Source organism: Paenibacillus sp. SJS-P3 (assembly GCF_056711585.1).
Map to the genome: position 1 here is coordinate 4899588 of NZ_CM160043.1, position 57671 is coordinate 4957258.

The 57671-nt window shown below is 50.8% G+C and carries 53 protein-coding genes (2 of these 53 cut by a window edge); 12 read left to right on the forward strand and 41 right to left on the reverse strand.

Annotated elements, in window-relative coordinates:
* Positions 1 to 394: the 5' portion of a TetR/AcrR family transcriptional regulator gene (locus AC06G8_RS22400; RefSeq protein WP_480284005.1), read on the reverse strand. It extends 182 nt beyond the left edge of the window; 394 of the gene's 576 nt are visible here — the first part of the coding sequence; it begins with the start codon at positions 392 to 394; the stop codon falls past the left edge of the window.
* Between the two features lie 454 nt (positions 395 to 848).
* On the opposite strand from AC06G8_RS22400, the gene AC06G8_RS22405 reads away from it, so the two are divergent.
* Positions 849 to 2399: an AAA family ATPase gene (locus AC06G8_RS22405; RefSeq protein WP_480284006.1), complete on the forward strand. Its 1551-nt coding sequence runs from the start codon at positions 849 to 851 to the stop codon at positions 2397 to 2399.
* The gene (locus AC06G8_RS22410) at positions 2396 to 3328 is read left to right on the forward strand and encodes a hypothetical protein (RefSeq protein WP_480284007.1); all 933 of its coding nucleotides are present in this window, start codon (positions 2396 to 2398) and stop codon (positions 3326 to 3328) included. Before AC06G8_RS22405 ends, AC06G8_RS22410 begins: the two co-directional genes overlap by 4 nt.
* Positions 3329 to 3765: 437 nt before the next feature.
* Here the strand turns inward: AC06G8_RS22410 and AC06G8_RS22415 are convergent, their stop codons facing one another.
* The 15 genes from AC06G8_RS22415 to AC06G8_RS22485 form a co-directional block, all read right to left on the reverse strand.
* Entirely contained in the window at positions 3766 to 4797 is a 1032-nt protein-coding gene (locus tag AC06G8_RS22415; protein ID WP_480284008.1) for a hypothetical protein, read from the reverse strand.
* 226 nt (positions 4798 to 5023) lie between these two features.
* A complete protein-coding gene (locus tag AC06G8_RS22420) occupies positions 5024 to 6694 on the reverse strand; it encodes a recombinase family protein (protein ID WP_480284009.1) in 1671 nt (556 codons plus the stop codon).
* An 8-nt stretch (positions 6695 to 6702) separates the two neighbouring features.
* Complete coding sequence (locus AC06G8_RS22425) at positions 6703 to 8280, reverse strand: recombinase family protein (RefSeq protein WP_480284010.1); 1578 nt, start codon at positions 8278 to 8280, stop codon at positions 6703 to 6705.
* Complete coding sequence (locus AC06G8_RS22430; RefSeq protein ID WP_480284011.1) at positions 8270 to 8491, reverse strand: hypothetical protein; 222 nt, start codon at positions 8489 to 8491, stop codon at positions 8270 to 8272. Before AC06G8_RS22430 ends, AC06G8_RS22425 begins: the two co-directional genes overlap by 11 nt.
* A gap of 165 nt (positions 8492 to 8656) precedes the next feature.
* Positions 8657 to 8977, reverse strand: a complete 321-nt coding sequence (locus tag AC06G8_RS22435; RefSeq protein WP_480284012.1) for a DUF960 family protein — start codon at positions 8975 to 8977, stop codon at positions 8657 to 8659.
* Position 8978: 1 nt separating this feature from the next.
* Positions 8979 to 9488, reverse strand: coding sequence for a JAB domain-containing protein (locus tag AC06G8_RS22440; protein ID WP_480284013.1), 510 nt, complete (start codon positions 9486 to 9488; stop codon positions 8979 to 8981).
* Positions 9485 to 9916: a hypothetical protein gene (locus AC06G8_RS22445; protein WP_480284014.1), complete on the reverse strand. Its 432-nt coding sequence runs from the start codon at positions 9914 to 9916 to the stop codon at positions 9485 to 9487. Before AC06G8_RS22445 ends, AC06G8_RS22440 begins: the two co-directional genes overlap by 4 nt.
* Positions 9917 to 10117: 201 nt before the next feature.
* The gene (locus AC06G8_RS22450) at positions 10118 to 12679 is read right to left on the reverse strand and encodes a hypothetical protein (RefSeq protein WP_480284015.1); all 2562 of its coding nucleotides are present in this window, start codon (positions 12677 to 12679) and stop codon (positions 10118 to 10120) included.
* A gap of 67 nt (positions 12680 to 12746) precedes the next feature.
* Positions 12747 to 13244 carry a hypothetical protein gene (locus AC06G8_RS22455; RefSeq protein WP_480284016.1) on the reverse strand — a complete coding sequence of 166 codons (498 nt, stop codon included), beginning with the start codon at positions 13242 to 13244 and terminating at the stop codon, positions 12747 to 12749.
* Entirely contained in the window at positions 13241 to 13804 is a 564-nt protein-coding gene (locus tag AC06G8_RS22460) for a hypothetical protein (RefSeq protein WP_480284017.1), read from the reverse strand. The genes AC06G8_RS22455 and AC06G8_RS22460 overlap by 4 nt, the downstream gene beginning before the upstream one ends.
* Before the next feature lie 141 nt (positions 13805 to 13945).
* A complete protein-coding gene (locus tag AC06G8_RS22465; RefSeq protein ID WP_480284018.1) occupies positions 13946 to 14404 on the reverse strand; it encodes a hypothetical protein in 459 nt (152 codons plus the stop codon).
* An 88-nt stretch (positions 14405 to 14492) separates the two neighbouring features.
* Positions 14493 to 15284 (reverse strand): hypothetical protein, encoded by a 792-nt coding sequence (locus AC06G8_RS22470; protein ID WP_480284019.1) that lies wholly within the window; start codon positions 15282 to 15284, stop codon positions 14493 to 14495.
* 263 nt (positions 15285 to 15547) lie between these two features.
* Complete coding sequence (locus AC06G8_RS22475) at positions 15548 to 16078, reverse strand: hypothetical protein (protein ID WP_480284020.1); 531 nt, start codon at positions 16076 to 16078, stop codon at positions 15548 to 15550.
* Positions 16079 to 16302: 224 nt separating this feature from the next.
* On the reverse strand, positions 16303 to 16743 hold the full coding sequence (locus tag AC06G8_RS22480; protein ID WP_480284021.1) for a hypothetical protein: 441 nt from the start codon (positions 16741 to 16743) through the stop codon (positions 16303 to 16305).
* 90 nt (positions 16744 to 16833) lie between these two features.
* Entirely contained in the window at positions 16834 to 18231 is a 1398-nt protein-coding gene (locus AC06G8_RS22485; protein ID WP_480284022.1) for a stalk domain-containing protein, read from the reverse strand.
* Positions 18232 to 18448: 217 nt separating this feature from the next.
* Here AC06G8_RS22485 and AC06G8_RS22490 point away from each other — a divergent pair, with 217 nt between their 5' ends.
* Complete coding sequence (locus AC06G8_RS22490; RefSeq protein WP_087918895.1) at positions 18449 to 18787, forward strand: helix-turn-helix domain-containing protein; 339 nt, start codon at positions 18449 to 18451, stop codon at positions 18785 to 18787.
* 50 nt (positions 18788 to 18837) lie between these two features.
* Positions 18838 to 19143, forward strand: a complete 306-nt coding sequence (locus AC06G8_RS22495) for a hypothetical protein (RefSeq protein ID WP_087918896.1) — start codon at positions 18838 to 18840, stop codon at positions 19141 to 19143.
* Between the two features lie 13 nt (positions 19144 to 19156).
* Here the strand turns inward: AC06G8_RS22495 and AC06G8_RS22500 are convergent, their stop codons facing one another.
* Positions 19157 to 19417 carry a hypothetical protein gene (locus tag AC06G8_RS22500; RefSeq protein WP_094869762.1) on the reverse strand — a complete coding sequence of 87 codons (261 nt, stop codon included), beginning with the start codon at positions 19415 to 19417 and terminating at the stop codon, positions 19157 to 19159.
* 6 nt (positions 19418 to 19423) lie between these two features.
* Positions 19424 to 19801, reverse strand: a complete 378-nt coding sequence (locus tag AC06G8_RS22505) for a hypothetical protein (protein ID WP_480284023.1) — start codon at positions 19799 to 19801, stop codon at positions 19424 to 19426.
* Positions 19802 to 19956: 155 nt separating this feature from the next.
* Between AC06G8_RS22505 and AC06G8_RS22510 the strand changes: the two genes are divergently transcribed.
* The 3 genes from AC06G8_RS22510 to AC06G8_RS22520 all read left to right on the forward strand — a co-directional run bounded on the left by AC06G8_RS22510 (position 19957) and on the right by AC06G8_RS22520 (position 24287).
* Complete coding sequence (locus AC06G8_RS22510) at positions 19957 to 20316, forward strand: hypothetical protein (protein ID WP_480284024.1); 360 nt, start codon at positions 19957 to 19959, stop codon at positions 20314 to 20316.
* Positions 20317 to 20567: 251 nt separating this feature from the next.
* On the forward strand, positions 20568 to 21329 hold the full coding sequence (locus AC06G8_RS22515) for a hypothetical protein (protein WP_480284025.1): 762 nt from the start codon (positions 20568 to 20570) through the stop codon (positions 21327 to 21329).
* Positions 21330 to 21389: 60 nt separating this feature from the next.
* Entirely contained in the window at positions 21390 to 24287 is a 2898-nt protein-coding gene (locus AC06G8_RS22520; RefSeq protein WP_480284026.1) for a DEAD/DEAH box helicase family protein, read from the forward strand.
* A 223-nt stretch (positions 24288 to 24510) separates the two neighbouring features.
* Here AC06G8_RS22520 and AC06G8_RS22525 read toward each other — a convergent pair whose 3' ends face one another.
* From AC06G8_RS22525 to rlmH, 3 genes are all read right to left on the reverse strand, one after another.
* Entirely contained in the window at positions 24511 to 25854 is a 1344-nt protein-coding gene (locus AC06G8_RS22525) for a DNA methyltransferase (protein ID WP_480284027.1), read from the reverse strand.
* Positions 25808 to 27754 carry a DNA methyltransferase gene (locus AC06G8_RS22530; protein ID WP_480284028.1) on the reverse strand — a complete coding sequence of 649 codons (1947 nt, stop codon included), beginning with the start codon at positions 27752 to 27754 and terminating at the stop codon, positions 25808 to 25810. The genes AC06G8_RS22525 and AC06G8_RS22530 overlap by 47 nt, the downstream gene beginning before the upstream one ends.
* A gap of 240 nt (positions 27755 to 27994) precedes the next feature.
* Complete coding sequence (gene rlmH, locus AC06G8_RS22535; protein WP_480284029.1) at positions 27995 to 28474, reverse strand: 23S rRNA (pseudouridine(1915)-N(3))-methyltransferase RlmH; 480 nt, start codon at positions 28472 to 28474, stop codon at positions 27995 to 27997.
* A 551-nt stretch (positions 28475 to 29025) separates the two neighbouring features.
* Between rlmH and AC06G8_RS22540 the strand changes: the two genes are divergently transcribed.
* On the forward strand, positions 29026 to 29916 hold the full coding sequence (locus tag AC06G8_RS22540; protein ID WP_480284030.1) for a diacylglycerol/lipid kinase family protein: 891 nt from the start codon (positions 29026 to 29028) through the stop codon (positions 29914 to 29916).
* A 433-nt stretch (positions 29917 to 30349) separates the two neighbouring features.
* On the opposite strand, the gene AC06G8_RS22545 is transcribed toward AC06G8_RS22540, so the two are convergent.
* The 3 genes from AC06G8_RS22545 to AC06G8_RS22555 are packed head-to-tail and all read right to left on the reverse strand — an operon-like array spanning position 30350 to position 33926.
* Positions 30350 to 32479, reverse strand: coding sequence for a carbohydrate-binding domain-containing protein (locus AC06G8_RS22545; RefSeq protein WP_480284031.1), 2130 nt, complete (start codon positions 32477 to 32479; stop codon positions 30350 to 30352).
* A gap of 20 nt (positions 32480 to 32499) precedes the next feature.
* Entirely contained in the window at positions 32500 to 33180 is a 681-nt protein-coding gene (locus tag AC06G8_RS22550) for a DUF4956 domain-containing protein (RefSeq protein WP_447663374.1), read from the reverse strand.
* Positions 33177 to 33926, reverse strand: coding sequence for a VTC domain-containing protein (locus AC06G8_RS22555; protein ID WP_480284032.1), 750 nt, complete (start codon positions 33924 to 33926; stop codon positions 33177 to 33179). The genes AC06G8_RS22550 and AC06G8_RS22555 overlap by 4 nt, the downstream gene beginning before the upstream one ends.
* Before the next feature lie 294 nt (positions 33927 to 34220).
* Here AC06G8_RS22555 and AC06G8_RS22560 point away from each other — a divergent pair, with 294 nt between their 5' ends.
* Positions 34221 to 34898 carry a response regulator transcription factor gene (locus tag AC06G8_RS22560; RefSeq protein ID WP_480284033.1) on the forward strand — a complete coding sequence of 226 codons (678 nt, stop codon included), beginning with the start codon at positions 34221 to 34223 and terminating at the stop codon, positions 34896 to 34898.
* A complete protein-coding gene (locus AC06G8_RS22565) occupies positions 34895 to 36307 on the forward strand; it encodes a sensor histidine kinase (RefSeq protein WP_480284034.1) in 1413 nt (470 codons plus the stop codon). The genes AC06G8_RS22560 and AC06G8_RS22565 overlap by 4 nt, the downstream gene beginning before the upstream one ends.
* Positions 36308 to 36559: 252 nt before the next feature.
* Here the strand turns inward: AC06G8_RS22565 and AC06G8_RS22570 are convergent, their stop codons facing one another.
* The 3 genes from AC06G8_RS22570 to AC06G8_RS22580 all read right to left on the reverse strand — a co-directional run bounded on the left by AC06G8_RS22570 (position 36560) and on the right by AC06G8_RS22580 (position 39341).
* Positions 36560 to 37048 carry a pyridoxamine 5'-phosphate oxidase family protein gene (locus AC06G8_RS22570; RefSeq protein WP_447663378.1) on the reverse strand — a complete coding sequence of 163 codons (489 nt, stop codon included), beginning with the start codon at positions 37046 to 37048 and terminating at the stop codon, positions 36560 to 36562.
* Positions 37049 to 37645: 597 nt separating this feature from the next.
* Entirely contained in the window at positions 37646 to 37813 is a 168-nt protein-coding gene (locus tag AC06G8_RS22575) for a CxxH/CxxC protein (RefSeq protein ID WP_021880303.1), read from the reverse strand.
* Between the two features lie 166 nt (positions 37814 to 37979).
* Positions 37980 to 39341, reverse strand: coding sequence for a S1C family serine protease (locus AC06G8_RS22580; RefSeq protein ID WP_480284035.1), 1362 nt, complete (start codon positions 39339 to 39341; stop codon positions 37980 to 37982).
* A gap of 229 nt (positions 39342 to 39570) precedes the next feature.
* Here AC06G8_RS22580 and AC06G8_RS22585 point away from each other — a divergent pair, with 229 nt between their 5' ends.
* Entirely contained in the window at positions 39571 to 39822 is a 252-nt protein-coding gene (locus AC06G8_RS22585; protein ID WP_447663380.1) for a hypothetical protein, read from the forward strand.
* Here the strand turns inward: AC06G8_RS22585 and AC06G8_RS22590 are convergent.
* From AC06G8_RS22590 to AC06G8_RS22655, 14 genes are all read right to left on the reverse strand, one after another.
* A complete protein-coding gene (locus AC06G8_RS22590) occupies positions 39785 to 40597 on the reverse strand; it encodes an MBL fold metallo-hydrolase (protein WP_480284036.1) in 813 nt (270 codons plus the stop codon). The two genes, AC06G8_RS22585 and AC06G8_RS22590, sit on opposite strands and share 38 nt — an antisense overlap.
* A gap of 295 nt (positions 40598 to 40892) precedes the next feature.
* Positions 40893 to 41705 carry a two-component system regulatory protein YycI gene (yycI, locus tag AC06G8_RS22595; RefSeq protein WP_480284037.1) on the reverse strand — a complete coding sequence of 271 codons (813 nt, stop codon included), beginning with the start codon at positions 41703 to 41705 and terminating at the stop codon, positions 40893 to 40895.
* Complete coding sequence (gene yycH, locus AC06G8_RS22600; protein ID WP_480284038.1) at positions 41705 to 43276, reverse strand: two-component system activity regulator YycH; 1572 nt, start codon at positions 43274 to 43276, stop codon at positions 41705 to 41707. The genes yycI and yycH overlap by 1 nt, the downstream gene beginning before the upstream one ends.
* Positions 43276 to 45108, reverse strand: coding sequence for a cell wall metabolism sensor histidine kinase WalK (gene walK, locus AC06G8_RS22605; RefSeq protein WP_447663384.1), 1833 nt, complete (start codon positions 45106 to 45108; stop codon positions 43276 to 43278). The genes yycH and walK overlap by 1 nt, the downstream gene beginning before the upstream one ends.
* Positions 45108 to 45857, reverse strand: a complete 750-nt coding sequence (gene yycF, locus AC06G8_RS22610; protein WP_480284039.1) for a response regulator YycF — start codon at positions 45855 to 45857, stop codon at positions 45108 to 45110. Before yycF ends, walK begins: the two co-directional genes overlap by 1 nt.
* A gap of 146 nt (positions 45858 to 46003) precedes the next feature.
* Complete coding sequence (locus AC06G8_RS22615; protein WP_480284040.1) at positions 46004 to 47467, reverse strand: peptidoglycan DD-metalloendopeptidase family protein; 1464 nt, start codon at positions 47465 to 47467, stop codon at positions 46004 to 46006.
* 442 nt (positions 47468 to 47909) lie between these two features.
* Positions 47910 to 48752 carry a hypothetical protein gene (locus AC06G8_RS22620; RefSeq protein WP_480284041.1) on the reverse strand — a complete coding sequence of 281 codons (843 nt, stop codon included), beginning with the start codon at positions 48750 to 48752 and terminating at the stop codon, positions 47910 to 47912.
* 177 nt (positions 48753 to 48929) lie between these two features.
* A complete protein-coding gene (locus AC06G8_RS22625) occupies positions 48930 to 50216 on the reverse strand; it encodes an adenylosuccinate synthase (protein WP_447663387.1) in 1287 nt (428 codons plus the stop codon).
* Positions 50217 to 50754: 538 nt separating this feature from the next.
* Positions 50755 to 52110: a replicative DNA helicase gene (gene dnaB, locus AC06G8_RS22630; protein ID WP_049868604.1), complete on the reverse strand. Its 1356-nt coding sequence runs from the start codon at positions 52108 to 52110 to the stop codon at positions 50755 to 50757.
* Between the two features lie 19 nt (positions 52111 to 52129).
* Positions 52130 to 52576 (reverse strand): 50S ribosomal protein L9, encoded by a 447-nt coding sequence (gene rplI, locus AC06G8_RS22635; protein ID WP_447663389.1) that lies wholly within the window; start codon positions 52574 to 52576, stop codon positions 52130 to 52132.
* On the reverse strand, positions 52573 to 54534 hold the full coding sequence (locus AC06G8_RS22640) for a DHH family phosphoesterase (RefSeq protein WP_480284042.1): 1962 nt from the start codon (positions 54532 to 54534) through the stop codon (positions 52573 to 52575). The genes rplI and AC06G8_RS22640 overlap by 4 nt, the downstream gene beginning before the upstream one ends.
* A gap of 15 nt (positions 54535 to 54549) precedes the next feature.
* Positions 54550 to 55458, reverse strand: a complete 909-nt coding sequence (locus AC06G8_RS22645; RefSeq protein ID WP_447663391.1) for a DUF2232 domain-containing protein — start codon at positions 55456 to 55458, stop codon at positions 54550 to 54552.
* Between the two features lie 282 nt (positions 55459 to 55740).
* The gene (locus AC06G8_RS22650; RefSeq protein ID WP_447663392.1) at positions 55741 to 56151 is read right to left on the reverse strand and encodes a CBS domain-containing protein; all 411 of its coding nucleotides are present in this window, start codon (positions 56149 to 56151) and stop codon (positions 55741 to 55743) included.
* 28 nt (positions 56152 to 56179) lie between these two features.
* A complete protein-coding gene (locus AC06G8_RS22655; RefSeq protein ID WP_480284043.1) occupies positions 56180 to 57298 on the reverse strand; it encodes an LCP family protein in 1119 nt (372 codons plus the stop codon).
* A gap of 190 nt (positions 57299 to 57488) precedes the next feature.
* Between AC06G8_RS22655 and AC06G8_RS22660 the strand changes: the two genes are divergently transcribed.
* Positions 57489 to 57671: the 5' portion of a DUF4870 domain-containing protein gene (locus tag AC06G8_RS22660; protein WP_480284044.1), read on the forward strand. It continues 171 nt past the right edge of the window; 183 of the gene's 354 nt are visible here — the first part of the coding sequence; it begins with the start codon at positions 57489 to 57491; its stop codon lies off the right edge, out of view.

Below are 57671 nucleotides of genomic sequence, written 5' to 3' on the forward strand. Positions count from 1 at the left end.
GTTTGCCTTCGACGGCGACTCTCTGAATATTTTGCACTAGCGCTTGGTACGAATGATCTGCCGCCTCGATATGGGCGCCCTCGAGCAACCGCCCCATCATCGCCGCATAAATCCGAGGACGGGTTGCCGCGAAGCGGACATAGTCATCCCATCCTTGACGAAGAGCCATCTCTGGAATGGTGGACTCCACTGCGGCAATCTTGCTTTCAAATAACTGTTTGAATGCTTCCACTATAGCTGCACTCAGGAGTCCATCGGCATTGCCGAAATGGTGGTAGAGTGTAGGAGCCGTAACTTGCGCGATCGCAGTTACGGCTCGCGTCGAAAATTGGGCTCCTCCCTCCTCTTCGAGCACCTTAAGAGCAGCTGCCAATATTTTGTCATATGTGTTCATAGGTCCATTATAGCAGTGCTATACGCGTATGTCCATGGCGAAGGTTGTACGCCTGTGACCATTATCCCTGTAGCCAAAAAAGGTACTGAGCATTTTTCTTTTAGATTAACTTCCTCATTGTACAGAAGAGATGAAGCTACTGTCGTGGATATTTTAAGTTGGGCAGAGCCAAACCTATTAGTGAAATCGCAATAAAATTATTCGCCATACTTGTGATACGGTTCTATAAATCTTCACTTTGCTTTATCTTGAAACGAAAATTACAACTATTCGATTGTCAAATTTAAATACCAGTTTATATACAGTCAAAGCCTCTCAGGGACACTTTCATATACGTGGTTGTTAACATTAATACGCTTTCAACTAAAATCTAATATACTGCCTTTAGGAAATTTGTTACAATTACATTGATATAGCTATAAGACACACCAAACGTTTATCTAGGAGGGTAAGAATGTTAATTCTAAGATCTTATGAAATAAATAATTTTAAAAATATTCAAAACTGGGGGCCAATAGGCGACAAAAAACTATCTGTTATTTCTGGTGTAAATAGCGGTGGTAAATCCTCTTTAATCCAAGGATTACTCTTGCTCAAAGATATTGTTACAAGTAAAAACGAAGTCCAAATTGATTTTACTGGGGCAAACGTTCAATTAGGAGATTTTGAGGATGTTATAAATAAAAAAAATGGAGCCAATACAATAGATCTTAAACTGGATCTCTTATTTAAAAGATCTGATAAGTATAACGACTTCTTTATTGATTTGCTTAATTCCCTGAGGGGACCACTATATTTTATCGAAAAGGAAAGACTAAATGAACTAAATGAAATATATATTTCCCTCTCCTTTTCCTTTGGACTAATTAGGAAGGCCGCTCTCCAGCCGGGAAAGCTGGGAATAATGAAATTTAGGGTTAATTATCAATATGGAAAACAGAATTTATTTATGGAAATTGAACACAAGAATTTTAGTTATACGGTTTCATCTAACCGACCCGAGATGGTATTTAAGCAGAATTTTATTAATTTCTTTTTTGATATTAAGGACGCGGAAGATTCAATAAATAACCCAAACAAGGTCTTAAAAGATTTTAGTGCTTCTATAGATGAACGTTTAAAAGAAAATCTGAGTATCTCTTTCGACAACCATCTTTACCCTATATTTATCTATCCTAGCAACCTGGGGAAAACAAAAAAAAGACAAAGTTTGTTTATTTCTGATCTATTTAATACAAAAATTAATAAAATACTGGAATACCTGACTGATGGAATTTATTATATTGGGCCTCTAAGGGAAGACCCAAAGCTCAGCTATTATATTCGTGGTATAAATAAGGACGATATTGGGGTTAAAGGCGAAAATGCACCAAAAGTTTTCTTTTTGAGGCAGGAACGTACATATTTATTTAGTACTCCTCCCCTAGAAAGCAATACTTTATTTTTGAATAAACAAAGGGCTTCACTTAGGGTTCATGTTAATAAATGGGCATCATATATTCTTGGTGGAAATATTAGTTATAAAGTTGAAAAGTATAGCTCGGAAAACTATGGTCTATTCAATATGATCGATGGACACAAGAATCGAATGACTAATGTTGGTGTCGGAACAAGTCAGATTTTCCCTATTATAGTTGAAGGAATTCGAAGAAAATTTGGATTATTTATTCTAGAGCAGCCAGAAATTCACTTACACCCATCAGCCCAAGCAAGATTGGCGGATTTCCTAATTAGTGTAGCAATAGATAATAGTCTTAAGGTAATCATTGAAACTCATAGCGAGCACTTGATAAATCGATTGGTCAGAAGAAACATTCGACGCGAATTAAATATTGACGACACAAGCATATTATTCGTCAGTAAAGGAAAGCTATTCAACATTAGTCGAGATGAAATTGGTATGATTAACGAGTGGCCACCGGGATTTTTAGATACTGGGTTATACGAACATGAGCAATTATATTTGGATCAGATAAACCGACTAAATGAGGAAGAACAGCTATGAGATGTGAATGTGAAACTTGCTCAATTAATTCTGCTGGTGGAACATTGGTAGTCCTTCATGACGACTGCTTCGAAGTAAGCCCTCAAACTAAATTACTAGGTCTAAAAAAGGTCGCAGAAATAATTCGTTTAATACAATCAATTAATCAGTTACAATATTTCCTTATTGATTACGGTTATATTGATATTATTACAAATTCATTTCCATATGACTCGGACCAGTCTAGCAAAGTACATCTGCAATCGATAATTCAAAATTTCACGAGAGTCGCATTTAAAAAGAATATTACCTTGGAATTTGGCATATCAACATACGGAGAAACTATAAAACATCTTGCAGAAAAGTATACTCAAAGAGAAATAATTGTAGTTTCCCTAAAAACACCTTCAGGATATCAAAAAATATATAATCAGAATTTCTACTTCTGGAATCCTTTTAATAGTGATGACTTTACATATAAAAGATATTTTGTACATTCTGATAAGCATACGGTGTGGAAAGGGGTAAACGAGCATACATTCTGTCCAATAAAGGAAGATGAGTTGAATTGTGCGCTAACTCGTGCAATAAATATAAATGACCAGGTTCAGTACAATCAATCTAATAAACTTCATTCCTATCATGAAAAATATCATCTTATAATTGAAAATAAAAAAACCATAGAGAGTTTAAGAGCGATGACTTTTTCTGCATTCGCTGGGAGTTTAACAATTCAAATCATGTATGTAGAATATCATGGATACCAGATTAGCTCCTACGGTAAATCAACTATAATAGAAGCCTTTAAAAAAATCGGTCTTGTAGTAGACGATAAAATTGCTGATTCTAGCGATTACTTTTGGGCAAATGAGTTTCGTATGTACCAGGATTTAAAAATCAACAAGGGTATATTGAGACAAATAATTGACTATAAACGAATAAAAAAATAAGATACGAACTTTAAAATCCTACTTAATGATATGGATGACCGTATAAATTATCAAGACATCCCATCCCTAATCTTCCGATGGGATGTCTTTTACATGTAATATTTTTCTATAACTTATTATTTCAGTTATACACTAATATGCACGGCGATCATTCCCTTGAGTTATTCAGTTCTCCACCTGCCTTCATGATACGTTATACTCACAGTAATCGTTTTGCGCAAATAGTTCGCCCTACTTGTGATACGGTTCACCTTATACGCTATAACGGCTAAATTTCTGATGCTCCTTTGCCTTCGCTGAGACCGCCGCAACAACTGCTTCTTCGAACCACCTGCGGGAAGTGTCAGTAGTGTCCATTGATTTCCTGCCATTGACACTACTGACGCCACTGACGCTTTTTTAGGTTGGAAGTTGGACCGGAGCTTCCGACTGCCCTATTATTTACTCACTCTCACGTATTTCGGATTAATACTAACCGTCTCATCGAGGTATTTCTTCCAGCAAGTATTATCCCTGGATGGGTCGTTAGCCTGTTCTGTGAAGTACGCACCCATGCTTCCATTATCAAACTTGAAGTAATCCCTTCCCCTCTGATTCCCGAACAAGGCAACCATCGCGTAGTTGTAGCTCGAACTGACTGCAATACCTGTCTTCTGCATCGGTATTCTTTTCTGTATCTCTTCTATTGTATATGTGACCCCATCACCAATTCCATCCGCATCCAATGATTGGAGTAGCAGAGCAAAGAGCAGATCGGCATTGGATCGTAACGTGATTTCACCTATATTGAAGACCTCTGATGAGAACGAGTTCCAATCATACTTTTTTGAAACTGCTGGAGCCACTTTGGATCGGGACACTGGAATGACTTTCACCTTATGCTTCCCATACATCATGAGGAACTTATCCAGCTCCCGCTTATCCCCCTTCGCCTCTTTGACCGCTGGAAGTACAGACCGTACGAACGCAGAAAAATCTATGATGTCCTCTTGGCTTACAGGCACCCTCTTCCAAACCCAATCTGGTCTTACTGTCGACATGAGGTAGTTCATTGCTCGAAAATTATGCTGATCTATGATTTCCACTTTCTTAGAGCATATTAGATGCGACAAGAATGCTATTGTGATGAAGGATTGGTGACCTGCCAGTCGCTCTTCCCAGAAGGAAAAAATGTCTTCAAGTCCCAGCTTACCTGCTTCTGCAAACTCAGGCCAATGCTTCATTAACTTAGCAATGATGACCTTATGGGCGGGGATGTAATTGGATTTCCCCCAATGCCCGTACTTCCATTCGAAGGCTTGACGTATTTCATCATGTTCAACATTTTTAGGATTAGAAAAGCTTTCTTTCCATTTCAGATACGGCACTTCTGGATATTTCGATACCTCATACTTGATTGTGTATTCCCCAAAGTGTTCTGAGATGGTCTTGGCTATCGACTCGATTTCCTTCTTCGTCAATTCGGACATATACCGATCCTCCATATTCTCTTAGATTCAGTTTCCCATAAGACTCTTGGTATGTCATCTGTTGTGTTCTGAATACGCCTATCATCGAAATACATTTGGCATCGCTTCCCCGCTTTGACCTGCATTTAGTGTCAGTGTTGTAAGTAGTGACAACAGCAGTTCAAAATCATTTTTGGAGCCACTGACGCTTATTTAGGCTGACAAGAGATTGCGTTCACTCGAACAGTCAGATGGCAATTGAAATCTGCTGACCTTGGATCTCTCGCTTCATCTGGACAGCAAAAGACCCCTCTGCATGGATCGCAGAAGGGTCAGCGGTTAAAAAATGGTGTACCGTATTCTCATCGAAGTTCATTTCAATTTGGTCGATGGTTCGCGTATCTTTGATCGTGATTTGCTTGATGACTAGATGCATGAGCATCTTTCGCTGATCGAAGGATGATGTATCTAGTAGCTTATGAAATTTGTCCAGCAACGAATGGACGACCTCGTAGGACACTGGTTCGGCATTATCTTCCCTAAGCTCAAGAATCAGGTCGGCCTTCTTCGCGTGGAGTCGGTCAAGTTCACTGTTTATGTCATCGAGGCGCTTAGAGAACATGCTCTTATCCAGTCCGTCCCTTTCGTACAGATCGAAGTATTTTTGCTTCCTCCCCTCCAACTCAGCTATTTTGGATACGATATGGTCGAGTTCTTGCTGAAGGGGCTTTATTCGCTTTGTTTTTCTTTCATTAATATTCTTTACAATGGCTTTGAGAATTTTTGGCTCTGACAGCACTTCCTTCACGCGATCGACCACGTACAGCTCTGCATCCTGCTTTCGAATGCTATTTGCACTGCACACTTTGCTACCCTTGTTACGAAAGTTGCTACAGGAGTAGTAAAGCCGTGTGACCTTACTCCCATCTTTTTTTCGATTCTGTACACGGTTCGCCACCATCTTAGCTCCGCACTTCGGACACCGAATGAGCCAGGTTAGCAGAAACTCGCCGTCGAACCGCTTCAACGGAACTACCGACTTCTTCTTACGTAGATACTGCACCTTCTCCCACAATTCATCTGAAACAATTGCGGGATGCTGCCCCTCTTCGTTGATGGGCTCGTCGTTGCGTCCCTTACGTCGTTTCTCACTCCAATTTTCAAATTTTCCGTAACGTATTTTACCAGCGTAGAACGGATTATCCAAGGTTTCCTTTACACCACTGATGGAGAATGGCCCTCCCGTTTTAGTCACATAGCCCTCATGATTCAGCTCATTAGCAATTGACTTGAAGCCTCTACCCATAGCGAACCGTTCAAAAATTTTGAGCACAATGCCCTCCTCCTGTGGCACAATCTCAACCTTCGATTCCCGATTCCGAACACCGTTTACAACATTCGCAACACTACGGTAGCCCAGCGGCAGCTTACCATTGTGTTTCCCTGTCCTAGCTCGTTGTTTATGTCCCATCTTTACGTTATCAACGATTGTATTACGTTCAAACTCTCCCACAGCTCCCATGATATGCATCATGAATTTTCCGGAAGAAGTTGAGGTATCGAATTGCTGTTCTGAAACAGACTTGAAGGAAACACTATGCTTATCCAGGAGCTCAATGATATGCAGCAGGTCCTTCATTTTTCGTGCCAACCGATTCATTTTCCAAACCAGCACCATATCTAACTTACCTAGTTGCACATCTTTCAGCATCCGCTGCAGTTCTAATCGGTGATCCATGCTCTTGCCGCTGATACCTCGGTCAATATATTTATCAACGATTTCGAACCCCTGCTCATTGCAAAATGCACACAACGTCTCATCTTGACCATCAATCGAGTATCCCTGCTCTGCTTGCTCTTCAGTACTAACTCTTATATATATTCCAATTTTAGTTTTATTTCCGTTTTTTATAACCATGATTCCGGTTACCCCTTCCATTTGGTCTTCAATTGCTTTTCTTCCATTTGTCCGGTTAGTTGCAGTTGTTGTAATTGGTTACTACCATGGATGACAGCCTTCGAGATGTCGCGGTCATGTGGCAGTGTGATCTTATCGAACAAGCTTTGAAGCAATTGTTTTTGCTTCTGCGCAGCTGCCATTCGGAACATTTTGTGAAACTGTTTCAGCGCGTTTCGGATGCTATCCGTATGCAAAAATTCTATCCGTGGGTTCGAGAGTTGTTGTTCTACACCTATAAGAGCGGATTGCTGCATCGTTTGCTGCTCTTTCAATTCGGTCAGCCGGCCCACAAAGTCCATGTGGTCAATGTGTCCGTCTTCAAACAACTCGAAGCAGCGCTGCTGCCTCTTCTCAAAAGCTGCAAGTTCCTTCTCAAGCCTTATCCGTTCATGCTCTAGCGGCATTCGCTCAATGTCCCTTTTCAGATTCACGGCCACGACAATTTGTCGTAGCAGCTCAGGACTCATTACAAGATCTTGAATTTGACGGAAGAACCATTGTTCTACATCATTGGCACGAATCGCATTTGTATGGCAAGCGGAGGCACCGTAATTAGCATAGCGTGAGCAAATATAATAGTAGTTCTGCCTGATCGTACCGTTCTTGTTGTAGTTTTTCGTGTGTGCCGCTGTCATGCTATACCCACATTCAGGGCATTTTAGCAGGCCAGTCAGCGGGGAATGGCGTTTAATCGTTTTCGTTGGTGGACTCGAGCGCGTGCCATACCTTGATTGCACCTTATCCCATAGATCCTGTGGGATGATCGGCTCATGTTCGCCGTCCACACACTGCACGACCCCATCTGTCTTTAATCGCTTCTTGCTGGTTCCGATGCGAATTTTCCCAATATAATTGGGATTGGTCAGTATACCCCTAACCGCCGCGATACCAAAGGACAGCCCTTTTTTTGTTTTATACCCCGTCGCATTCAATCGGTTCGTAATAGCCTTTAGCCCTAGCCCATCAGCATACATTTGAAATATATGCTTTACAAGCTGCGCCTCACTACGAACGACCTCTAGTTGAGACTGACCTTGCTCTGGCAATTTATGCCACTGGTAGCCAAGTACCAGGTTTCCACTGTTCCACTGGCCCTTTCTATTTCGTTCATCAATACCCAACTTGGCATTGTCAGAAATTTGGTTGCGCTCTAGCTCAGCGGTTGCCCCTATTACCTGCACCATAAGCTGTCCCATAGTAGAATCTGTTTGAATATCCTCTGTCAAGCTCTGAAAGCCTACGTTATGCTTGTTGAAGTGTTCAAGTATTTGTAGTAGATCATTCAAGTTTCGAGCCAAACGGCTGATCTTCCAAACAAGAACGACTTGAAATTGATTCTGCTTAGCATCGGCGAGTAGTTGCTGTAAGGCAGGACGTCCTTTGATTGATTTTGCCGACTTACCTTCTTCTACGTAGCATTTGGAGATGGAAATATTATGTTGACGACAATGTTCTTGAAGCGCGTCTAATTGTGCATCAATACTAAATCCAAACACTTGCTCATCCGACGAAACGCGGATATATAATGCCGCTTTAGGCGACAATTCGGTAGTCCTCCGTTCCAAGCAACTCCGCAACAAGCAGATGATTGACAAGTTCTTCTGCGTCCGCCAGTATGATAGGCTCCAACCAAATCATAGTCTCTGCACGGTTTGCTGCATTTCTTTCTTGCATGGACATGTAGTTGATAATCATGTCTGAAAGCAGATCAATAGCGGATTCTAGTTCGTATTTCACATTAAAGCCCTCTCTCATGGCGGTTCCCCCTTGAAGTGTATGGTTGAAAATAAGAGCCTCCTTCTTTTTCAAGAAGGTGTGCATGCTCTATTTAAGATTACGACTATTCTTGATGATCTCGATTGTAACTTGAAGGGCAATGACAATGAGGTTGATAATTTGGGATTCATATGCCGTAACCTCTCAGTATTCGGATGGCAGGAGCATCGTCACGTACTCGCCGCTATCAATGATCCAAACGGTAACATTAATCAATGGCTCATCAATGCCAGGAAACCTGCTCGTTTTTGTACGTTCCGGTTGTTCCTGAGAATGGCTGATTTTTTGAACCATAAGGCTTCCAACACTCTCAGCGGTCAGGTCAAATACTTGAAGATAGTCCATCTGTACTCCACTTCGAATTTGCTCGTCTAAAAGCGCCCATAGGGTCAATTGCCATCGGGGATCGATGATTTTGTTCACGCCCCGCGTTACATATCGTTGGGAGTTGAATGCGTAAGTCAAATTAGATCAACCCCTTCTCTTTCATTGACAAGAATCTGTTTGAAGAGCCGAGTATGAGATGATCTAACATCTCTATTCCCAACAGATTTCCTGAGTCTACAAGCCTTTGAGTGATCTGAATATCCTCTGGGCTTGGTGTCGGGTCACCACTCGGGTGCCCATGCGCGCAAATAATAGAGGCGCTATTAGAGAGAATAGCCGCTTTGAAGCATTCCCTAGGGTGAACCAACGATGCGTTTAATGTTCCGACAGATACCATATGAATGCTATTTGGCCTATTTTTTGAGTCGAGGCATAGCAGTGCAAATTGCTCGCGATCACTCTCACCACCGAAAAATTGAAGGAATAATTGATGAGCGTCCTCTGGCGTTTTGACGACCCTTTCGGCTAGGAACGAAGATTCTCTAACCATATTTATCCTGACTACCTCTACTCGTTTTCGGGGAAGAGCTAATTCCGCCTCATGTTTTGGTAGGTTTAACTTAGTTGTACGGTAGCTAGGATTATTCATTGATCTACCGCCTCCTTTCTATCCAAATAGTCGTTCAGCCAAACAGATAATTCTAAGTCGTTGGCGAAGTCTTCTGTCACTAAAAACAGCATTTGCATGTAGTCATTGTCAAGAAGTACGTTGACTTGGTAGCAGGTCTTGCCTGTATCCGACAGGCTCACCCATTCAACAAACTCTGGGTGGCAGCCAAGCAGTCCTCCATCTTCGCCGCGTAATCCAGCAATGGGTAGGTCACGGACGTTATCGCCTTTTTCAATGAGATATAATCCTCCGTGATTGTCTAGCATAAACCCTTCCCCGTTATCTTCTTCGTGGAAAGCAGCCTCCAGTTGCTTAAAGTAACTTTGTAGATGGATTTGAAAGGATGGTTCCAGTACCTCGGCCTGTACAAGGCAATCTAGGTCATGTTTCGTTCTTATATTTCTCATGGGCGTTTCCCTCCGTGAAGTGAATTGGTTTCCTAATCAATATAAGAATATATGTTCGATTAATGAGTCAATTCGCCTCATGGAGAGCTCACACCCAGGCTGGGCTTTCCAACCCCGCGAGGTGTCAGTAGCGAACATGGCGGCAGGGAAAGTCCTGCGCTATTGTCCGTACTGACGCAATTTGCGGGAAAAGGTGGACCGTTATTCAGAATCGTCGAACATCTCTTGCATCTCGGGGCTGGTTTTTAGTGAAGGACGAGGCCTTGGAAGCCTATGATTGGTCCCCTCTGTCCCATGGATTTCTCCGCCTTCCTTCACAATCGAGATCATCTTGGCGTCTCCACCATGGCGAATATCAAACCTAATACCGATCTGTTGCAGATTGGACTTCACTTCGTTCAGCCTGCGCGTCAAGGCATGAGCAGCTTTTGGCCAGGATGGAACCAAAATGTTGATTTTTTCTGTAATCGCCACGCTCTCCAGTCGTTCAAGCAACTCAGAAATAGAGCTATGCCAACTGCCTTTCCTTTTCATGAGTGCAATGACAGCAGCAGCCACAGGATGTGCACCAACCGCTTCATCATTGGCTTTGTTTTGATTATTTCTGTAGGCTTCGAGAAATCTCTCCCCTCCATATCCAAGTGCCTCTGCAATGGCATAGCCAAATTGGGTGAAGTCAGCCATTCTTGACAGCGATTCTAGCTTAACGTCTGGGTAAATAGCCATTGCTTTGGATAATGCCGTTAGCGCACCACCCAATATAGCTGGCTTATCATGCTCAAAAGCTTTCCAAACATCTTTCTCCGCTTTTCGTTCGGTTGGTTCAATTCGTTCAAGTTCGATAATGAGAGAACGATCTAATAGGTCTGCCCTAGTAGCCACAATATTGATGCCATTGAGGACAATACAGCGTAGAAGTTGAAAGATAGTTTCATCCTCATCTGTGAAGAGCGTACGCTTACTAACACCCCCTCCAGTGGAGGCAATACAAAGAAGGTCGCTTTTTTCAGCAGAGAGCACTTCCAAATTATCGAACGCTGGCATGTAGTTATTGGAGAGTACGATTGCCAAGTCCTGCTTGGAGTTCGGCATGGATAGGATGTCGCAAGCCGCTGGGTCTACGATTGACCTTATCATCCGCATTGTGGTGGACTTGGAAGCCCCTTTCTCTCCGCTAAGAACAAGTACAGGGTGCGGAATACTCGGAATAAAGCATGAAACGGTGTACAGCAAGAATAGAATTTGATCATCATCATTTCGGATGTTAACATGATTAAGCAACAATTTTAGATCCCCTGGGAAAATAGGATTGACCTGTGCCTTCATGTTATTGGTACGAACAAATACTGTCGGCGCATCGGAGATGATTTCGCACTTATTAGGCATAACCTCTACAACTTGTCGATTCTCATTTACTAAGTCATAGTAGTAGACGTTATCTACACTGGCGACCCGCCGTTCCAATGCGTACTCATCACCTTCGAATGTAGCCTTCATTTCCATAATACTGAGGGCCTGCTTCATGGCGTCGTCCGATGGAGCCTTACCTGTTGCCTCATAAAACTTCTTTGTTAGTAACAGCCGGTGCCTTTTACTTTTCACTTTCAAGCACTCAAAGTGATCACCGATCGGCACCTTTGCATAGGCTTCTCCAATCTCGTTTCGGAAATATTCACTGTCTTCGCCTAATCGAATGAGTAGTTGAGCCTGATTCACTTTTTCATCCACTTGATTATCGGAAGCATTTGCAGCACTCAAAGGTTCGTATAGAGATCGTAACTCGCGCCACCCTTTACCTTGGCAACTATTGTGATGGCAACCAGCGGCTATAGCACCATTATCAAATTGGAGGATGTAGGCGCTACGATTTGTGTGTTCCTCATTCCACGGACACGTTTTGAGCACGTATTTGTCAGCTTTGTTTTGCCAGCGTCCTTTTACGGCTATCCCAAGTTCGTATTGATTGACCCAAGCTTCTAGATCAATCGGTGTGGCGTCGACGTTTTTTTCTTTTTTTGGTGCTTCAGTGTTAGGTTGCTCCAGCTTCTCAATAATCGCTTCAATCTGTTCTATAGAGACAACACCAACTGATTCGGGCTGCTCCAACAGCCCTGAGAAACGGTGCGGACGCTCATCTGTGTCATCCCCCTTGCACGATTTTGTACCGTAGACTTTGCAAATGCGGGCAGCATTGTATACGCTGGTGTCGATGCACACCTTATCATCGCTATAATGCCAGTCTAGCGTTCCAAGGAGTTGTTTGATGAGATTCCGACTGTAATCGTCATTTGGCATGTCGATGGGATATAACAAGTGAGCACCGTTTCCGCTATCACACAAGAATGGATCGGCCCAGCCGGCCTTCCTGGTCATTTTCTGCACCTTTCTTGCTATCACTATCGCTGCCTCATGCTCAACATCAGAGGAGGAAATGCCGGAGGCTCGTATGGGGTCGAAGTCAATCATGATCAACCTTCGCCGCTCAATATCTGCATCACTTGTTGTATGTTTGGCCCCTTCTTCCATGCGGTTATTCGCTCTCGCCAGCAGATCGCTTTTTACCGGATTCAGTGTTGAATATACCCCTTCTACGTCTCCATCGTATAGAAGGGCTGCATCTGCCAAAGCCTCCATATTGTCGAAGTAGCCGCTAACCGTACCTTTCTTTGTATTCAGAATGCGAAGTTCCACGACTTCGCCATTTTCTCTCAACAGGTTTTGAGCTGCAATAATAATTTCAAATGGATCTTTTACCTCTAGCATGTAGTTACTCCTCTCGGTTGGAAGTACAGTGCCCTGAAAAGGATCGCAGGGGACATACTTTGTTGTCTTACTCAGCTTCGTCCTCATCGAATAGCCGCTCTACCGATTCCCTTTCTTCGGCCGATTGCTCACGTACAAAGAAATCCACTTCGACTTCTTCTTCTGATTCATCGCGCACCATCTTGTCGATGTTGCAATAGACGATGCCGTCTTTCTCATTGTGCTTAATTTCGACAATGACTGGCAGACCTCGGAACGCTTTCAAGTCCAGCTTGTCATTTGCTTTTGGCACGACACCAAAACTGGCTAGCGTTTGGGCGAACTTACTTTTCGGATGCTGACTTAGTGTCGGTGCAAAGAACAACTCAACAGCATCACCATCTGCCGTGAAAACGGCAACTTTGAAGTTGATGGCAGACCGCAGTCCATTACCAAAGGAAGTTTTATAATCCTTCCTAACAGCATCCAGGATTTGGCCTTTTTCTTTGCCTTCATCCACATAGGCTCGTACTATCTCGGGAATTTGAATGATCGTATCATCGTTTGAATAAGGGTTTTGACTCATGAAGGTATCTCTCCTTTTTGATTTTGAATTGTATCTTTCGCAAGAAGCATCATTAAGGTTGTAGCGTAATTCACTGTTGACTGTACTGACGCTTTTTGCGGTTGTAGATTAGGGCAATTGATCTGAATCATTTGACATGTTATTGGTATGTCAGCAAGGCCAAGCGGACGCAGAACTGTGCGGGACCAGAAAGCGGATTTTTCAATTGTCGCTTTAAGTGCTTGAAAGCTATCGACGTATAAATCTCCCTTGCAAGCATTAAAGAACTGAACCACATCTTTATCTGGCATGATACTTAGATCTTTTCCAAAGATATCTGCAAGGTTATTGTCGTAATAATCAAGCAATCTATGGGTATCTTTCCAACTGAGTTTGAAGGAGTAGCAAGGAAGCATTAGAACTTGGTTTCCTTCCTTAATACGATCCAAACTAAGATTTAAAAATTCGACTTTACAGCCTTGTTCCTCTAGGAAGGTATTGAGCTCTTTTACAATCATTTTTTCATCCTTCAGTTTCAATATCCGTTGGGTTAACGACATTTCCAGTAAGTATTGATTCATGGTTTCATTCTCCTTTTTTATGGTGATGGGTATGGAATGCTGCTCTTGCGTTGATCATCCTTACAAGTTTGATTCTAGCGTGTACCGGTTCATCCAGCCTCCCGAGTACACGCTGAATCTTTTCCTTGACAAGCTGTTTGCTTATTTCTTAAGCGGTACAAAGGCAACTTCAGTATCTTCCATGCTAAGGTAAGACACATCGTAAAATGAGATGCTGCTTCTTTCACTAAAATCGAGTTCGAAAAGCGCTGTAAGTTCATCTACCAGCTCAGTGGAGTAAACCACACCTTTTCTTCCAATCTTCCGCAAGGTGAAGTAGGTATCGTTATCAGGAAGTTCCCCTCCTATAGCAATCCCCTCATCATTCACGGCGATTTGTATAGCTGTAGAAGACCCGGTTTTCTCGATCAAAGCACCTGATAAGGTAATGCGCTTGCCGCTGCTCTTCGTATTCACGACTGTCAACACACATGGCTCCCCAGAAGCCCTGGTACCATGTTGTTTGCTCTGTACCGGTCTGAAGTTTTGCTTACCGTAGGGGCTCTCTTCAAGAACCTCATTAAGTATTGAGTCTGCTGCCGCAGTTTCTACATTGTTCATTTTGTTAGTCCTCCTCGTGTGATCTTGATTTGATATTTGCTAGATTTACGGTACTGACGCTACTTGAGGCTCAACGCCGTATGGAAAACTAAATCCATCGATTGACTGTGAAAATGACCTTATAATCGGTCAGACCGATTGCTGCCATTCTGCTATCTATTTCCGGACCAAAATTATCAGAGGCGACGGAGATAATATTCCCTATGGTGTAAACACACGGTCCTTCTCCGTGAATGCCTTCAATGGTAAACCGTAGCTCATCGTTGCCGTCCAGACATTTAACAACATTAAAGTTACTTTGAACGGCTTGACAGATAGATTCCTTATTCTCGACCAAATCCCCAGAAACTTTTAAGACAAGTTCGAAGAAAAACATATTCAGCTCTGTATTTCCGCCCATTTCGCTATCATAATCAATTTTGAAAGCATATCTTTGGTTCGCCATCTTATCACTAATCATGCGAGCTACTCCTTTGATCCCTTCCTCGCGGATTGCGACGTACAATGGCTTGTAAAGTTCTAATTCCTCACGTTGCTCATTAGACTTATCTTTATCACGGGCAAGCGTTATCTCAAAAAAACTACCGTCGATACAGTTGCCTTCAACTTTGTTGGTCAGTTCAACGATCAGGCATGCCTTTCCATCTTGATGGGCATTCAGGAGCTCCATCTCAGTGAGGTAGTTAATTACCTGCTTTTCTGAATCAATGAAATGAGGTGCAAGAAACTTTCTCTCTCGAACTTTATCGCTGCAATAGCCCTTAAGGAAACAGCAACCTATCGCTTGGGCATTGCCTGCCTCGAGCTGCTTCCTAATGAAGGCTTTCTCATAAGGGCTTTGGGGATCTCGGTTCTGAATGTTGATTTCTGTCGTTGGCATTTTGTTTTTCCTCCTCGTGTGATCTTGCTTTGATGTTTGTTACACTTACGATTCTAGCCTGTTGCAATAGCCTCAGCCTCCCAAACACAATCTGAAAATTTTCCTTGACAGGTACTTTTATGCTTGCTTTATATTGGGTTACTTTCTGAATTTATCGTATCATCCTGGTGTTTGGTCCACGACCCAGATGTCACCGACAACTTTTCCTTGACAACGAAAAAAAGCCGTGCGTATTCGCAGCGGCTTCGAGCACCTTGCATATTCTATTTGTTACCAATTCGTTTCTTTAGGTCTTCCATCCATTGTTCCATGGCGGGGTTAAGCCTTTCGAGTAGTTCGATTCGGTCTTTAGCAGGGATTTGTTGGTATAGGGCTACCAACTCCTTTACATTCTCCAGCGTCTTCTCAAACAGAGCCTGGGATTGCTCCAAGGCAAGCCCATTGGCAATAGCATTAAATTTTGACTTCGCAGGCTCTTCGATTGTATCGATGTAGGAAAGAAGCTCATTTTGAAATTGAAGTGCTTCCTCTGCCGTAATGTTTCCAGTCTGTTTGAGCGTCTTTTGTAAGAATGGACTATCAATTTGACGAATCGTCCAGACTATGAAATCAGCCAATTCCTTATCAAACCATACCTGTCCTCGGCTGTCCCTTAGGTTTTCCTCTTGTTCACCGAGCAGATTGAGAATCTTACTGAATAGGCTGCGTACTGTTTTTTCCTCGAAGCCCTCCACTTGTTTTACTACCCATGGCAGATTGAATCGTTCTACTTTTGTCTCTTCATTTTTAGTCATATATGAAGCCTCCAATGCTCTTGTTGATAGCCTGATTATAGCTTTATGCAAGGGTTGGGACAACAAGCTGAAGCGTCTTATCCAATAAAGTTCTTATCCAAAAATACCCCGTAGAATACAGTTATTTCACAAAGGGTGCACAAGTATATATACATATTAAAATTGTTATCTGAGGGAAGAGAAAACCCCGACCTAAAGAATTCGGGGTTTTCTGAAAAAAGGATTTACTTGTTCAGCCTTAATTTGATTTTGGGGTTTGCATCGCTCATCTCGATGTCTGTATCTATGCTGTAATTCTTTAACATTGCCACAACAAGAACAACCGTCAGCGCTACAATAGCTGTGATGATGACCGTTTCCGTGATGCCTAGGAAACCTGCTTGCGGCTGAACGGTAGGGGTCTTCTCCAGCAATCCCAGCTTGTCCTTAACCTTGTAGGCTCTGCCCACGTTTTCTGCCAGTTCTCCCACAATGATGATGGTACCGTATCTCTTGTTTACGGCATCCTCCAGTTCTGCCTTAGTGCTAATCGTGACTTGCCGATCTGAGAACGTCTGTGCCTGACGAAATCGCTTGTTGTCTTGTTTCTCTGCTCTTCTCACCGCTGCTTCCGCTTTTGTCATGTCTATCTTGTTTCTCAGCATGTCAAAAAAAAGAATTGCCAAGTGTTACGCCTCCATTCTACTATCTATTATTTATTGATTCCCCATGTCCTCTTAGAAGCGACATGGGGATTTGTGATTTAAAAAGATTCGTTACTTCGTAGCTGCTTCCAGAAGTGTTAGGATGTCAGCATATCCTTTGTCCTTTGCCGTACTTAGGGCAAAGTCATTTGGAACTGCACCTGCTTGAAGCAGCAGCTTCACTGTTGAAGCTTTTCCGCTGTATGCTGCGGAACTTAGCGGTGACGTAAAGGAATAGCCTAGGTTCGGGTCGGCACCCTGGGACAGCAGATACGTGATAATTTCATCATTGCCTTTAAGAGCTGCTGCCATCAGCGGTGTCCGGTTTTGAGGTAGAGCGTTAGCATCGACATGGTTTGTTCCGACTAGACGCTGTACCTCGCTAAGCACTCCGTCCTCAGCCGCCTGTACGAGACCCATCTCGCCTATGTAACTCGTCACTCTGCCTTTATCCAGACGCGCCTGTGCCTCATCGTCAAACTCAATGGCCTGACCTTTGCCGCGATTGGCCTGTAACTGATACTCTTCTAAAGCAGTAAAGATATTACCGGCTACGAAAACAGTTACAGGAGCATCGTACTGAACGCCAAGACGATTGAGCACACTGATTTGCGACTTGCCTGCGGAGATTCCCACCATTTCGATGACATCTTCTTTAGCCAACTTCTTAGAACCGGCGTAGAAAATCTGGAAGAACAGGCCACCACTTTCACTCTCTCCATAGGCCATAGTCGTGATCTGTCCATTTTTTGCGGTCAGTTCCTGTACGTCGAAAATTCGGATTCGACTAACCTCAGTAATTGTGGAGCTGTACTGGGCTGGATTTTTTGACATATTAGCTGAACTTACCTGCTTAGCTTTGTCGTAGAGAGAGAACTTGTCCCGATTTGTCGCAAAGAACGCGTCACTGTTACTCTCCAGAATCTTATAGGTAGCGTCTGGCATCTTGACACCTGTAGACGTTTCGCTCTTTATCGCATCCCGCATGACTGTGGCATAGCCTTTATACACGCCGCTATCCGCTTTCGGAAGCTGGGATTTGTCAGTTGAAATGAGGACGGAACGAGAAGTGCTATCCCATTCGACCTTCTCACCAAGGGCTTCACCGATGAAGCGTAGTGGCACCATTGTACTGCCATTTATGATTTGTGGAGCAGCGTCCAATGCCAATTTGGTTTCCCCGATCCAAGCGCCTTTCCAACCAATCTGCAAGCGGATGACCTTGTCACCTTTTGTAGCGTCGATGATTTGCTGCTTGGCATCCCACTTGACTGTTGCACCTAGTGCCTCGAAAATGGCTCGCATGGGAACCAACGTTGATCCGTCTTTTATGATTGCCGATTGTTCGAAGGTTTGTAGTTTTCCTTTCAGGTACACGTTGATCGTACTGTCCGCTAGAGCAGTCCCAGCTTGTGCAAGCAGCATTGTAGCGACGGTAAGAGTGGTGATGATTCGGTTTTTCATTTGCATTGATAGATTCCTCCGTTAGGTCTGATAAAGTAGTATAAAATAATATAAAACATGATTCGGTAATACTTTAAAATATAGTTAGGGCATTGTACCCACACTAAAAGATGTAATTTGTACCATATTTATTATCTATGGATGTTATGTTTTAGTCAAATACCATTTGTAGTGTGTTAAGTCTAAGAAGCCCCTCAGGTAAGCTTTTCTTGAGGTGGTATTTATGTCTGATGTGGTGAAGAGAGTCGGAGATAGGATACGTCGGCTGCGTAAGGATAAAGGATTATCCCAAGAGCAGTTAGCCGAGTTATCCGGTTTACATACGAATTATGTGGGTCAGGTGGAGCGCGGGGAGAAGAATCTAACGATCGAGACATTGCAGAAGATTGTTGGTGGATTGGGAGTGTCGTTAGAGGAACTATTCCGATACCTTGATCCGATGGAGCGTAAGGATACTTTGGGACAGATTGTGGAGATGCTGTCCGAGCGTTCTGCGCAAGACCAGGTAATGGCCTTGAGAGTGCTACAAACCGTATTAGATTGGGAGAAATCAAAGGATTAGAGTTAGACATTGGGTTCCTTGGTATACTAAGACAATAGGAGATGATATTAATGACAACTGAAAACGATATGCACGGTGAAAAGCCCTATATTGATATTAATGAATTGAACAGCTTCGTGTCTCGAAAAACGGGTCATGATGCTGACCTGATTCAAACTGTTATTGGTTACTCAGACGAGTACATTAACAACAAAGAAGAAGATGAGAATGGCGAAGTTCAAATCGATAATGACGAGCTCATAGTTCATATTTTAAAACAGCAGGACATTGCTTTAACTGAGAAAGAAGTGGAGGAAATACTGGAGGCAGAGTTGGAGTTTTTAGAGATAAAGGGCATTGCTGTTCCAGAGGAATAAAATATTCCATCATTTAGTCGACTATAGGCTTGCTGTCCATGTATCGGGCTGCGAGTCTTTTTTCTATTCGAACAAGTAGCAGTTCACGTTCCAACTTGACTTGAACCTCGTGCATCGCAGCAGCGATCTCTCGTACGGTCGGGAGGTGAATCGGCCCGTCCTTTTTGAAGAGCATCTGAAGCACAGCGTCTATGGTCTCGGAGCAGGTCTCGATACGGTTAACCAGCGTATCCTCACTTTCTACGAGTGATTCGTAATTGGATCTATTCTGCATTAGATTTCACCCCCTTTCCTTATGTGCGGCTTCATGAGCTTCAGAAGAAACATAGAACGGTACATTTAATTGAGAGACCCAGCCTAGCGCTAGTTCAATTGGGCTCCCTTCCATTATTGGAGGTCCATCTGCCCACTCTTCCTCTCGGGCAAATTGAATTTCGGTCGGGGTCATCAAGATAAACAAATCGGTTCCGTCAAAATACGGGTTTACAGATTGACCTTCCTGAAAGGTTAGAGCTACTCTTACTTTTATGATGATGTATTGGGGATGTTCTACCCTCTCTTGCTCCATTGCAGCTACTGCCAAAAAGTGAATCGCACCTTCAGGATCAAACGATGTTTTTAGTAATTCCAAAATTCTTTGTTGCTGTTGCTTGTTCATAATTAACCTCCATTATCAGTTGATTTAAGATATAGTTGAAATGGAAATACCCCTATTCAAATAAGGAATAGGGGTATTTCTGTATTGCTCAATTCAGTTTCTAGTTATTTACAGAATGCCCGTGTATGTTCATAAAAGACTGGAGAGTGATAAGAGTGGGAGACGTATATGACTTTAATACGCGAAAAAACTTTAAAACAATGGCAATACAAGATTACGATAAAAATGATGAAACAGCCATGAATTCCGGCAAGTATGTCGGATGTCTTTCTCAACAGCAAGCAAAATCTATATTGAACATTATGTCATTAATGACAGCTAAAAAATCACAAATTGATGCATTAATGATTGAATACTATGCCTTGCAAACTGCCTTCAATAGCAAAGCAGTAGACTCTATGCTGTCCTTGAATGCAAAAACTAATGAAGTCATTTTTGATCCTGAGACTAACGAACTGTATGTTGATGTGAAAGGCCACTGCTGGGTTGTAAAATTTGAAGATCTAAGAAAGTAGTGTTACAGTTCTTTGGGCTACGGGCTAAGCCTATAGATTAAGGAAAGAAAGGTAATCGTCTCATAAATCTTAAGAATTGTTTCTTTTATTAAAGTATGCTGCATCTAATCACTTGTCACGTGAAATCAGTATTATCACGTATAAATAATTATTTCACGTGTAATATTGACAAAAGGATTATTCTGGAACATAATACACGTGAGAGTTAATTTATCACGTGATAACAAAAATAGCACAGGAGGTATGGCGTTATGAGGCAGTCATATATCAATCGAGTATTTACAACTATGGTTGACTACAATGTTGAGTCGTACGAAAAGCTTGTAACCCCTACGGTAAAGATCTTCGCAAATGCGCACGATACCAAGCTTTACAAAGACTTGAAGCGGGATCACAACAATGTGTCACATACTGAAAGATTTGGCGCTATTCGTCTTAAGGGCGGAAAATACGAGCTGACACCGGTTGGTCAGCGGTTGTTCCATGAACCTAGTCTTTTCAACGGTATGTTCAATGAGCAGGCATTGGCATTTAGTTTTCAGTATAACAAAAAGGTTTTATTCCCTTACCGCGCCATGTTGAAGCTAATGTACAAATTAGATTCTTTAAACCAATTTGAATTCGTTGTATCACCGTTTTTGTTGAGGGGAACTTCACCTAAGGATATCCAAGATGCCTTGGATCGGATTAAGTTATTACGACATCTTTATGGGGATATAAGCAAAAAGTCTGATGCCCAAAAATCAGTGATACTGGATGACGTGAATCTTCGTTTCGGGCTGGACCTTGTGTTTAAAGATGTCTGGACATCGGAAACGGCAGCTTATAATCAATTCCGGTACTTCGGTAATCATCTCTCAAACCTAGTCCAAGGAATTCGGCAACAAGGCGGCGAAATCGTCAAAAAACGTACGTCCACAAATGCTGAAATTCAATCATTGCTCCTAGCCACAGCATCTGTAGAATCGTTAAGCGGAAACCCAGGTGGATTGAATTCATATTTCCGTAGTTAACCTGTATTGGTCCAGGAACCCTAGCAGGTTCCTGGAACCTTATCAAGAGGAGGATTAAGAATGATGCCTACTAGATTTAATTCAATTTATAATCAACGTTTTGCGAGCTGGTCTGAGTTAGAAAAGGCCATTGAAAATATACTGGATACCAAGGAGAAGGGTGACGCATTCGAGCAATTTATCTTTCTGTATTTGCACTTTCACCGTAACTTATTCGAAATTGAAACCATTTATATGAGAGATAATATTCCAGATGAGGTTAAACGATTTCTCCATCTGGAAAAGAACGATTATGGTGTAGATGGCGTTATTGTCCGAAATGATGGAATGATGGCAACCTATCAGGCCAAATTTCGGACGAATCGGAACCCTCCTTCATATCGTGAGTTGGCAACTTTCTGGGCTGAGTCCGAGCACGCGGACCTTTGCTACATTTTCGCCAACTCTGTTAAATTACCCGAGCTTGCTCACAAAAATCATAAACAGCAGCCAGTTGTGCTAGTCGACGCGTTTATTGATCTTGAGCAGGATTTCTTCGATAACATCCATCATTATGTCCATAAATTGCCTGAGATCGAGAAAACAATCTTTACTCCCCGTTCTTACCAAAGAACAATGATCGAAGAAGTTATCACCGGGTTCAACCACACTGACCGCGGGAAATTAATTGCAGCATGCGGTACCGGCAAGACTGCAACCGCAATGTGGATAAAGGATGCTCTGAATTCGGAAAACACATTGTTTGTTGCTCCTAGCTTATCCTTAATCAAACAAACGTTAGAAGGCTGGGCAGATCAAACATCGAAACCTTTTCGTTTCCTGTGCGTCTGTAGCGATCAATCAGTCGCTTCGGAGTTGGATGAAATCGAAGACGAATACGAACAAGATATCAATAATATGAACGTCCCTGTTACAACCGATCCGGTCACGATCAATCAATTTTTGGAGCAGGATGGAAAAACTCCGAAGATCATTTTTAGTACTTATCAGTCGTTGGACGCTATAGTTTTTGCATTAATGAATCTAAAGCAATCCTTTTCTTTTGATCTAGGAATATTCGATGAAGCACATCGTACTGCAGGCACTAAAAACTCACAAATGTTCGTGTATGCGCACAAGGACGAGTTTATTCCTATTAAAAAACGCTTGTTTATGACCGCGACAGAGAGGATTGTTACCCCACGAATTAAATCAATGGCAGAGAGCGCCGGTCAAACAGTATTCTCGATGGATGATCAAGAGCAATATGGGCCGACACTGAGCCGTTTGAATTTCGGAAAAGCCATCCAGGAAGGGATTATTGCAGACTATAGAATTGTCATCAGCGCGGTTGCAGAAGAAGAAATTTTTGACTTAATTCGTAAAAGCAATCTTTATATAAGCACAGATATTGGGGATGATACTGCACTTACGACAAGCGATGGATTATTTAAGCAAGTTTTGCTAGCCAAGGCGGTTGAGCATTTGGGAGTCAAGAAAGTCATAACATTCCACAGCTCTGTTAAGAACGCAAGAATTTTTATTGATGGCTCATCTGCCCAATTGCCATTATCCCGCGTTTTTGATCAGACAGTAAGCAATATTGAAGACGATCAAATTTTTTACTCCCATGTTAACGGTAGCATGAGTGCAGGCGATAGAAAACAAATTTTGAGAGACTTCAGGAACAAATCGTATGGCATCATATCCAACGCCAAATGTCTTACAGAAGGCGTTGATGTTCCTGTCATAGATGCGATTTATTTTGCAGAGCCCAAGAATTCCACTATCGACATTGTACAGGCAGTTGGACGGTCTTTGAGGAAGACAAATCAGGACGAGGAAAAAGTAGCCTACATTATCATTCCAGTCATTATTCCCTCTAATTCCATTAATTTTAGTGGAGTAAACGCAGAGCTGTTCGATACATTACATTCAGTTGTTCAAGCGTTAAGAGATCAGGATCAGAATTTAGCGGATTTGATAGACGAACTTAATTATCAATCTGCGCGTGGTAAAAAGCCTAACATACCGGAGGAACTGGAGAAAAAAGTCGTTGTTCTGCCATCGGAAACACTACAGATAGATGAGTTGCAAGAGACTATATTTTTACGTATTGCCGAAGTCAACAGCCAATCAACAATGTTTAAGAGCATAATTAAGCAGACATCAGAGGGTGAAGATCGACGCGGAAGCATAGAACGTGTCTTTAAATCGGTTGGAGATTATAATGTCGATGCGTACAAGACGAGCTTGGTTCTCCCAACGATCGAACGCTTTATCCACGATAATGAGATAAAGGAGTCACATGAATTATCAATTAATCATAATAATTTGTCCCACTCTGAACGAATCGGGGCATTGGACAGAATTTCAAAGTCACAATATCGTCTTACGTCAATTGGTCGATTCCTTCGCTCTAACCCAAAAGCTTTTGAATCTATCTTTAAGGAGCAAATGTTGAAATATTACTCACACAATAAAGTGGAAAATAACTATTTACTCCCTTATCGTGCCTTATTTAAGGTGTTTATGGAGTTCGAAAAAATATCCAAGCTCGAATTCTTATACTGTCTCTATTCTTTAAGAGCAACATCTGATACTGCGATCAAGCAATCAATTGAAAGGATTTACTACCTAAGGGAAACATATCCACGCATTGAGATTTTAAATGAAGATAATCAGAGTAAAGTCTTGGAATTGATTAACGATAAGTTTAATGTTTCTTTCTCCTACAAAGACATTTGGACTTCTCGGACGACCGCTTACAATCAGTTTAATTACTTTAAAAAACATTTATGGACATTCTCAAATATTTTTGAAAACGACCTTAAAGCAAAGGATGAAATTAAGGTGTATCCTGGTTCGCGAGTCGTTATCATGGACTTGTTAGAACGAACTAATAGAGTGGAAGAGCTTGCGCTCCTGAGGAAGGAAGAGGATTTACGTCAATACTATAGAAGCTTGTTACTTCTATAGTTCTTGTAATGGAATTAGACCCAAATGCCGCCAATTATTACTGAGACTATATATTTTGTGGCTGCTCGGATGAATTAGAGATAAACCAAAATATGCAACAAAAACTTACCCCCTGTTGGTTTATTTAAGCTTTGTACCTTTTGGGCTAAGATCTAATTAACTGGTAATTCTACAAATTAAAAACCATTCCGTCGTAAACGACAGAATGGTTTTTCTGTATTAGTTATTGCTTCTCTAATACTACAATACTCTCCCGGAGAAGGTCATTTAGATAAGGGAACCTCTTCAATTGTTGAGGGGAAGTACGAGCCTTCCGGCAGATGATTATCTCTTTAACCCTAAGTCCGTATTCCTCTGCTAACATTCCGAGTATGAGATCAGAAGGGACCAACACACCAAGGTATGCACTCTGATCAACGACGATAAAACATTTTCTACCCGGTTTCAGGAGCATCGAGCATTGTTCAATAATCTTACTCATGTCATTGAAGTACCCTTTAATCATATTTGGAACTTTCCTTGTTCGTGTGTCCTTCTTACCCGTTAACCTCTCCTTGTCTGGAATGGAAAGTTCGATCTCCTGGGCGATCTGATTAACAATTGGATAATCCGCGACGGGTTTCCCTGATGTGTTTACAAACGATCTTACTGCATACTTTCGAATATGCTGAATATCGCTTATTGAGTTGACAAAGTCACCGAAAAGAAGCTCCATCTTATAGGATTCAAAGTAATCAAAGGAGTTTGCGTATGGTGGAGAAAATATAATTGCTCCAACGTTACGATCAAAATGCTGGTGATATGTTGAATACAGATTGGTCGCATCTCCAGCAATGGCTTTAGAGGCAATATTAGTCGATATTCTAACTTCTCTAATGTCCTTCAAGATACTAAGCATTTTATCTTTAAAATATGGAAACACCTCTTGAACTCTACTGAGCCTTGTCAAGAGTCCATTTCCGTCCCTTTTTCGGTTTGACACATCTTCAATTATGGACAGAAGTCCCAATTGGAAGAGATTACGAATCTTTGGAGATCCAATTTGGTTAATAAAGGCCTTTACTGAAAGCAACTGCTGAAGCTTATCAATATCGAAAAACTGAGGAGCATCATCAAAATCAACTACTTCGACCGATATACGAGAATAATCAAACGAAGCCAATACCGACTCCGCTTCAAGAATATCGTTGTCGTCATAAGCGGTCGCTTTAGTACTTGAAACGAAGGCGGAAAGAGGATTGACATCTAACCCAAACGAGGAATATCCTTGAAATGCAGCTTCCACGATGGTCGTGCCCGAACCGCAAAAGGGATCAACAATTACTTCGTTTTTTGGAAGGGAATACTGTTCAATTAAATGCTTGATCAGTACATGTGAGTAACCTTCCCGATATCTAAACCAACCATGGTATGGGGTATTGACATTTTTAGAGAAATTTACGAGTTGATTAAAAATATCGATTTCATCTTTTATAACGTAAGCGTCTTCCAATTTAATGATTGAATTGGTTAATTCGGGATCATGAAATACGGCTTTCTGTTTTAGAATCGACGCAGTTTGAATCATGTAGCTGAACACCCTCTCTTTTTACCCAACCGACGCTTTCGAAATAAAGACACTGTTTTATCGTATCGTCTACAAAGGTGCTAGACAATCTTTCAATTTGGACAAGATCCTCCTCGTTTGCATCTTGAAGAGCAAAATCCATTATGACCGGGATCAATTTTGAAAAGATTGCTTGGTACAATTCGGTTGTTGTGTAGGTATCGCGTTGCGCATATAGATCTTCGATGCACTCGCCGATAACACTTTTGATTGTCTCCGGATACCCCTGTTCCTTCACTTTATTAATTCTACTGTTCAATCTTTTCTTAAAGGAATAAATAAAATCGCCATGGATGTTCCCTGAATATTGAAGATGTGAAGTATTCTTATACGATTCTATAAAATCCTGGAACACGACACCGTTCTCAGGTAAATAAAAACCTGCGCGTGCTGCGGCTTTCAATAAAGCGACCCAAACGTTGATGTCTTTGTTGTTGAAAGTGAACACCATATAGCCATTATCTTTTAGTACACGAAAACATTCCTTAAATATGGAATACAGCATCTCTTCATAATGATCTACCGTTTTCGCATTGTTTAACTGTCGCTTTCGGTTAACAACGGCTTCTTCATCATTAAATATGAAAGAATCAAGATCACGATACTTTTGGTACCAAACATTCCAGAAGGCAGACAGCTCAGCATACTGTACGTTGCTTCCATACGGAGGGTCTGTGATTACCGCATCCACAGTTTTGTCAGGAACAGGGAGATTAGACGAACTTTGATTTAAGATTAAATAATCCCGACCCTGAATAAGCTGATCGAAATCATGCGCGGCTTTGGTATTATGGATAATGGTTTTATTAGTATATGATAGTCCCTTAATTACAGCGTCTATTCTATTCCTAAATTTATCCAATACGTTAGTTTCAACGAAAATGTTGGGTAACCAGTAGGCGTGCTTGTCCATGGAAGTAGGGTTTCCATTTTCCCAATTATCAGTCACACGCGTCATGTTGTTCGTGTATCGAAGTGAGGCACTAAAAATAAAATATAGACAGTCTAAGAGATCTTTGTCAGCACCAGAACGCTTTAACTCAAGGATGCGGTTAAAGATGATTGTATTGGCGACAAAGTTACGCTCGGTAAACAAATCCCTAAACCGACGAATTCCTTTTTGTGACAGGCAATCCTCCAACTGTCGATCCCAGTTTTGAGGAATATCTTCATCAATATCGACGAACGATGGAGCGAGATATTTCTTGTAATCGACAACTGAAAAATATTTACGTTCTTCCTCTGACAGCAATCGAACCGTTGCCGTACCACTTGCTTCCCGCACCTTCATTCTTAGAGGGATACTGGATACGGGAATGCATTCAGTTCTTTTTACTCCTATGACTTTGGGTAAATTACTGATGCAGTCTTTCTTTGGACATCTGTAAGTACCATTTCTGACTTTATTTTCTTCCGTTAAATTCAAAGACGAGTTACAATGAGGGCACTCGACTACATACGCCCATTCCATCCATTCGATCACAAACCGCTCATTGTTTATTTCAACCTCGTAAAAGTGACCTATGTCTGTTTGAAGTTTATCAAGAAACTGATTCGCACAAGACTTGAGTTCTTTCAAGTCGACCTTCTTCACCTGCATTTCCGTAATAAATGCTGCAAGTGGGTTTAGGTCAACTCCGATAGCCTTCCTTTTCAAAGCAAGACTCTCAAAAACTGTCACACCTCCACCAACAAAGCAATCCAATACAATATCATTTTCGTTTGTATAATGTGATATTAAATTAGAAAAAACGTTATAAGGTCTTCTAGCAAAGTATTTATGCATTTTATATTGTGGACTGTGGGTCAATGCTTTGACTGAATTTCTAATAGGGGTGATATTCAATGTGTTAGTTTTCATTAATGCGAGACACCTCCAAAGAGATTATTTTACATGAATATTAAAATTTCGACAAGAATATTATATCTTCGAATGAATTCTGCCATCACAAGTAACTAAAGAGTACACATTACATTTACTACACCGTGTTCTAGCATCTCGCTCTTTTACGTTAATTATCTGTTAATTTTAGACCCGTTTTATCCGTATATCAAGCTAACAAAATTCCCCTTTTCACTAAGCAGGCCAAAAATTTAGCCGTCATTTATGGTACGGTTCCCCCCGGTTAATCTTCACCGCCCGGTACACCTGCTCCGTCAGCACCAGCCTCATGAGCTGATGGGGCAGCGTCATCCGGCCGAAGCTCATGCGCTGCTGGGAACGCCGCAGCACTTCGTCGGACAGCCCGTGGCTGCCGCCGATGACGAACAAGACATGGCTAGTCCCGTAGGTGCCCAGCCGGTCCAGTTCACGGGCAAGGTCTTCGGAGCTCCAGAGCACTCCGTCAATGGCAAGAGCGATCACATGCGCGTCGGGCTTGATTTGGGCCAGGATGCGCTCGCCTTCCTTGGCCTTCACGATCGCAACCTCCGCGTCGCTGAGCGTGTCGGGAGCCTTTTCGTCCGCAACCTCGATGACCTGGAACTTCAAATAAGGCGCCAGACGCTTCGCATACTCCGCGATGCCCAGCACCAGGTACTTCTCCTTCAACTTGCCGACGCCAACGATCTGTACGAGCATAATTCCTCCTATATCCTCGCTCGAATGACCAAGCGTGTTTGTCCTCATCGGGAACTTTCTTCTGCCGCTATCATACCGCAAAGCGGCTCCGAACCCTAGTCGCGACATCCTGTAAAAACAAAATGATACCCGTTTCTATCCTACTGAAATATCCGTTCCCCTCCTCTTTTCTTCATGCCCGCTCGCCCAGTTTAGAATCCATGCCGAATCATTTTCGAAGTGGAATTATGCGTATCAAGCCGGGGGTGAAAACGGTATACTTCGGCCAAGTTGGAAAGGGAACCGAAGTGACGATTCGCTTCCCCCTTGCTCCAGAGCTTGCCTCGGCGCTTGCGGCCGCTTCGAAATTGCTTGGCTAAGCGGGGGCTTCTTCCATCCGCGCCCGCTGCATCGCCCCGCTTCGGCGGCAGCAGGAGCTCAAGCTTTCACGACGAAGGCTTCTTCCTTCAACCTCCAATTTCCAGATATATGCCTGCCGAATATGGCTTCGGTTCTCCTTTTCAGTGGTAATCTCCTTTGATACCATTCCAAATCAGAGAGGAAATACGGGCATGAACAAAGCCATGATCATCCTCAACCCTTCCTCCGGCAAAGAGAAGGCGCTCGACTACATCAAGCAGATTGAAGAGGTGCTCCGCCATAAGGGCTACGAGGTGACCAGAAAGGAAACCGCACAAGCCCTCGACGCGACCCGCTTCTGCCAAGCAGCTTGCCGGGAAGGTTGCGACCTGGTCGTTTCGGTAGGCGGAGACGGAACATTGAACGAAACGATCAACGGCATCATGGATCAGGATCACCGGCCGAAGCTGGGCATCGTCCCTCTCGGCACGGTCAACGATTTTGCCCGCGCGCTCCGGATTCCGCTCGATCCCGAGGAAGCCATTCGAGCGCTGTCCTCCTCCAACGTGAGAACCGTCGATCTGGGGCAGCTGAACGGCCGCCTCTTCTCGAATGTCGTCGCAGCGGGCTCGCTGGCGGAATCTGTAGCCTCGGTGACCTCGGAGGAAAAGTCCAGGCTCGGTGCTTTCGCCTACTTGAAGGAAGGCATCAAGGAGCTGCTCGGCGGCCCTGCCCATCCCATCGTCGTCGAGCATGACGGCGAGCGCTGGGAAGGCGATTCTCCGTTATTTCTCGCCGCTCTCACCAACTCGGTCGGCGGCTTCGAGAAGCTTTCCCCGAATGCATCCGTCGACGACGGATTGATCCACGGCTTTATTATCCGGGACATGAACGTCTTCGATACCATTGCGGCCGGCTTGTCCCTCTGGTTCGGCAGCCTGAAGGACAAGAAGGATGTCATCTATTTTACGGCCAAGAAGATCCGGATCACCTCGCCGAAGCCGCTCCGCACCAATGTAGATGGCGACGAAGGGCCCGCGCTGCCGATCGAGATGAGCATCCTGCCGGGATATCTGCAGGTCATCGTTCCCGAGGAAGGATAGTTCTCTCTGCATGGATTCCTTGCTTGTCCTGTGAGCCGATTCCATGCCCATGCGTGAGCCGGCCCGATTACTAGGTCTTTATTCTCCGCATGAGCCGGGCATATTACTAGATATTATTAAGTATCTCTTGGCATTACTTGAAGTTGTCTTTGTACAAATCCCTCTTGATTCCGGCGCCGCAGGCGACGTGCCTGACTCCATTCCAGACGTCGCCTCTTGCTTCCCCGCAATCCAAAGGGAAAAAGCCAACCCGGCAATCGGGTTGGCTTGATGACGTGTTTGCGTTCATTCCCGCATACCTTCCGGCAGAGATGCGGCCCCATACGAGCTGGGCATCGTCTCTGGAACTCCGCAGCGATATGACCGGATCCTCCGCCTTCGTCTCTTAGCTGAACACGCTGTCTCCCAAATTCAACGACGGATCGGAACCGCTTTAAGCTCCTGTGCCCGGCGCTGAGCTGTCTCCTGGAGCGACGCTGCCCGTACCGTCGCCCTGGCCGGGCGCCTGTCCTCGGCCTCCGCCGCCGAAGCCTTTGCCGCCGCCTCCCGGACCGCGGCCTCCGCCTCCGCCAAACCCGCTCGGCGCCGTCGTGACGCCGGACTCGTTGACATAGGTGACCTTGTCGCCAAGGGTGAAGGTGACGACCTTGGTGCCGCCGCTGTACGTTCCGCCTTCATAAAGGCCGCCCTTTTGCGTGCCGGTCGAGCTGCCGCCGGTAGAGATCGTGTAGCTTTCTCCCGCCTTGAGCTCCGGTGCCGAGATGACGAGGCTCTGGATCGCCTTGGACGGGGCGAAGGTTGCGACGGCCTTGCCCGCGCTGTCCGCCAGCGTCATCAGCGTGCCGGCCTGGACTTGAGCCGGGAAGGTCATCAAGACTGCGCGCTGGGAGGAAGTCTCGGATGGAGCCTGCGCCATGCCTGAGCTGCCCGCGGCGATCAGCAAGCCTCCGGATTGCTCGAACGTGCCGTCATAGTCAAGGGAGCCGTTGCCGGACATCGTCGGTCCGTTCACGATGACCGTGCCTCCAGACATCGTGATCGAGCCGTTGGAGTCGAGTCCATCGCCAGCCGAGTCGACCGTCATATACCCGCCGCTGATGGCCAGCAGGGCATTGCCCGCTGCTCCGCCTGGGGCTCCCGTGCCTCCGCCGCCTTGGCCGGCATCCGCGCTCTCGCTGGAGCCCTCCGAGGCGTTGACGCCATCGTCGCTGGCTACGACATGGATCTCTCCGTCCGAGATGGCGATGCTTGCGCTCTCCAGCCCTTCATAGCTGCCGGTGATGTCGACTTTCCCGCCGCTTATCGACAGCGAAGCGCCGGCATGGATGCCGTCGTCGCCTGTGGCGATGGTGAACTCTCCGCCGGCAATGGCGACGGCACCGTTGCTGTGCACGCCGTCATCCGCGGAATCGAGCTTGAACGTGCCGCCCGCCACCGAGATGCCGGCCGACGCCTTCAGCCCCTTGGCGCTGGTCGATTCCGTGCCGGCCGCCTCCGTCGTTCCCGACTCCGTGCCGCTAGGCGTCTGGACCGCCGCATCGCCGGACGAACCCTGCTGCGATCCGGTCGAGCCGGTCGAACCACCCGGCATCGGGCCTTCCTCCTGATGCGGCTCCGCATTGGCGCTGCCTCCGCCGGAGACGATGTCGAATGTACCGCCTTCGATGATCAGCGAGGAAGCCGCCTGAATGCCGTCGTTCTCCGATACGATGGAGAACGTTCCTCCCGCTAGGGCCACATACCCTTTGTCGGCGTCCGTGTCGTTCGTCGACTTGATGCCGTCGCCACCGGCTTTCACCGTGATGCTGCCGTCCTTGACCGCCGCCACATCCTTGCCGACGATGCCGTCGTCCTTGGACTCCACGGCGATCGTGCCGTTGACGATCTTGAGATCGTCCTTGCTCGTGATGCCGTCGTTGTTCAGCGCCGTGACGCTCAGCTTGCCGGTGCCGTTGACCGTCAGGTCATCCTTGCTGTAGATCGCCGCCGTCGGCGTGTCGTCGGCGGTCGTATAGCTGTCGGCGTACTTCTCGCCGTCGGTCACCGCATTTTCCGTTCCCTCCTGAAGGGTCAGCACCGTTTTGCCGGCCGCCTTCACATACACGGCAGGTCCGCTGGAGTTGACGATCTCGGCGCCGTTCAGCACCAGATGAACGATGCCGTCGTCCTTGACGTCCACGATGACGCCGCCCTCGAGCTTGCCGCTCAGCACATACGTCCCCGCCGCCGTGATCGTCACGGTTCCCCCGTCGGCAGCTGCGCCGGAGCCGTCGACGCTGGCGCTTGCTCCGCTGAGCTTGATCGCGGTCGAACTCGCCGCGTCCCATGCGGCGGAGATGTCGTCGTCGTCATAGGAGACGACATCCGCCAGCTTGAGTCCCGCCAGCTTGGCTGTGGCCGCAGCTGCATCCGCCGTATTCGCCGTATTCGTCGAGGCATTCACGGCCGTGCCGCCGCTTGCATTGGCAGCCGAATCCGTCGAATTTGTATTGCTGCAGCCCGCAGCCACAAGCGCCGACAGGAGCAGCAGCGCGGCAAGCTTGGTTTGGTATGGATGTTTCATGGTCATCGACCTCTTTTCGCTTAGTATTCCTGCACGACAGGACTCATCGTGAGGGTAATGTCCAGGTTGCCGTTGCGGGTGCGGACGGCATCGAGAAATTCCTTCTGGTTCGTTTCCGGTCCCATTTTCACCGAATACACCAGTTCATACAGGCTGCCCAGCTCCGTCGTACGCACTTTCTTCAGCTCATAGCCGACGTTGAACTTGCGGAACACTTCGTGGAACGCTTCTTCATAACCGAGATTTTCGGGAATCGTCACCTTCAAGGTTTTCATGGCTTCCTTATGGGAGCCGAAGTTCACGGATTTCAGGACAAACATGAGCCCGCACAGGATGATCGTGAACAGCACCGCGTAGCCGAGAGCGCCGACGCCGCAGGCGAGGCCTGCCGCCATGGAGAACAGGACGTACGAGATGTCCTTGGCATCGCCCGGAGCGCTGCGGAAGCGGATGATTGAGAAGGCGCCCGCAAGGCTGAACGCTCTGGCGATATTGCTGCCGATGAGCAGGATGATGATCGCGACGATGACAGGCAGCACGATCATCGTGAGCGTGAAGCTCTGCGAATACGCGGGCTGGGTCTTCATGTAAGTCAGGCTGATGATGGCGCCGACGGCGATCGCGGTCAGGACGGTGAGCAGCGCATGAGGCAGCGTCAGCGTCGTATCTGTGGCGGTCGAGGCGAAGATGGATTCGATCATAAAACGATTCTCTCCCTTTCGATCTGCGGTGCGTTTGCATGGCGGATGGATTGTTTGTATTCGTTGCCGTACTTGGAAAAGCTGGTGCGGTACATGCCGAGCTCCGACAGCAGCTGCGCGAGCCAGACGGGGATCGTCTTCTCGGCCTTCACTTCCATCAGCCACTGCCCCCGCTCCATCAGCCGCTCCCCGTAATCGCCCTTCTCGAGCAGCAGGTCATGCCGCCGGGAGCGGATATTGGTGTCGAACGTGATCCGCAGATCGCGGCTCTCCTTGCTGAACAGCGCGATGCGGTCGTAAGCGAGATACGTCATCGGCTCCAGCTCGTACCGGCTCAGGAAATACTCGATTTCATTCATCACCTGCCGGTTCATTCCTTGCCGCCAGACCGGCTGGCAGCCTGTCCGGACGAACTCGTAGGCTTCGCTCAGCCTCATCGCCGACCTTCTTTTGTTGACGAGGCCGAATACCTTTTTCTTGAGCTCCAGGTAGACCTTGGCGTCGCTCCCCGGCACCCCGTAAGCGCGGATGCGCAGCTTCTCCCTGTACTTCGGCTTCGAGAGGCTGGTGCGGATGAGCGAGTGATGCTCGGTATCATAGTAGAGATTGCTGATGGAGTAGAACTTGTCGTCGCGGTTGTATTCATCGAGCTCCATGTATGCCATCAGGCGGTTGTAGATGGCGTAGAACGCTTTCGTATCCATCAGATACTTGTTCTCGTACCGGTTGAACACTTCGATCGCCACTGGGCAGCGCCCCTTTCCAAGTCATGTCGGGCGATTGCCTCGCCCCTTCATGTCTGTAGCTTAGAGGGTCAACCTTTAACGAAACTTAAACAATTGCCAGGCAGAAAAATTGATGTCCGCGAACACGTTCAGGGACTTTCCCTTCCGCCAGATATGCTTCTCCAGCGCGCTCCTATATTTAGGGCTTGGGTGCATACGCGCCCGAATGCTACGATTAAGGTTGATTAAAGGTTCGCTTCCTATAATGGGCGTGCAAGGCGGCTTGGAGAGGAAGAGACGGAGGGGACTTGGCTCATGCGCATATTGATTGTCGAAGACGAAGTGCATCTGGCAGAGGCGCTTTCTCAACTATTGAAAAAAAACCATTATTCCGTGGACGTCGTGAACGACGGCCAGGCGGGACTCGATTACGCGCTCAGCGGCATCTACGATCTGCTGCTGCTGGATATCATGCTGCCCGGCATGGACGGGATGACGCTGCTGCGGACCATCCGCACGGAAGGCATCGCGGCGCCGGTCATCATGCTGACGGCCAAGGGCGAGGTCTCGGATAAAATCTCAGGCCTGGACTACGGGGCGGACGATTACATCGCCAAGCCGTTCAACACCGACGAGCTGCTGGCCCGCATGCGGGCGGCGCTGCGGCGCAAGGGCGAGGTCGTGCCGGAGGACGGGCTGAGGTTCGGCAATATCGAGCTGAACACCTCGACGCTGAAGCTATCGTGCCAGGGCAAGGAGCTCAAGCTGATCCTCAAGGAAAGCGAGCTGCTCGAGCTGCTCATCACGCGCAAGTCGGCCGTGACGTCCAAGGAGCAGATGATCGAGAAGCTGTGGGGCTTCGACTCCGAGGCGGAGCACAACAACGTGGAAGTGTATATTTCGTTTCTGAGGAAAAAGCTGGCGTTCCTGGACGCTTCGGTCCGCATCAACACGATCCGGGGCGTCGGGTATGTACTGGAGGCGACGGAATGATCTTCAATCGGCTGCGCAACCGGTTCCTGATGATGAACATGGTGATCATCTCGATCATCATGCTCGTCGCTTTCGGGTCCATCTACACGATCACCTATCAGAATACGCGTCATGACATCGACATGGAGCTCGGGCGCGTCTCCGATTTCTTCCATCAAGGCGGTCCCGGACAAGGCGGTCCCGGCGGCAAAAAGCAGCCGGATACTTCAGGCCTTGAATCCACCGCCCAGAGCGGAGACGACGGCAGCCCGCACATGGACGGCACGGCTGGCGGCTCTGGCAATGGCTCTAGCGGCGGCTCTGGCGGCAGTTTGGGAAGCTCCGATGGGGGCATGAAAACGCAGACGGGCGGCGGCGGCAGAGGAATGAATCCGCCTCCCGAGCGCTCCGTTTCGTTCGCTCTGCGGACGGATGCGGAGTGGAACCTGCTGGCCAAGGACTCGCGCTTCGACATGGACGACGAGTTCTACGAGCTGGCCAAGGAGCGCGCCGTCGCCAACCCGGTCGAGAACGGCCGCTTCACGCTCGACGGCACCGACTGGGCGTACAGCACGCAGCGTACCGCGGAAGGGTATTCCATCGTCTATTTGGACGTGACCGCCCAGCAGAAGATCCTCACCACGATGATCTACACGTTCTCCCTGGTCGCTCTCATCATGCTCGCTGTCATCTATTTTGTGAGCCGCTACTTCGCAGGGCGCTCCATCGCTCCGGTCCGGGAGGCGTTCGACAAGCAGAAGCGCTTCATCGCCGATGCGTCGCATGAGCTGAAGACGCCTCTTGCCGTCATCAATACCAACGCAGACGTGCTGCTCGCGAACAGCGACGACACGATCGCCGCGCAAGCCAAGTGGCTGCATCACATCAAGTCGGAAACCGAGCGCATGAAGACGCTCACCAACGACCTGCTGTACCTGACCGAGATGGAGGACGCCCGCGACCGGGTGCTGCAGGTTCCGTTCAACCTGAGCGAAGCGGTGGAAAGCGTCATTTTGACGATGGAGGCGGTCATTTACGAGAAGGATCTGGAATTCTCGTATGATATCCAGCCCGGTCTGACCACCGTCGGCAGCAGCGAGCAGATCCGCCAGGTCGTCATGATCCTGCTGGACAACGCAGTGAAGTACACCAACAAAAATGGCTCCATCAACGTCGAGTTGATGAAGCAGCATAACCATATTCAGCTGAAAGTATCGAATACCGGGGAAGGAATTCCCCCCGAGCATCTGGAGAAGATTTTCGACCGCTTCTACCGGGTCGACTCCTCCCGCTCCCGCAGCGGAGGCGGCTACGGGCTGGGTCTGGCGATCGCGAGGTCGATCGTGGAGCAGCATGGGGGCCGGATCTGGGCGAAAAGCGAGCCTGGCAGCTCGACAGCCTTTTATTTCATGGTGCCCTCCGTTTTTTAAACTTCAATTCCCGCCTAACCGGCTCGTGCTTGCTGTGCACGAGGAAGAGGAATGACGGAGCGCGGCGTTATCTACGCCTGAATCAGGCAACACGGCCAAAAAAACGCAGGAAGCGTCTCGAAAGAGCGCATCCTGCGTTTTTTTAATTCCCATACATTCGGTTTCATCAATCGTATTTCCGTCTCATTCATGTCCTGACTCATGCATGTCTGATTTATGACTGTTGGATTCATTCGTTTCCTCATTCTTGCGTCAGTTCAGCTCCACCGTCTTGTTCATATCCATATGCTCCTGCTTGCCCGTCATCTTCTTGAACAGCTGGGCCACCATCTTGACCTTGTTGCCGGTTTCCCAATATTCGGCCGTCTCGGCCTTCACCTTGATCAGCACCAGATCCGGATCGTCGCTCGACATCCCCAGCAGCTTCTCATAGGTTGGATTCCAGATCTCCTTGATCTTGGACCTGTCGCTCACCAGCTCGGCTTCGCCGCGGACCGATACATACGATTTTCCTACATAGGCGACATTGACGCTGGGATTATGCTGGAGCTCCTCGAACTTGTCTGTCTCCTTCTTCGTGATGAACCACAGGTCTCCGTCGAACTCGACCTCCTGAGTCTGCATCGGACGGGACACCAGACCTTCATCCGTTACCGTCGTAAGCATCGCGATATCGATTCCCTTGATCAGATCCCGGACCTTCTCGACTGCTTCCTGGCTTGCGGTGTGTTCGTTAGACATGCCGTCACCTCATTCGTTTAGTTTGATTTCATCTTGCGTCATTTAGATCCATGTTGCTCCGACAAGCGGATTCAGCTTGCACTCTACAAGCCTTTCCAAGTGATATCTTCTTAAACGGAATGAAAGCCGGCCAAACTGCGCGATTCCCCGCAAACCCTTCCATTCTTGTCCAATCATCTCAAGCGCAGCGCCAAGCTCTTTCTCGGCCTCGCGCTGTCAGCGACCGCCTTAGCTGCGCCGTTCACGGCATCCACAATGCCAAAATAACCTACAGCTCTAACTCATCGCGGCATGTGGAAGAATGATAGACGTCATCTTCATTTCTCTCGGCCGCCAGGCCGCCGCATCGGACCCAAGGTTCATCCGCTTGCCGCTATCGGTGAATATGTGGATAAATACGTTCATAAGCTCGATGTCTCGCCTATCCACATGTGGATATCTGCTTAACTTTGAAATCCTCTCTTATCCACAACCGGAATCCAATTTTCACTGCAGCTCCAGCAACGGCAAAAAAGCTTCTCTCCCGCCTGGGGAAAGAAGCTCTTCAGGACGTCCTGCCCTGCCGGCAGTCCGTGCGGTCTTGCTATCTCATCCGGATTATACGATCAAGAATTCCGCTTTCTCTTCGCACAAGTCACATTTCACCGGCGGGTCCCAATTCGCAAAATGCGTTTCATTCAGATTCACCATATCCGGCGCATCCTCGTACTCATCCACGAACTTGTCCAAAGCCAGCTCAATATGCTCCTTGCACACGCAATACATTCGATGACCTACCCCGCTTCGTATCTTGTAAGTTTACCTTCGTCCCTACCATTGTACCACATCCCCGGCAGAGGCACTCAATTCCCTTCTTCCGGGAAATAAAAGAAAATCCGGCCTGCAGGCTGCAAGCCGGATCGATCCATCGCCCTCTATCGCTCCAATCACACTACTCGTCGTCCGCCTTATCCTGAAGCTTGAACGTGACGGTCTCCTGCTTGGAGTCGCGATAGAACGTCACCTTGATCTTGTCGCCGATCCGCTTCTTGCCGTACAGGTACTTGCGCAGCTCCATCGTGCTGCTGATCGGCTGATCGTCCAGCTGCACGATGACGTCGTTGAACTGCAGCCCCGCATCCAGAGCGGGACCGACCGACTCCAGAACGATGACGCCCTTTTTGACATCGGCAGGAAGCTTCGGACCGGAGCTCTCGGCAGTGTCGTCCGATCCCTGCGCGGAGCCCGGCAGGCTCTGCTGCGCGAAGTAGGAAGCCAGATCCAGCGTATAGACGCCGAGATATGGACGCGGAACCTTGCCGCTTGCCATCAGCTGATCGACGATCGGAATGACGTTGTTGACTGGAATCGCGAAACCGACTCCTTCAACCCCGACATCCGCGATCTTCATGCTGTTGATTCCAATCACCTTGCCCTGCATGTCGATGAGCGGACCGCCGCTGTTGCCCTGATTGATGGATGCATCGGTCTGGATGACCTCCTGCTCCCAATCGTAATTGCCGTCCTGGCTCAGCGAGACGGGAATGATCTGCTTCGTCTTGCTGACGATGCCCATGGACAGGGAGTCGCCGAGGCCGAGGGGATTGCCGATCGCCATGACCATCTCTCCGGACTGGAGCTTGGAGGAATCGCCGAGCTCCGCCACGATGTCGATGCCCTTGCCGTCAATCTCCAGCACAGCCAGATCCGTGATGTAGTCGCTGCCTACCAGCTTGGCGGGACGCGATTCGCCGTTGATGCGGACGGCCTTCAATGCCGATGCGCCTTCCACGACGTGGTTGTTCGTGATGATGTACGCCTTGCCGTCCTTCTTGGCGAAAATAACGCCGCTGCCGACGCTTGCCGGCTGCAGCTCGCCTTCCGGCGCGTCCTCTGCCTGGCCTTCCGGCGTATCCGGCTGCATCGCGCTGCCCCCGTCTCCGTTGTCCGCGGACCCGCTGCCGCTCTGGCCGCCGTCGGGAGCCGCTTGCTCGTTGACGATGCTGACGACTGCCGGGCGCACCTTCGCGGATGCGGCGACGGTCTGCTGGATCGCGTCGCCGGGAGCGACCAGTCCGGCCGCTGGCGGCGACGCCGCCTCGCTGACCGCGGCAGCCTGAGTGCCGCCGCTGCCGATGGCAAGCGTCAGCACCAGGACGATGACGGCCCCGCTTGCGGCCGATACGGCCACGAGGCGTCCCGCTCCCCAGCTTCTGCGGCTGCGCAGCGGGAACCCGGAGATTGGCTTGCGGTTTTTTTTGCTTGTGCGCCGGGATACTGCTGTCGAATAAAACTCATCGTCGAACAATCCCACTGTAACCCGCTCCTCCCGTGATATGCGCACGCAGTAACTGCCATATAGTTAAGCATACGTGCCTGACTGATTTTCAACTACAGGATGTTTTTTCTCTACTTGGAATGATTTCGGAAGATTCGTCTAGAATAATAATAGAGAGCCGGTCTGCCTGTTACTTATTCAACGACTCCGAGGCACCGAATGTTGCAGGTCCGCTCCAATCTTGGTCAAAGGAAGTGATTCCGACATGGATATCAAGCTTGTTCAACCGCCGGCTGGAGTCCCTAACGCCTGGGACCAGGTAACCCTGCACGCCAAGATGGGAGATCTGGCCGATACCCAGTACCGCACCCTCCTCGCGCTGAGCGCCATGCTGGAGCTGCTCGTCGAAAAGGGCCTGCTTACCCGGCAGGAGCTGGAGGCCAAGGCCGCTCAGTTGGAAGCTGCGGACAACGAGCCGCTCAAAGCGCTTTCCGCTTTATTTGATCCCATGGAGTAGGCTGGTCGGGATACGTTCCGCGCAGCGGATGCTCGTCCTGCCGGAAGAAATGCCCCTTGTCCTCCATGACTTGGTTCACCGTCAGCCTGGCCAGATCCGGCATGTTGTGGTTCAAGCTGAGATGAGCCAGGTATACCCGCCTCGTCCGGTCCGTCATGAGCTCGCACAGCGCCTCTCCGGCGGCCTCGTTGGACAAGTGGCCGATATCGCTGAGAATCCGGCGCTTGATGTTCCATGGGTACCGGCCCATGCGCAGCATCTCCGGATCATGGTTCGATTCCAGGACGAGCACGTCGGAATCGATGATGTTGCGGCGGACGATGTCGCTGACATAACCGAGGTCTGTCGCCAGGCTGAGCTTGTAGCCGTCATCCGTGAACGTGTAGCCGACCGGCTCGGCCGCGTCATGGGAGATCGGATAGGAGCGCACTCCCATGCTGCCGAACTGGATCTCCTCTCCGGTGCCCATCACGACGCGCCGCTCTTGCGGGACGTTGCCCGCGTGCCGCTCCAGAGCCGCCCAGGTCGCCTCGTTGGCGTATACAGGCAGCTCGTATTTGCGCGCCAGCGCGTTCAATCCCTTGATATGGTCCGAATGCTCGTGCGTGATCATCAGCGCGTCCACGTCATGCCCTGTCACGCCTTGAAGATACATGAGCTCCTCCAGCTTCTTGAGGCTGAGCCCCGCATCCACCATCACCGTCTTGTCCCCGCTCTGCACCAGCGTCGCATTGCCCGTCGAGCCGCTCGCCAGCACAGTGAATCTGAATTCCATTCCGCATGTTCCTTCCTTACGCTCCAGGCGTTCGCTCCTGCAGGCCTTACGCTCTATCGCCATGAAGCATCCGGCTTCATGCCGCTGCAGAGCCTCTCGGCTCACAATTTCACTATGAAAACCTATTGTACCATACCAATCGCGGCATGCCTTTCCAAGGAAAAGAAAATTCCGGCCGAAAGGAATTGCTTCTCATTGAGGGCGCCTTGTTCACCCATGCTTTGCGGGATGCCGGTTCGTGTCGCGGCCGCCGTCGAAGCAAGCCCTAGCGCCTTCTCCAGAGGCGGCCGCCGTTCTATTTGCCGGTTCCCGGCGAGGAGGGCGGCTGCGGCTGAGCCGCGTCCGTCAGCACCTCTCCGCTGTACGCCTGAAGGTAGATGACGCTGCCGTCCTCCATCAGAATCCTCCAGGACGGCGTGGATACCTGCGTCTCGGAATCGAACAGCTGGCCTTCCTTGTAGCCGAGCCGGATCTCCTTGATGACGGCATGCTCGGGAACGTAGCGCTCGATGATTTCCGAGCGGATGACCTTGGAGGCTGGCAGCACGGACTGCGGCGGGCTCTGCTGCTCCGAGGGGAGCAGTTCGATCCGCTGCTGCCGATAGCCGGTAATCCGCTGATTGCTGTAATAGAGCTCCAGCCGGACGTTGAACATCGGCCTGCCTTCCGCCATCCGGTACAGCACGAACTTGCGGTCGTCATATACCGCCGTGTCCAGGTCGTATTTGCCGATTTCGGGAATGACGCCTCCCAAAGCCTTGCTCAGCTCCTTAGGGTCGAACACGACGCGGCTGTCCACGGGTGTCTGAAGCTCCGTGATCTTGCCGCCCGGCGCTTCTGCCGCAGAGGCGACTCCATTCTGCTCGTCCGCATCCACGTCTACATAACGATAAGTCAGGTTTTGCAACTCCGGCGTTTCCTTCGGAATGCCGCCTGTCAGCTCGATGCCTTTGCCCTTCATCGCGGCGAGCGTGTCAGACGACAATCCAGCCACCGTGTTGTTCGGCTGCAGCCGCTCGCGCACATCCATCCAGAGCTGATAGCCGAGCAGCATGTTGAGCAGCAGAAATGCCAGGATCAGAACGCTTTTCGCCCTTCCCCAATCCATCAGCTGCTCCCCCCTTTCCCGCTGCCGGCAGCTGGATTCCCTGTCGTGCCGCCGTCAGCGGTGCTGCCGCTTGCCAGCGGACCCTGAAACCCTTCGGAGTGGTCCGGAGTCGGCGTCGGGCTAGGGGTCGGCGTCGGCGCAACAGCCGAGAGATCGGTTCTGGAAAGATCCGATCCGTCGTAGCTCTCGGCCAGCGGCCCGGTCAGCGTCTGCTCCGTGCCGTCCTTGAGACGGACGGCCCACACCGGGGTGAACCGGATGCTGCCTTCATCGGCCCGATACGCCTTCACCGCCGGGTACAAGGAACGGATCTCCGAACGGCGCTCATAGCCCGAGATCGCGGCCTCCAGCGAGCTTCCTCCGGGCAGCCAGCGCACCGCCTTGCGTGTCGGCGAGCCGCTGAGCGTAATCAGCGAGCGCTCATAGGCGGTGACATTCCCTTGCTGGACCGTCAGTTCAATATAGCCGAAGCGGAATTCCGGCGATGGAACGATCGGCAGAATCCGGTTCTCCCCGAAACGGAAGTACTGGCGGAACAGCAGAAAATGCTGATCTGCGCCGTTGCTCGCGCCGCTCGCCGCCGCGCCCCCGCCTGGCTGAGGCATGCGGTCCGGCCTTCGCGGCTCGGTCATTCCTTCGAGCTGATGCAGGCCGTCCCAGCCGCCATGCTGGTTGACGAACAGCACCGAGCTTGAGATGCTGCCGGCCGGAGTCGTCCGGCTTGCGCCCGTCCCGGTTCCGCTGAGCGGCGCGGCCGGATCGGTATAGCTGATCCATTGCCCGTCCTGCTCGACCTGCAGCGTCCGCTTGCCGTCCGTATACACCTGCGAGCCCGTCCGGTCTTTGCGGCTGCGCGTCATGCCGGGATCGAAGAACAGATTGCGCTGCAGCAGATCCGGCGAGTACGTCTGGTAGTCCGTCTCCGCCTCGGCCGCTTCCACCGGCTGCTGCGGCAGGTAGACGCCGTAGACATTAGGCTTGTAGGGAGTCCAATATTCGCCGAGGCCGACATCATCCTCCACGTCCCGCACGGTCAAGTCGGCCTGAGTCGCCTCATACGCTGCGCTGCCGTCCGTGCTGAAGAAGAACGTCCTTACTTCCTCGCTGCCGGCGCTGCGGAAGATCCAGATCCGGTCGATCGTGTCCGACTGGAAGGTGCCGTCGCTGCTTTCCAGCTGAAGCATGCGCGAGAGCAGCTGCACCGGCAGCCCGCTGCCGAGCCTCAGCTCGATGCCGAGGTTGCGGTCGCGGATTTCCAGCCAATTCACGATCTCGGCGCTCGTCCGCTGGAAGCCGCCGAACTGGCGGCCCTTCAATTTGCTCATGATCAGGCTGTAGAAAGGGAGATCGCCCGGATTGAGCACCGTGTGGTTGCCGTTGCCGAAATGCAGGATCATCTGCTCGGGGAACAGCACGTCCTCGGTTTTGCTTTCCGGTCCCATCTGCTCCGTATTGACGTAGTTCTGCGGCGTCCGCACGGCAGTTCCCGGCACGCTGTAGGAGAGCATGTAGCTCTGGACGAGGCTGAGCACGACAAGCAAGGCGAGCATCCATGTTTTGGCTCTTTCCATCAGGCCGGCTCCCCCTTCTCCTGCAGTCTCGGCACGAAGAACGTCACCGTCGTGCCGACATCAAGCTCCGACTCGAGAGTCATCGATCCGCCGTGCGCCTTGATAATTTCCCGGGCAATGGACAGCCCGAGTCCCGTGCCGCCCATTTCCCTCGAGCGGGCTTTGTCGACCCGGTAGAAACGGTCGAAAATCCGGCTCAGATCCCGCTTCGGAATGCCGATTCCGGAATCCTTGACGCTGACGGCGAGCATATCGCCCTCATGCTCGCGCGCCGCCAGCTCGATCCGGCCGCCTTCCAGCGTGTATTTGATCGCATTCGACATCAGATTGTCCAGCACCTGGTCGATCTGGTCGCGGTCCAGCACGGCGGTGTGCACGTCCGGCTCGACGCGGACGACGGCGCGTATTCCTTTCTTGCGCATCTGCACGGAGAATCGGTCCGCGACCTCATCCAGCATGTCGGCGATTTCCGTCTCCCGGCGCCGCAGCGTCGACTGCTGGGAATCCAGCCGCGACAGATGGAGCAGATCGGAGACGAGCCGGATCATCCGCTCGGTCTCGTTGCGGATGACGCCGACAAAGCGGCCGGCAAGCTCCGGCTCCGCAAGGGCGCCGTCATCAAGCGCCTCCGCATAGCTGCGGATCGTCGTCAGCGGCGTCCGCAGCTCATGGGATACGTTCGCGACGAATTCCCGCCGCGACTGGTCCAGCTTCTCCTGCTCGGTAATATCCTGGAGCAGCGCGATCGTCCCCGTGATGCCGCGGCCGCGCCGGTGGATCGGGCTCAGCGTCACGCGCAGCACCCAGCGCTCCTCGCCGTCCGGCGACTCCTTCACGAGCACCGCGGCCAGTCCGCGTGACCTGCGCAGCGCTTCAAGCCGCTCCTGCGGCAGCTCCAGCAGCTCGGAGAGGCTGCAGCCTTCGCAAGTATCGACGCCGAGCAGCTCGATCGCCCGCTGGTTGGAAACCATGACCGTGCCGTACTCGTCCGCCGCGATGACGCCGTCGCTCATGTTCGAGAGGACGGACTGCAGCTTCTCGTTCTCCTCTTCGTTGACGGAGAGAGCTTCCCGCAGCCGATGCGTCATCTCGTTGAACGCTTCGCTGAGGCGGCCGATCTCGTCGTCGGCGAGCACCGGCACCTGCTGGTCGAAGCGTCCCTCCGCCACGGCTTCCGCCTGGCGGGTCAGTCCCTTGATCGGGCTTGTAATCGTATGCGCCAGCACGACGCCGAGCACGCCCGTAAGGCCGAGCGCGATCAGCGTGCCGGACACGAAGATCCGGTTGACCCGGTCGACCGTAGCGTTGACCTCGGTCATCTGAGCCACGATGTAGACCGCCCCGACGATCCGGTTGTCGGATGATTTGATCGGCTGCGTGATGATTTTCTTGCGCACGTTGTCCTCGTCGAGGATGTCCTGCTCGTTGTCGGGAATGCCCTGCAGCGCCTGGCTGACCATCAGGGAAGTGTTTTTCTTCCCTATGTAGCCGCTGTAGGCATCCGAGGCCGCGAGCACGCGGCCGCTGGCGTCGAGCACCTGCAGCTCCGAGCCGCTGCGGCTGAACAGGCTGTTGACGTACTCCGACAGGGACGAGGCCTCCTTGCCGCTGTCGGCGGGCGCGGCCAGGCTCTCTTCCGTCAGCTTGTCCGCCGCCAGCACGGCCAGAGCGCGCGCCTGGTCGTTCAGGCTGTTCGTGAACGTCTCGGTCAGCGACGTCTTCACCGAGCTGACGAAATACACCGCGATCACCTGCATGGAGATCAGGATGAGCAGCATGTAGATCGCGATCAGCTTGACCTGGATCGTGCTGAACCAGCGGCGCCCCTTCATCAGCCGCCGAAGCCGCCGTGCTTCGGATTGCGCATGAGGTAGCCGAGTCCGCGGCGGGTCAGAATGTATTCCGGACGGCTCGGATCATCCTCGATCTTCTCCCGGAGCCGGCGGATCGTCACATCCACGGTGCGGACGTCGCCGAAGTACTCGAAGCCCCATACCGCCTGCAGCAGATGCTCGCGGGTCATGACCTTGCCGCTGTGGCGCGCAAGGTAATAGACCAGCTCATACTCCCGGTGCGTCAGATCGAGCGGCTGGCCGTCCTTGTAGACGACATACATATCCGTATCGATGAACAGGTTGAACAGCTTCAATCCTTGCTGCTCTTCCCCTCCATCTTCCTTGCTTCCGGCGCTGCTCCCGGAGGACGCCTCCTGGATTTTCTGCGTGCGCCGCAGATGGGCCTTCACCCGCGCGAGCAGCTCGCGCGTCCCGAACGGCTTGGTCACATAATCGTCCGCGCCAAGCTCCAGCCCGAGCACCTTGTCGATCTCCGTATCCTTCGCGGTCAGCATGATGATCGGCGTCTGCAGTCGCGTACGCACCTCGCGGCATACATCCATGCCGTCCTTCACCGGCAGCATCAGATCCAGCAGGATCAGATCCGGCTGGTCCTCGAACGCCATGCGCACCGCTTCGCCGCCGTCGAAGGCGCAGATGACCTCGTAGCCTTCCTTCTCCAGGTTGAATTTCAATATATCCGCGATGGGACGCTCGTCGTCCACCACCAGTATTTTGCCGTGCATTCCCGTCACCGCCTGCCTCTTGGACTGTTGATTCCGTTACCGTCTAGTTTACCATAAAAGAGTATGGACACGCCTTGCATCGCCGTCTGGCTCCGCAACGAAAAACACCCGGACAACCCTTGCGGGCATCCGGATGCTGGAGCTTGTTATAAGAATTTGAGCGGGTTCTGCAGCGCTCCGTTTTTGTAAATCTCGAAATGCAGATGTGTGCCGAAAGAATGGCCCGTATTGCCCATGACTCCGATGGCCTGGCCGCGGTCGACGACCTGGCCTGAGCGGACCGACAGCTTGCTCATATGCCCGTACAGCGTCTTGTAGCCGTTGCGGTGATTGATGATGATGACATTGCCGTATCCGCTCTTCTGGCCCGCGAATTCGACGTACCCCTCGTCCGCCGCCTTGATCGTGCTGCCGCCGACGAGGTCGATGCCCTTGTGCAGCTTGCCCCAACGGGTTCCGTACGTGCTCGTGATGCGATGGTTCGATACCGGCCAGATGAAGTCTCCGCTTCCTTCCCCGACGACGACCTTCGTGCCGCGCACGACGATTTTCGGAACGGATTTGCGGATGACGTCGATGCTGACGAGATCCTCGCTCATCTTGTAGCCGTTCTGCTTGACGACAGAATAGGTGAGCCGCTTGGAGCCCGGCTGTCCCTGCTGGATGACCTTCGACTCGCCGGCTTTCATCGTCGCTTTTTTCTGGATGATCACCTGCGGCTCCGTCGTGATGATCTCCGACTGGCTTTCCGTCGTGACCACGTTGATCGCCGGCTTCTTGACCGTCAGGTCCAAGATGTCGCCGGCCTTGATCATATCGTCTTCGATCGTCGGGTTGTTCTGATAGACGACTTCCTTGGAAATGCCGAACTTGGACGCGATGCAGCCGACGCAGTCGCCCTTGAGCACCGTGTACTTCGTGACCGTCGATGTTCCGCTCGTCAGAATTCGCTGCAGCTGGTCCTGGCCGAGAATCTCCGACGGATCAAGCTCGGTCGCCTCATCCACCGTTACCGTTTCAGCGAACTTGACGCCGCTGATTCCGTTGGCAGGCGCGGCCGCCTTCGTCGAAGCCGACAGAGCCATGACCTTGAGGGCGCTCTTCATCCGCTGTGGAGGCGCGTATTTGCTTTGCAGCTGATCCAGCACGGTCCTGGCCGTCTCCTCGTTCTTCACGATTCCGATGACTTGGCCGTCCACCTTGACCGCCGCTCCCGTCGCCGTCGCCGAGAAGCCCGCCGCCAGCTTGTCCAGGGTCGCTTCGCTCTCGGGCTTCCCCTTGTACTCCCGGACCTTCTCGTAAGTAATCGTTCCCGTATGCAGCGTCATGGTCAGGTTAGGGTACGCTTCCGCGGTTTCCCGCTCCTCCTTCTTGACCATCGCGGCCACCGTGGACGGCTTGTCTACCGTGCCTACCGGCTTGCCATCCAGAAGAACCTGGTAATATTCGTTCGTATGGGTACTGACGTAATGGGAGTAACCCCAATAGGAGCCTCCTGCCAGAACGGCAAGCAGAAGCGCCGCTGCTGCGATCCAGCCCCATTTTTTTCGCGTCGGCCCTGGTGCGGGCCTCATATCCTTAAGCGGTTCTTGTTGGTTGTAAGCAATCACTACCGTGTCTCCTTCTTCGCATGCTCGATTGCATTTGCTCTCTTGGTCCTATGAATCTCGCCAGGTCCCAGGCCATATGCCGCTGGGCTGAACGAGCTAGGAATCAGCAAGGCAATCGGCTTGATCAGTCAACAATACGGCTCGCCGCCCATGGAGGGCGGAAACGCAGAGCAATCCGAACCTCTTTGCTCCGATGATAGAATCGAATGAAGTCAAAAAAAGACGAATGCTCCGATTGGAGAATTCGCCTTTAACTTTACCATAGGTTCATTTTGACGGACAACCGATGCCTGGACGGTGCGAGATTAGGATTTTTTCAGAATGGTCGGCATCTTTCGACAACAGGCGGCAGGACGCCGTTTTCTACCTCGGACACAATTTCGCCATTTGGATCAACATTAGTGGGGTCGAGTAACACTTTGAACCACCGCTAGGGTTCGATTCATATATTTTGCGGCTGGCCCGACGCGCCTCCTGCGTCATTGGAACCAGGGTCGGCCGATGGCTGCGCTTGAGGAGATGCTGCGGAAGAACGGTCCGGCGAGGGAGCAGGGGAGGCCGCAGCAGGGGGAGCCCCAGCAGAAAAATCCGGTGCGGATCCTCCACTGCCCAAGCTGCCCGATCCGCCGTCTCCTCCCGCCGCGGAGCTTCGCGGCACTCCGCTTCCGCCGGACGCTCCGCTGCCCGCAGGAGGCATCCCGGACTCTCCATTGGCGGCGGGCGACCCGCTGCCCGCCTCCCAGGACGGGCCGGAGCCGTCGTTAGCCGCATCGCTTCCGCCCGCCGCCGGAGCCGATCCGACTCCGTCTGCGCCTCCCATGCTGCCGTTATCGGCTCCGGCAGCCGGTATCCAGCCGCCGGAACCGCCGGCATTCTCCGCGCTTCCGCTGCCTGCTGCCGACCCGTTCCCGCCGCCATCCGCTCCAGTGCCGATACCGGACGAATCCGGGTCGGCATGTCCGCTGTCCGGCATATCTCCGCCGCCTTCATTCGATGTTCCGGACGGTACGGCCCCCTGGTCTTCGCCGGAGTTGGCCGCAGGCGTTGAATCCAGCGGCGCTGTCACAGGAGTTGACGCCCCTGCGGGCTTGTCCGCTCCCCAGAGCATGCCCCAGACGCCCGACATGGACAGAGGCTGCACCTGGATGGGGACATGGAATTGCTTGAGCAGCGTCTCTACATAGCTCGTCACGATGTATCCCGTCGTCCACAACGTCAAAAAGCTGGCCAGCAGCGCGGTCGCCGCCGTCTTGCCCAGCCAGACCGCAATCTTTTTATAGTTCATTTATGATTCCTCCCTCGACAGAACGGCTATGTTCTACCAGTATGGGCATAATCGGGAGAGGACATTCACTAGACTGCCAGAGAACCGATCCGGTTGTGCAAATGTCGGAGGCTCGTCGGGCGGAAAACAAAAAAACACGCAGCCCCGGCATAGCCGGACAGCTGCGTGCTCGTCTTCCTATTCGTAGATCGGGCGAACCGGATTCGTCTGCTCGCGGTTGCGGCCGACGGAGAAGATCGCGATCGGGATGCCGGTCAGCTCGGACACCCGCTCCACGTAGCGGCGGGTGTTCTCCGGCAGGTCCGCCAGCGTCTTGGCGCCGCTGATGTCCTCGGACCAGCCCGGCAGCTCCTCGTAGACGGCTTCGCATTCCGCCAGCATCTTCAGGCTGGCCGGATAGTGCTCGATGATCTCGCCGCGGAACTTGTACCCCGTGCAGATTTTCACCGTTTCCAGGCCCGTCATGACGTCGAGCGAGTTGAGGGACAGGCCCGTGATGCCGCTGACGCGGCGGGCATGGCGCACGACGACCGTATCGAACCAGCCGACACGGCGAGGGCGGCCCGTTACCGTGCCGTATTCATGGCCGGTCTCGCGGATCTGATCGCCGATGGCGTCATGCAGCTCCGTCGGGAACGGACCGTCGCCGACGCGGGTCGTGTAGGCTTTGGCTACGCCGATGACCTGCTGGATTTTGGAAGGGCCGACGCCGGAGCCGATGCAGACGCCGCCAGCGGTCGGATTGGACGACGTGACGTACGGGTAGGTTCCTTGGTCGATATCGAGCATGACGCCTTGAGCGCCTTCGAACAGCACGCGCTTGCCCGTATCGATAGCATCGTTCAGAACGACCGACGTGTCCGTCACGTAAGGGCGCAGACGCTCCGCATGAGCGAGGTATTCCGGCAGGATGGCGTCCGCGTCGAGCGGCTCGCCGCCGTACATTTGCTGGATCACCTGGTTCTTCTCCTCTACCATCCGGCGCAGCTTGCTCTCGAACTCCTCCGCGTCCATCAGATCGGCGATGCGGATGCCGGCGCGGGCCGCCTTGTCCATATAGCAGGGGCCGATGCCCTTGCGTGTCGTGCCGATTTTATTGTCGCCTTTGCGCTCTTCCTCAAGACCGTCCAGCACGAGATGGTACGGCATGATGACATGGGCGCGGTCGCTTATTTTCAGGTTGTCCGTCGAAAACCCGTTCTCATGGATATAGTCGATTTCGTCAAGCAGCGCGGCTGGATTGATGACCATCCCGTTGCCGATGACGCAGGTTTTATTATGATTGAAGATGCCGGATGGAATCATCGTCAGCTTATACTTCTTGTTGTCGATCAGAATCGTGTGGCCGGCATTGTTTCCGCCTTGGTAACGGGCGACCACTTCCGCTCCGTCCGCCAGATAATCGGTAATTTTGCCTTTCCCTTCGTCTCCCCACTGCGTGCCGACAACAACAACTGTAGACATGATCATACCTCCGCTTTACTGCCTGAATTTGCTGTCTTATGCTTCGCCGCGGATTGTGCTCTCATACAGGTGCTTTCGCACGTTACTACGTGCAAGCAGCTGGGCGGCGAAAAAAGCAGCAAACTCAGTGTACCAGCCCTGCCATGGGATGTCAACAAATAAGGCGAACGATGCCATTGATGTTTCATTTAATGTTCGGATTTAGAGGGTTTTTCCGCTTTTACTTCTTCCTTAAAGCCTTGTATATCAGAGAGATGCAAGGTTCGGATCGACCCCTGAACGATTCCGAAGAGCATGACGAATGCAAAGAGCTGGCAGAGCCATTTTCGTATTGGAGATCCATTAAAATCCTTGATAGGGGATATTATCTCCATTGCTTCTTGCCTGATATGAAAAAATTCCGGACCACCATGCGTCCTGTTCAAGCAACGCCGGTTATCCGGAAAGTCGTATTTTCTCTATCATGATGTAAGCTCGAAAGCTCGCACATAGGGCCTAAGGCGCAGGCTCGTGCGTTCGTCTGATCGAACCCAAAAGCCTAGGAAGCGGGCTCGTGGGTTCGATCCAAGCTCACAAATTTATTGAAATTCTTCAAGAAAGCGAGCTCCACCGTACCGACCGGGCCGTTACGCTGCTTGGCGATGATGATCTCGATGATGTTCTTCTTCTCGGTTTCCTTGTCATAGTAATCGTCCCGGTACAGGAACGCGACGATATCGGCATCCTGCTCGATCGATCCGGATTCCCGCAAGTCGCTCATCATCGGACGCTTGTCCTGCCGCTGCTCGACGCCCCGGCTAAGCTGGGACAGGGCGATGACGGGAACCTCAAGCTCCCTCGCGATCTGCTTGAGCGTACGCGAGATCTCGGAAACTTCCTGCTGGCGGTTCTCGCCGGACTTGCCGCGGCCCTGGATCAGCTGCAGGTAGTCGATCAGAATCATCCCGAGGTTGCGCTCCTTCTTGAGGCGGCGGCATTTGGCCCGGATATCGCTGACGGTGATGCCCGGCGTGTCGTCGATATAAATCTCCGCTTCGGACAGCGCGCCGATCGCCATCGTGAGCTTCTCCCAGTCGTCGCCTTCGAGGAAGCCTGTCCGCATGCGACCGGCGTCGACGTTGGATTCGGCGCATACCATACGCTGGACGAGCTGGGCCGCGCTCATCTCCAGGCTGAAGATGGCGACCGTCTCACGCGAGCGGACCCCTACGTTCTGGGCGATATTGAGCGCGAATGCCGTCTTGCCGACGGAAGGACGCGCCGCTACGATAATAAGGTCGTTGCGCTGGAAGCCGCTCGTCATCTTGTCGAGGTCGACAAAACCCGATGGAATTCCGGTGGAACCGCCTTTGTTCGTATACAGAAACTCTACGCGTTCAAATACTTCCATCAGAACGTCGCGGATGGAGACGAAGCCGCTGCTGGAGCGCCGGTTGGCGATCTCCATGATGCGCGACTCCGCCTCGCTCAGCATGAGTCCGATATCGTCGGAAGCTCCGTAACCGTCGGATACGATCGTCGTCGCCGTGCGGATCAGACGCCGCAGCATCGATTTCTCTTCGACGATCTGGGCGTAGTACTCCACGTTGGCGGCGGTCGGAACGACCGTGGCCAGCTTGGCCAAATAGCTGACGCCCCCGACCTCGTCCAGCTGCTGGCGATCGCTGAGATACGCCGTCAGCGTGACGAGGTCGATCGGCTGATTGTTCTCGCCCAGCTCGATCATCGCTTCGAACACGATCTGATGCTGGTTCAAGTAGAAGTCTTCGGGACGGATCTTCTCCATCGCCGTAATCAGAGCTTCCGCCTGCAGCAGGACGGCGCCAAGCACCGCCTGCTCAGCTTCCGTATTCTGAGGGGGAACCCGGTCAAACATCAATCCGTCCTGGCTCATCCCCGTAGTCCCTCCGTTCTCATTCTTCCGCCGCCTGCACCTTCAGCTTGCCCTTCACCTGAGGGTGCAGCTTGACTTCCAGATTGCTGAACCCGAGCGCGCGGATCGGCTCCTGGAGCTCGATCTTGCGCTTGTCGATCTTGATGCCTTCCTGCTTCTCCAGCGCTTCGGCGATCTGCTTCGTCGTGATGGCTCCGAACAGACGGCCGCCTTCTCCGGCTTTGGTCCGCACGACGATCGTCAGCGTTTCCAGCTTCGCGGCCAGCGCCTCGGCATCCGCCTTCTCCTGGGCCTTGCGCTTGTCCTCCGACGCCTTCTGCATCTCCAAGTTCTTGATGTTGCCTGCTTCAGCCGGCTTTACGAGCCCTTTCGGGAGCAGGAAATTGCGTACGTAGCCTTCCGACACTTCCTTGATTTCGCCGCGCTTGCCTTGGCCTTTTACGTCCTGCAGGAATATGACTTTCATTCGAACAACTCCTCTTCCTCATTCATTTGGCTCAGCACCGCCCTGAGCTTGGCTTCCACCTCGCGCACGGAACCGTCCATCTGGCAGGCGGCATTCGTGAGATGTCCGCCGCCGCCCATCCGTTCCATGACGACCTGGACGTTCATCTGGCCGAGCGATCTCGCGCTGATGCCGACGAGTCCGTCCTGGCGCTCCGCAATGACGAAGGACGCATAGACGCCCGTCATGTTCAGCAGCGTATCGGCCGACTGCGCGATCAGCAGCTGGGAGTAGCGCTGGCCCGGCTCCGTTACGGCAAGGGCGATGTGTTCATGCACGATTTCGGCATGCTTGATGATATCGGCTTTCTTCAAATATTCTTCCAAATCTTCCTTCAGCATCCGCTGCACCATCGACGTATCGGCGCCGTTGCGGCGCAGGAACGATGCCGCCTCGAACGTGCGGGCGCCCGTGCGCAGCGCGAAGCTTTTCGTGTCGACCGTGATGCCGGCGAGCAGAGACGTCGCTTCGCGGATGTCGAGCACGAGCCGGTCGTGGATATACTGAAGCAGCTCCGTCACCAGCTCGCAGGCCGATGAAGCATAGGGCTCCATGTAGATCAGCACCGCGTTCGGGATGAACTCCTCCCCGCGGCGGTGATGGTCGACGACGACGATCCGGCCGGTCTGGCTGAGGATGCGCGGCACCTTGAGCATCGACGCCTTATGCGTATCCACCACGACGACCAGCGTGCGGGCATCGACGAGCCCGAGGCTCTGCTCCGGCGAGATGAAGCGGCGGTACAGACGCTCGTCTTCCTTGAGCAGCTCCATCATCTTCTGGATGGACGGGTTGATGCCCTCCAGGACGATGAACGCTTCCTTGCCGAGATGCTGGGCTGCCTTGGCGACGCCGATCGCAGCGCCGATGGCATCCATATCCGGCATCTTATGGCCGACGATGACGACCTTCTCGCTCTCGCGGATCATATCGCGCAGCGCATGGGCGATGACCCTTGCGCGCACGCGTGTCCGCTTCTCGACCGCGTTGGATTTGCCGCCGTAGAAGCTCTGCCGCTCTCCCACCTTCACGGCCGCCTGGTCGCCTCCGCGTCCAAGCGCCATGTCCAGGCTGATCTGAGCCCATTGGCCAAGCTCCGATATGCTCGAAGCCCCCGCCGCGAAGCCGATGCTGAGCGTCATCGGAATCTTGAGATCTCCGGTCATCTCCCGAACTTCGTCCAGGATGATGAACTTGGACAGCTCCAGCTGCCGCAGCGCCTTCTGGTCGGTGATGAGCAGGAACCGGTCGGAGTTGAGCCGCTTGATATAGAGGTTCTCCTGCTGCGACCATTCTGTGATTTCCGTCGTGACACGGGACAGCAGCGTCGTCCGCTGCTGATCGTCCATCGACTGCGACACCTCGTCGAGGTTGTCGATGAACACGATTCCGAGCGCGAGCTTCTCTTCTTCATAAGCCTTGGACAGCTGCCACATCTCCGTGATTTCACGGATGTACAGAAGCTTCTCGCCCGGCTTGAACAGCAGCTCGTAAATATCGGCGCCGACGGAGACCTCCATCTTGCCCGGCCTATCCTTCGCCTGGGCGAGCGCGGGGAACAGGTCGAGCAGCGGAATGCCGACAACCGAATCCCGGTCCATCATGTCCGCGACAAAAGGATTATGCCACTCTACGATACGATCGTCATTGAATAGAATGATACCGAAAGGCAGCTCGTTGATGACCTCGCTGCCGACTTTTTTGACACGGTAGGACAAGGTGCCCAAATATTTCTTGAGATCCTTGCGGAAAGCTTTCTCCGCCAGGAAGATATAGACGCCGCAGAGGATCGTGAGGACGAACGCGGCCGCGCCAAGCGGCCACTCGAACCAGAACAAGGTCGCCGACAACGCGATCATGAGGACGAGAGCCAGCACCATATGGGTCCCGTGCCAGCGCTTAAGAAGCAACTTCGGCATAGTACACGCCCCTGTTCAATGTTTCTGGAACGACTTGCGGATCGGGAAGGCCGCATCCAGCACTCCGATCAGGCTGAGCGGAGGGAAGATGAGCAGGATGATGCTGATGATGACCGGAACGGGCTTCGCCCAGCCCTTCTGATGGGCCAGGAAGAAGAAAAAGCCCATCGCCTGGACCGTAAAGGCCATGCGAAGCAGCGGAACCAGGTTCATCAGAGCTACCGACAGGAACGAGCTGTCCCCGGCCGGGATGAACATCTGCACGACCAGCGCAATCAGATAATACGTGACGAGCACCCGGGGCAAGCGCCATTCATGGGCGGGCGGCATTCCCGGGACAGCCATGCCGAAGCCGGCTAGCGCCCTCCGGGACAAATACTGCGCGACAGCCGTTGCCGCGAACGCCATCAAGAGCAGCGCCTGAGGAATCGCCTGTACGGTCATCTTCACGACCATATCGGTATTCTCCGGCGTCCAAATATCCGACATCATGCCTTGGCTCGCCACGTTGCCGAGCATATCCTGGATCCGGTCCTGCATTTCGCGGATCAGAGAGACGCCGAATACCGACTCGAACACGAGCAGCTCGACCAGCGCCAGCCCGAGTATCGTGAGCAGCACCGCTGTCATGGTTCTGCGGACGGGCTTGCCTTGCCGGTAATGGTGGCCCATGACGATCGCGGGTACGAGAAAGAAGAGTCCGATAATGACAGAGGCTGGTCCGCTTCCCGGCACGAAAAAGGCGATCAGCAATACCGGCACGATATGAGCGGCGAACATTCCTCTGGACAAAGTGGCGTATAGAACCACGAACGGCACCATGATCAAGGCGACGGTCAACCAGTTCAGCAGCGGCACTCCCATAGAGAGCAGCAGCAAGAGAGCAATAGCGCTCCACAGGATGGATTTCCCACCGAATTTCAAACCCGTTCACCTCTTGGATTAATAAAGGTCTATCTAAGCGCCTCCCGGCAAAAAACGCAGGAAGCTGTACCTCTCATTATAACACAAATCCACCCGCTGCAAGCTACGCCCGAACCGCCGGGATTGCCTGCCTCTCTTCTCCTGCGGGACGCCCCGCCGTTTCAGCCGCCGTCCGGTAATTGGCTGCCGGCGAATTCCGGCCCGACCGGCTGCTGCGGCAGCTTGGATCCGCGGCAAAAAATGCCCTGCCGCAAACGCGGCAGGGCATGCAGGAAGCTTGCTTCAGGATTTCTCCTGGAAGATGGATTTGGCGCAATAGTCGATGATGTCGCTGCGCCGAACGATGCCGATATAGCGCTGCATGTCGTCGACGACCGGCACGAAGTTCTGAACCTTGGCAAGCGAGATGAGATCCTCCATGTTGGCATCGATCCGGACCGGCTTGTTCCTCACTCGCATCGGAACCTCCGACAAGGTGGCGCGGCTGGTCTGCTCGAAGCTGAGATTCTCGTTCTTCATGAACCAGAGAAGGTCGCCCTCCGTCACCGTGGCCGCGTACGCGCCGTTCTTGTCCAAAATCGGCACCGCCGTATAACGATGGTACTCCATCTTCTCCAGCGTCTGCCGAAGCGTCGCTTCAAGCGTCAGTGTAATCGTCTCTGCCTTGGGCAGAAGAAAAAAAGCAATATTCATTTCTCAGCTTCTCCTATCTTGGAGAAGGTCACTGGTTCTCATCGGAAGAAGCCGTCGTGACCTCCGGTCCTTTGCCGGATCCGCTCTTGGCATCGTTGGTCGACCCCGAGGCGGCGTCCAGCGTTTCGCTGTCCTTCGATGCGGCGCCCGTCAGCTGCTCCATCGTCAAGGATTTGTTCATCCAGTCGGCGATCAGCTTCTTGCTCGCTTCAACGTCTTTCTCGTCGGCAAAGTAGTACCAGGCCCCATTCTCGTTAAGCTTATGCCCTTCGCCCTTGAGCGTGTGGGTATAAATGGCGCGGTTGCCGCTTTGCAGCATCGCCTTGGCTTTGTCGATCATCTCGGATGGCGGAATGTCGGTCGCGAAGTTTTTGCCCATGATGCCGACGAATTCCGGAATGCGCGTCCATGAGGATACGCTTGAAGCCTCGTCCATGATCGATTCAACGAACGCCTGCTGGCGCTCGGTGCGGCTGATGTCCCCGCCGGCATCTTCGCGGTAGCGGACGAAGTTGAGCGCGTCGGTGCCGTTGTACTTGCTCTGCCCGGCCTTGACGACGAACTTCTCATGATCGGCTTCCTTGTTGACGAGATCCTTCTCGACCGGCAGCGGAATGCCGCCCATCGCGTCGATCAGGTTGCGGAAGCCCTCGAAGTTGACCGCGGCATAATAATCGACCTGGTTGCCGAGCAGGTTCTCCACCGTGTCGACGGCCATTTTGGCTCCGCCGAATGCATAGGCATGCGTGATTTTGTCCTTCTTGTCCTTGCCGACGATCTCCGTGTAGGTGTCGCGCGGCATGGAGACCATCAGGATCGCTCCATCGGAAGGACGCACGACCGTAAACATCATCGTATCCGAGCGTCCTTGCTCGGCGCCGCGCGCATCCACTCCAAGGAGGAGGACAGAGTACGGGTCGGCTTTTTGATATTTCACGGGATTGGCTTCAGGCCGCTTGCTGTCGACGGTCGGCTGGTACGAGTCCGCAAGCTGCCTCTCCACTTTTTTGGAAAGAAACATATCAAAGCCCCATAAGGCGAGAGTAGTCCGGTTGAAATAGCCTACGGTTCCCAGAACGAGAACGACGGCCAGGACGGAAGCCGTCCATGTCCACGCCTTGCGGGCGCGAGATTTTTTGGGTTTCATGGGTGAATTCCTTTCTGCTGAGGGTGCACGGCTTATTCATTTTAGCTTAACTGTAGACGAGTAACCTTAAAGAATAGTTACAAATTGCTTAAAACTTGCCCGCAAATACCCCTGTATCCATCGCATACCCGCGCGCCAATGCACATAAACATGGCCTAATGACTGTATTTTATGGAAAAGGAGCCTGGACATGCACCCTTCTCCAAGAAGACCCGATCCGTCTTCCACCGGCCTCGATCCTCGGTTGGCCGCTTTCCTCGGTTATCTCGGCAGCTTCGTCGGAGCCTTCCTGCTCCTTCTATTGGAAAAGAAGAGCCGGTATGTCCGCTTCCATGCCGTGCAATCCATCCTATTCTCCGCGGCTTACCTATGC

Coding starts and splice junctions, on each gene's coding strand:
- AC06G8_RS22405 (WP_480284006.1), top strand. CDS start 849: ATGTTAATTCTAAGATCTTATGAAATAAATAATTTTAAAAATATTCAA.
- AC06G8_RS22410 (WP_480284007.1), top strand. CDS start 2,396: ATGAGATGTGAATGTGAAACTTGCTCAATTAATTCTGCTGGTGGAACA.
- AC06G8_RS22415 (WP_480284008.1), bottom strand. CDS start 4,797: ATGTCCGAATTGACGAAGAAGGAAATCGAGTCGATAGCCAAGACCATC.
- AC06G8_RS22420 (WP_480284009.1), bottom strand. CDS start 6,694: ATGGTTATAAAAAACGGAAATAAAACTAAAATTGGAATATATATAAGA.
- AC06G8_RS22430 (WP_480284011.1), bottom strand. CDS start 8,491: ATGAGAGAGGGCTTTAATGTGAAATACGAACTAGAATCCGCTATTGAT.
- AC06G8_RS22440 (WP_480284013.1), bottom strand. CDS start 9,488: ATGAATAATCCTAGCTACCGTACAACTAAGTTAAACCTACCAAAACAT.
- AC06G8_RS22445 (WP_480284014.1), bottom strand. CDS start 9,916: ATGAGAAATATAAGAACGAAACATGACCTAGATTGCCTTGTACAGGCC.
- AC06G8_RS22450 (WP_480284015.1), bottom strand. CDS start 12,679: ATGCTAGAGGTAAAAGATCCATTTGAAATTATTATTGCAGCTCAAAAC.
- AC06G8_RS22455 (WP_480284016.1), bottom strand. CDS start 13,244: ATGAGTCAAAACCCTTATTCAAACGATGATACGATCATTCAAATTCCC.
- AC06G8_RS22460 (WP_480284017.1), bottom strand. CDS start 13,804: ATGAATCAATACTTACTGGAAATGTCGTTAACCCAACGGATATTGAAA.
- AC06G8_RS22465 (WP_480284018.1), bottom strand. CDS start 14,404: ATGAACAATGTAGAAACTGCGGCAGCAGACTCAATACTTAATGAGGTT.
- AC06G8_RS22470 (WP_480284019.1), bottom strand. CDS start 15,284: ATGCCAACGACAGAAATCAACATTCAGAACCGAGATCCCCAAAGCCCT.
- AC06G8_RS22475 (WP_480284020.1), bottom strand. CDS start 16,078: ATGACTAAAAATGAAGAGACAAAAGTAGAACGATTCAATCTGCCATGG.
- AC06G8_RS22485 (WP_480284022.1), bottom strand. CDS start 18,231: ATGCAAATGAAAAACCGAATCATCACCACTCTTACCGTCGCTACAATG.
- AC06G8_RS22490 (WP_087918895.1), top strand. CDS start 18,449: ATGTCTGATGTGGTGAAGAGAGTCGGAGATAGGATACGTCGGCTGCGT.
- AC06G8_RS22495 (WP_087918896.1), top strand. CDS start 18,838: ATGACAACTGAAAACGATATGCACGGTGAAAAGCCCTATATTGATATT.
- AC06G8_RS22500 (WP_094869762.1), bottom strand. CDS start 19,417: ATGCAGAATAGATCCAATTACGAATCACTCGTAGAAAGTGAGGATACG.
- AC06G8_RS22505 (WP_480284023.1), bottom strand. CDS start 19,801: ATGAACAAGCAACAGCAACAAAGAATTTTGGAATTACTAAAAACATCG.
- AC06G8_RS22515 (WP_480284025.1), top strand. CDS start 20,568: ATGAGGCAGTCATATATCAATCGAGTATTTACAACTATGGTTGACTAC.
- AC06G8_RS22520 (WP_480284026.1), top strand. CDS start 21,390: ATGATGCCTACTAGATTTAATTCAATTTATAATCAACGTTTTGCGAGC.
- AC06G8_RS22525 (WP_480284027.1), bottom strand. CDS start 25,854: ATGATTCAAACTGCGTCGATTCTAAAACAGAAAGCCGTATTTCATGAT.
- AC06G8_RS22530 (WP_480284028.1), bottom strand. CDS start 27,754: ATGAAAACTAACACATTGAATATCACCCCTATTAGAAATTCAGTCAAA.
- rlmH (WP_480284029.1), bottom strand. CDS start 28,474: ATGCTCGTACAGATCGTTGGCGTCGGCAAGTTGAAGGAGAAGTACCTG.
- AC06G8_RS22540 (WP_480284030.1), top strand. CDS start 29,026: ATGAACAAAGCCATGATCATCCTCAACCCTTCCTCCGGCAAAGAGAAG.
- AC06G8_RS22545 (WP_480284031.1), bottom strand. CDS start 32,479: ATGAAACATCCATACCAAACCAAGCTTGCCGCGCTGCTGCTCCTGTCG.
- AC06G8_RS22550 (WP_447663374.1), bottom strand. CDS start 33,180: ATGATCGAATCCATCTTCGCCTCGACCGCCACAGATACGACGCTGACG.
- AC06G8_RS22560 (WP_480284033.1), top strand. CDS start 34,221: ATGCGCATATTGATTGTCGAAGACGAAGTGCATCTGGCAGAGGCGCTT.
- AC06G8_RS22565 (WP_480284034.1), top strand. CDS start 34,895: ATGATCTTCAATCGGCTGCGCAACCGGTTCCTGATGATGAACATGGTG.
- AC06G8_RS22570 (WP_447663378.1), bottom strand. CDS start 37,048: ATGTCTAACGAACACACCGCAAGCCAGGAAGCAGTCGAGAAGGTCCGG.
- AC06G8_RS22575 (WP_021880303.1), bottom strand. CDS start 37,813: ATGTATTGCGTGTGCAAGGAGCATATTGAGCTGGCTTTGGACAAGTTC.
- AC06G8_RS22585 (WP_447663380.1), top strand. CDS start 39,571: ATGGATATCAAGCTTGTTCAACCGCCGGCTGGAGTCCCTAACGCCTGG.
- AC06G8_RS22590 (WP_480284036.1), bottom strand. CDS start 40,597: ATGGAATTCAGATTCACTGTGCTGGCGAGCGGCTCGACGGGCAATGCG.
- yycI (WP_480284037.1), bottom strand. CDS start 41,705: ATGGATTGGGGAAGGGCGAAAAGCGTTCTGATCCTGGCATTTCTGCTG.
- yycH (WP_480284038.1), bottom strand. CDS start 43,276: ATGGAAAGAGCCAAAACATGGATGCTCGCCTTGCTTGTCGTGCTCAGC.
- walK (WP_447663384.1), bottom strand. CDS start 45,108: ATGAAGGGGCGCCGCTGGTTCAGCACGATCCAGGTCAAGCTGATCGCG.
- yycF (WP_480284039.1), bottom strand. CDS start 45,857: ATGCACGGCAAAATACTGGTGGTGGACGACGAGCGTCCCATCGCGGAT.
- AC06G8_RS22620 (WP_480284041.1), bottom strand. CDS start 48,752: ATGAACTATAAAAAGATTGCGGTCTGGCTGGGCAAGACGGCGGCGACC.
- AC06G8_RS22625 (WP_447663387.1), bottom strand. CDS start 50,216: ATGTCTACAGTTGTTGTTGTCGGCACGCAGTGGGGAGACGAAGGGAAA.
- dnaB (WP_049868604.1), bottom strand. CDS start 52,110: ATGAGCCAGGACGGATTGATGTTTGACCGGGTTCCCCCTCAGAATACG.
- rplI (WP_447663389.1), bottom strand. CDS start 52,576: ATGAAAGTCATATTCCTGCAGGACGTAAAAGGCCAAGGCAAGCGCGGC.
- AC06G8_RS22640 (WP_480284042.1), bottom strand. CDS start 54,534: ATGCCGAAGTTGCTTCTTAAGCGCTGGCACGGGACCCATATGGTGCTG.
- AC06G8_RS22650 (WP_447663392.1), bottom strand. CDS start 56,151: ATGAATATTGCTTTTTTTCTTCTGCCCAAGGCAGAGACGATTACACTG.
- AC06G8_RS22655 (WP_480284043.1), bottom strand. CDS start 57,298: ATGAAACCCAAAAAATCTCGCGCCCGCAAGGCGTGGACATGGACGGCT.